The organism is Neisseria blantyrii (assembly GCF_962747855.1).
Lineage (GTDB): Bacteria > Pseudomonadota > Gammaproteobacteria > Burkholderiales > Neisseriaceae > Neisseria > Neisseria viridiae.
In genome coordinates this window covers 112,551-170,221 of the sequence record NZ_CAUIZY010000003.1, presented here as the reverse complement: position 1 = coordinate 170,221, position 57,671 = coordinate 112,551, and the positions used below count along the sequence as shown (strand labels likewise).

46 protein-coding genes, 1 tRNA gene and 3 pseudogenes (2 of these 50 cut by a window edge) are annotated in these 57,671 nt (G+C 51.2%); 37 read left to right on the top strand and 13 right to left on the bottom strand.

Annotated elements, in window-relative coordinates; genetic code table 11:
• The 4 genes and pseudogenes from hisD to Q9J80_RS04460 all read right to left on the bottom strand — a co-directional run.
• Nucleotides 1-1,118 carry the 5' portion of a histidinol dehydrogenase gene (hisD, locus tag Q9J80_RS04475; protein WP_304671382.1) on the bottom strand. Its footprint begins 172 nt before the window's first position, so 1,118 of the gene's 1,290 nt are visible here — the first part of the coding sequence; the start codon lies at nucleotides 1,116-1,118; its stop codon lies beyond the left edge, outside the window.
• A pseudogene (locus Q9J80_RS04470) lies at nucleotides 1,115-2,010 on the bottom strand (LEM-3-like GIY-YIG domain-containing protein). Before Q9J80_RS04470 ends, hisD begins: the two are co-directional and overlap by 4 nt.
• A gap of 103 nt (nucleotides 2,011-2,113) precedes the next feature.
• Complete coding sequence (gene hisG, locus Q9J80_RS04465) at nucleotides 2,114-2,767, bottom strand: ATP phosphoribosyltransferase (protein WP_123197022.1); 654 nt, start codon at nucleotides 2,765-2,767, stop codon at nucleotides 2,114-2,116.
• Nucleotides 2,768-2,845: 78 nt separating this feature from the next.
• Complete coding sequence (locus tag Q9J80_RS04460; RefSeq protein WP_301674108.1) at nucleotides 2,846-3,499, bottom strand: SCO family protein; 654 nt, start codon at nucleotides 3,497-3,499, stop codon at nucleotides 2,846-2,848.
• A 276-nt stretch (nucleotides 3,500-3,775) separates the two neighbouring features.
• On the opposite strand from Q9J80_RS04460, the gene Q9J80_RS04455 reads away from it, so the two are divergent.
• From Q9J80_RS04455 to ilvC, 5 genes are all read left to right on the top strand, one after another.
• A tRNA-Leu gene (locus Q9J80_RS04455) sits at nucleotides 3,776-3,860 on the top strand.
• A gap of 596 nt (nucleotides 3,861-4,456) precedes the next feature.
• A complete protein-coding gene (gene ilvB / locus Q9J80_RS04450) occupies nucleotides 4,457-6,184 on the top strand; it encodes a biosynthetic-type acetolactate synthase large subunit (protein ID WP_301669653.1) in 1,728 nt (575 codons plus the stop codon).
• Between the two features lie 10 nt (nucleotides 6,185-6,194).
• The gene (gene ilvN / locus Q9J80_RS04445; protein ID WP_118792334.1) at nucleotides 6,195-6,686 is read left to right on the top strand and encodes an acetolactate synthase small subunit; all 492 of its coding nucleotides are present in this window, start codon (nucleotides 6,195-6,197) and stop codon (nucleotides 6,684-6,686) included.
• A gap of 59 nt (nucleotides 6,687-6,745) precedes the next feature.
• Entirely contained in the window at nucleotides 6,746-7,039 is a 294-nt protein-coding gene (locus tag Q9J80_RS04440) for a putative quinol monooxygenase (RefSeq protein WP_301674109.1), read from the top strand.
• An 80-nt stretch (nucleotides 7,040-7,119) separates the two neighbouring features.
• On the top strand, nucleotides 7,120-8,133 hold the full coding sequence (gene ilvC, locus Q9J80_RS04435) for a ketol-acid reductoisomerase (protein ID WP_301674110.1): 1,014 nt from the start codon (nucleotides 7,120-7,122) through the stop codon (nucleotides 8,131-8,133).
• Between the two features lie 117 nt (nucleotides 8,134-8,250).
• Here the strand turns inward: ilvC and Q9J80_RS04430 are convergent, their stop codons facing one another.
• The 4 genes from Q9J80_RS04430 to lptF all read right to left on the bottom strand — a co-directional run bounded on the left by Q9J80_RS04430 (nucleotide 8,251) and on the right by lptF (nucleotide 14,365).
• Nucleotides 8,251-9,246 carry an ornithine carbamoyltransferase gene (locus Q9J80_RS04430; RefSeq protein ID WP_118792332.1) on the bottom strand — a complete coding sequence of 332 codons (996 nt, stop codon included), beginning with the start codon at nucleotides 9,244-9,246 and terminating at the stop codon, nucleotides 8,251-8,253.
• Nucleotides 9,247-9,387: 141 nt separating this feature from the next.
• Nucleotides 9,388-11,973 carry a bifunctional aconitate hydratase 2/2-methylisocitrate dehydratase gene (gene acnB / locus Q9J80_RS04425; protein ID WP_301674111.1) on the bottom strand — a complete coding sequence of 862 codons (2,586 nt, stop codon included), beginning with the start codon at nucleotides 11,971-11,973 and terminating at the stop codon, nucleotides 9,388-9,390.
• Nucleotides 11,974-12,182: 209 nt separating this feature from the next.
• Complete coding sequence (gene lptG / locus Q9J80_RS04420) at nucleotides 12,183-13,253, bottom strand: LPS export ABC transporter permease LptG (protein ID WP_301674112.1); 1,071 nt, start codon at nucleotides 13,251-13,253, stop codon at nucleotides 12,183-12,185.
• Nucleotides 13,250-14,365, bottom strand: a complete 1,116-nt coding sequence (lptF, locus tag Q9J80_RS04415) for an LPS export ABC transporter permease LptF (RefSeq protein ID WP_301674113.1) — start codon at nucleotides 14,363-14,365, stop codon at nucleotides 13,250-13,252. The genes lptG and lptF overlap by 4 nt, the downstream gene beginning before the upstream one ends.
• Nucleotides 14,366-14,516: 151 nt before the next feature.
• Between lptF and Q9J80_RS04410 the strand changes: the two genes are divergently transcribed.
• The 25 genes and pseudogenes from Q9J80_RS04410 to cas4 (Q9J80_RS04285) form a co-directional block, all read left to right on the top strand.
• Nucleotides 14,517-15,923: a leucyl aminopeptidase gene (locus tag Q9J80_RS04410; RefSeq protein ID WP_301674114.1), complete on the top strand. Its 1,407-nt coding sequence runs from the start codon at nucleotides 14,517-14,519 to the stop codon at nucleotides 15,921-15,923.
• Between the two features lie 62 nt (nucleotides 15,924-15,985).
• Nucleotides 15,986-16,426: a DNA polymerase III subunit chi gene (locus Q9J80_RS04405; RefSeq protein ID WP_301674115.1), complete on the top strand. Its 441-nt coding sequence runs from the start codon at nucleotides 15,986-15,988 to the stop codon at nucleotides 16,424-16,426.
• A 259-nt stretch (nucleotides 16,427-16,685) separates the two neighbouring features.
• On the top strand, nucleotides 16,686-17,504 hold the full coding sequence (locus Q9J80_RS04400) for an FKBP-type peptidyl-prolyl cis-trans isomerase (RefSeq protein WP_301674116.1): 819 nt from the start codon (nucleotides 16,686-16,688) through the stop codon (nucleotides 17,502-17,504).
• Nucleotides 17,505-17,610: 106 nt separating this feature from the next.
• Nucleotides 17,611-18,237, top strand: a complete 627-nt coding sequence (gene purN, locus Q9J80_RS04395; protein ID WP_301674201.1) for a phosphoribosylglycinamide formyltransferase — start codon at nucleotides 17,611-17,613, stop codon at nucleotides 18,235-18,237.
• A gap of 15 nt (nucleotides 18,238-18,252) precedes the next feature.
• Nucleotides 18,253-18,924, top strand: coding sequence for a DUF3108 domain-containing protein (locus tag Q9J80_RS04390; protein ID WP_301674117.1), 672 nt, complete (start codon nucleotides 18,253-18,255; stop codon nucleotides 18,922-18,924).
• A 96-nt stretch (nucleotides 18,925-19,020) separates the two neighbouring features.
• Entirely contained in the window at nucleotides 19,021-19,443 is a 423-nt protein-coding gene (locus tag Q9J80_RS04385; RefSeq protein WP_301674118.1) for an OsmC family protein, read from the top strand.
• Nucleotides 19,444-19,965: 522 nt separating this feature from the next.
• Entirely contained in the window at nucleotides 19,966-20,682 is a 717-nt protein-coding gene (locus tag Q9J80_RS04375; RefSeq protein ID WP_002212831.1) for a GntR family transcriptional regulator, read from the top strand.
• Between the two features lie 155 nt (nucleotides 20,683-20,837).
• Entirely contained in the window at nucleotides 20,838-21,740 is a 903-nt protein-coding gene (locus Q9J80_RS04370; protein WP_301674119.1) for a LysO family transporter, read from the top strand.
• A 42-nt stretch (nucleotides 21,741-21,782) separates the two neighbouring features.
• Nucleotides 21,783-22,556 (top strand): DeoR/GlpR family DNA-binding transcription regulator, encoded by a 774-nt coding sequence (locus Q9J80_RS04365; RefSeq protein ID WP_301674120.1) that lies wholly within the window; start codon nucleotides 21,783-21,785, stop codon nucleotides 22,554-22,556.
• Between the two features lie 110 nt (nucleotides 22,557-22,666).
• Complete coding sequence (locus Q9J80_RS04360) at nucleotides 22,667-24,355, top strand: glutamine--tRNA ligase/YqeY domain fusion protein (protein ID WP_301674202.1); 1,689 nt, start codon at nucleotides 22,667-22,669, stop codon at nucleotides 24,353-24,355.
• A gap of 92 nt (nucleotides 24,356-24,447) precedes the next feature.
• Nucleotides 24,448-25,404 carry a glutathione synthase gene (gene gshB / locus Q9J80_RS04355; RefSeq protein WP_301674203.1) on the top strand — a complete coding sequence of 319 codons (957 nt, stop codon included), beginning with the start codon at nucleotides 24,448-24,450 and terminating at the stop codon, nucleotides 25,402-25,404.
• A 311-nt stretch (nucleotides 25,405-25,715) separates the two neighbouring features.
• Complete coding sequence (locus tag Q9J80_RS04350) at nucleotides 25,716-26,099, top strand: diacylglycerol kinase (protein WP_250314213.1); 384 nt, start codon at nucleotides 25,716-25,718, stop codon at nucleotides 26,097-26,099.
• 138 nt (nucleotides 26,100-26,237) lie between these two features.
• Nucleotides 26,238-26,711 carry a copper chaperone PCu(A)C gene (locus Q9J80_RS04345; RefSeq protein WP_301668544.1) on the top strand — a complete coding sequence of 158 codons (474 nt, stop codon included), beginning with the start codon at nucleotides 26,238-26,240 and terminating at the stop codon, nucleotides 26,709-26,711.
• Nucleotides 26,712-26,836: 125 nt separating this feature from the next.
• A complete protein-coding gene (mnmA, locus tag Q9J80_RS04340; protein WP_301674121.1) occupies nucleotides 26,837-27,940 on the top strand; it encodes a tRNA 2-thiouridine(34) synthase MnmA in 1,104 nt (367 codons plus the stop codon).
• A 70-nt stretch (nucleotides 27,941-28,010) separates the two neighbouring features.
• Nucleotides 28,011-29,681, top strand: a complete 1,671-nt coding sequence (locus tag Q9J80_RS04335) for an AMP-binding protein (protein WP_301674122.1) — start codon at nucleotides 28,011-28,013, stop codon at nucleotides 29,679-29,681.
• Between the two features lie 111 nt (nucleotides 29,682-29,792).
• Nucleotides 29,793-31,427 (top strand): CTP synthase, encoded by a 1,635-nt coding sequence (gene pyrG / locus Q9J80_RS04330; RefSeq protein WP_301674123.1) that lies wholly within the window; start codon nucleotides 29,793-29,795, stop codon nucleotides 31,425-31,427.
• A gap of 152 nt (nucleotides 31,428-31,579) precedes the next feature.
• Nucleotides 31,580-34,084: a CRISPR-associated helicase Cas3' gene (gene cas3, locus Q9J80_RS04325; RefSeq protein ID WP_301669668.1), complete on the top strand. Its 2,505-nt coding sequence runs from the start codon at nucleotides 31,580-31,582 to the stop codon at nucleotides 34,082-34,084.
• 23 nt (nucleotides 34,085-34,107) lie between these two features.
• Complete coding sequence (cas5c, locus tag Q9J80_RS04320; protein ID WP_301674124.1) at nucleotides 34,108-34,752, top strand: type I-C CRISPR-associated protein Cas5c; 645 nt, start codon at nucleotides 34,108-34,110, stop codon at nucleotides 34,750-34,752.
• Nucleotides 34,749-36,494 (top strand): type I-C CRISPR-associated protein Cas8c/Csd1, encoded by a 1,746-nt coding sequence (cas8c, locus tag Q9J80_RS04315; protein ID WP_301674125.1) that lies wholly within the window; start codon nucleotides 34,749-34,751, stop codon nucleotides 36,492-36,494. Before cas5c ends, cas8c begins: the two co-directional genes overlap by 4 nt.
• A 15-nt stretch (nucleotides 36,495-36,509) precedes the next feature.
• Entirely contained in the window at nucleotides 36,510-37,361 is an 852-nt protein-coding gene (cas7c, locus tag Q9J80_RS04310; RefSeq protein ID WP_301669671.1) for a type I-C CRISPR-associated protein Cas7/Csd2, read from the top strand.
• 2 nt (nucleotides 37,362-37,363) lie between these two features.
• Nucleotides 37,364-38,008, top strand: coding sequence for a CRISPR-associated protein Cas4 (cas4, locus tag Q9J80_RS04305; protein WP_301674126.1), 645 nt, complete (start codon nucleotides 37,364-37,366; stop codon nucleotides 38,006-38,008).
• Between the two features lie 89 nt (nucleotides 38,009-38,097).
• The gene (locus Q9J80_RS04300; RefSeq protein WP_301669721.1) at nucleotides 38,098-38,946 is read left to right on the top strand and encodes a DNA adenine methylase; all 849 of its coding nucleotides are present in this window, start codon (nucleotides 38,098-38,100) and stop codon (nucleotides 38,944-38,946) included.
• Between the two features lies 1 nt (nucleotide 38,947).
• Nucleotides 38,948-40,633, top strand: coding sequence for an AlwI family type II restriction endonuclease (locus Q9J80_RS04295; RefSeq protein WP_301674127.1), 1,686 nt, complete (start codon nucleotides 38,948-38,950; stop codon nucleotides 40,631-40,633).
• 210 nt (nucleotides 40,634-40,843) lie between these two features.
• Nucleotides 40,844-41,200, top strand: a pseudogene (gene cas1, locus Q9J80_RS04290) (CRISPR-associated endonuclease Cas1); the annotation flags it as partial.
• Nucleotides 41,182-41,658: pseudogene (gene cas4, locus Q9J80_RS04285) on the top strand (CRISPR-associated protein Cas4); the annotation flags it as partial. The pseudogenes cas1 and cas4 (Q9J80_RS04285), both read left to right, overlap by 19 nt.
• A gap of 39 nt (nucleotides 41,659-41,697) precedes the next feature.
• Here the strand turns inward: cas4 (Q9J80_RS04285) and rpoD are convergent.
• The 3 genes from rpoD to secA all read right to left on the bottom strand — a co-directional run bounded on the left by rpoD (nucleotide 41,698) and on the right by secA (nucleotide 48,478).
• Nucleotides 41,698-43,626 carry an RNA polymerase sigma factor RpoD gene (gene rpoD / locus Q9J80_RS04280; protein WP_301669722.1) on the bottom strand — a complete coding sequence of 643 codons (1,929 nt, stop codon included), beginning with the start codon at nucleotides 43,624-43,626 and terminating at the stop codon, nucleotides 41,698-41,700.
• A gap of 185 nt (nucleotides 43,627-43,811) precedes the next feature.
• A complete protein-coding gene (dnaG, locus tag Q9J80_RS04275; RefSeq protein ID WP_301674128.1) occupies nucleotides 43,812-45,584 on the bottom strand; it encodes a DNA primase in 1,773 nt (590 codons plus the stop codon).
• Between the two features lie 143 nt (nucleotides 45,585-45,727).
• Nucleotides 45,728-48,478: a preprotein translocase subunit SecA gene (secA, locus tag Q9J80_RS04270; RefSeq protein ID WP_301674129.1), complete on the bottom strand. Its 2,751-nt coding sequence runs from the start codon at nucleotides 48,476-48,478 to the stop codon at nucleotides 45,728-45,730.
• Nucleotides 48,479-48,608: 130 nt separating this feature from the next.
• Between secA and Q9J80_RS04265 the strand changes: the two genes are divergently transcribed.
• The 6 genes from Q9J80_RS04265 to Q9J80_RS04240 all read left to right on the top strand — a co-directional run bounded on the left by Q9J80_RS04265 (nucleotide 48,609) and on the right by Q9J80_RS04240 (nucleotide 53,682).
• Complete coding sequence (locus tag Q9J80_RS04265; RefSeq protein ID WP_301674130.1) at nucleotides 48,609-49,031, top strand: DciA family protein; 423 nt, start codon at nucleotides 48,609-48,611, stop codon at nucleotides 49,029-49,031.
• Between the two features lie 280 nt (nucleotides 49,032-49,311).
• Nucleotides 49,312-49,866 carry an azurin gene (gene azu / locus Q9J80_RS04260; RefSeq protein WP_304671383.1) on the top strand — a complete coding sequence of 185 codons (555 nt, stop codon included), beginning with the start codon at nucleotides 49,312-49,314 and terminating at the stop codon, nucleotides 49,864-49,866.
• A gap of 92 nt (nucleotides 49,867-49,958) precedes the next feature.
• The gene (locus Q9J80_RS04255) at nucleotides 49,959-50,468 is read left to right on the top strand and encodes a hemerythrin domain-containing protein (protein ID WP_050388280.1); all 510 of its coding nucleotides are present in this window, start codon (nucleotides 49,959-49,961) and stop codon (nucleotides 50,466-50,468) included.
• Nucleotides 50,469-50,586: 118 nt separating this feature from the next.
• A complete protein-coding gene (locus Q9J80_RS04250; RefSeq protein ID WP_304671384.1) occupies nucleotides 50,587-51,207 on the top strand; it encodes a glucose-6-phosphate 1-dehydrogenase family protein in 621 nt (206 codons plus the stop codon).
• Between the two features lie 99 nt (nucleotides 51,208-51,306).
• Complete coding sequence (gene dapE / locus Q9J80_RS04245) at nucleotides 51,307-52,452, top strand: succinyl-diaminopimelate desuccinylase (protein ID WP_304671401.1); 1,146 nt, start codon at nucleotides 51,307-51,309, stop codon at nucleotides 52,450-52,452.
• Nucleotides 52,453-52,866: 414 nt separating this feature from the next.
• Nucleotides 52,867-53,682, top strand: a complete 816-nt coding sequence (locus Q9J80_RS04240) for a helix-turn-helix transcriptional regulator (protein WP_192880269.1) — start codon at nucleotides 52,867-52,869, stop codon at nucleotides 53,680-53,682.
• Here the strand turns inward: Q9J80_RS04240 and Q9J80_RS04235 are convergent.
• The gene (locus Q9J80_RS04235) at nucleotides 53,660-54,217 is read right to left on the bottom strand and encodes a YbhB/YbcL family Raf kinase inhibitor-like protein (protein ID WP_118787157.1); all 558 of its coding nucleotides are present in this window, start codon (nucleotides 54,215-54,217) and stop codon (nucleotides 53,660-53,662) included. The genes Q9J80_RS04240 and Q9J80_RS04235 overlap by 23 nt on opposite strands.
• 253 nt (nucleotides 54,218-54,470) lie before the next feature.
• On the opposite strand from Q9J80_RS04235, the gene Q9J80_RS04230 reads away from it, so the two are divergent.
• Nucleotides 54,471-55,280 carry a methylated-DNA--[protein]-cysteine S-methyltransferase gene (locus Q9J80_RS04230; protein WP_301674133.1) on the top strand — a complete coding sequence of 270 codons (810 nt, stop codon included), beginning with the start codon at nucleotides 54,471-54,473 and terminating at the stop codon, nucleotides 55,278-55,280.
• A gap of 49 nt (nucleotides 55,281-55,329) precedes the next feature.
• Here the strand turns inward: Q9J80_RS04230 and glgB are convergent, their stop codons facing one another.
• Nucleotides 55,330-57,671: the 3' portion of a 1,4-alpha-glucan branching protein GlgB gene (gene glgB / locus Q9J80_RS04225; RefSeq protein WP_301674205.1), read on the bottom strand. It continues 1,951 nt past the right edge of the window; 2,342 of the gene's 4,293 nt are visible here — the last part of the coding sequence; the start codon falls outside the window, past its right edge — the gene reads right to left on this strand; it ends in the stop codon at nucleotides 55,330-55,332.

Below are 57,671 nucleotides of genomic sequence, written 5' to 3'. Positions count from 1 at the left end.
CTGGTGGGCAGCACATGGTTTGGGCCGGCGCAGTAGTCGCCGAGGCTTTCGCTAGTGTAGCGTCCCATGAAAATCGCGCCGGCGTGGCGGATTTTTTTCGCCCATTCCTGCGGGTTTTCGACTGACAATTCCAAGTGTTCGGGGGAAATGTAGTTGGCGATTTCGCAGGCTTCGTCCAAGTCTTTGGCGAGTATCATCGCGCCCCTGTTGCCGAGCGAGGCTTCGATGATGTCGCGGCGCGGCATGGTTTCGATGAGCCTGTCCATAGCGGCTTCTACTTCGTCGAGATACGCTTGAGACGTGCCGATGAGGATGGCTTGGGCAATTTCGTCGTGTTCGGTCTGGCTGAACAAATCCATCGCCACCCAGTCGGCGGGTGTCGTGCCGTCGGCGATGACCAGGATTTCAGACGGCCCTGCCACCATGTCGATGCCGACCACGCCGAACACGCGGCGTTTGGCGGCGGCGACGAAGGCGTTGCCCGGACCGGTGATTTTATCGACTTGGGGGATGGTTTCCGTGCCGTAGGCGAGGGCGGCGATGGCTTGCGCGCCGCCGACGGTGAAGACTTTGGTTACGCCGGCGACGTATGCGGCGGCAAGCACGATGTCGTTGCGTTCGCCTTTCGGTGTCGGTACGACCATAATGATTTCTTTCACGCCTGCGACGTGGGCGGGCATCGCGTTCATGATGACGGAACTCGGATATGCCGCCTTGCCGCCAGGGACGTAAATACCGACGCGGTCAAGCGGGGCAATCTGTTGCCCCAACAGCGTGCCGTCTTCATCGGTGTAGCTCCACGATTCCATTTTTTGGCGTTGGTGGTAGCTTTCGACACGGCGGGCGGCAATCCGCAATGCCGTCTGAACGTCATTCGGAATGCGCTTGAACGCGGCTTTCAAATCGGCTTGCGTGAGTATTAAATCATCGATGCTTTGAGCGTTTGCCCGGTCGAATTTGTTGGTGTATTCAATCAAAGCCGCATCGCCGCGCTTTTGCACGTCGGCGCAAATGTCGGCGACGATGCGTTCGGTTTCGGGGTTTTGCGCGGTTTCAAAGGCCAGCAGGGCTTTGAGTTTAGCTTGGAAATCGGGTGATTGGGTGTTGAGTTTTTTCATGATTTGTTCTCCTTTTTTATTTTTGGACTGGGGTCGTCTGAATATTCTCTTGTTCAGTTTCTGCCTCTGTTTTGGGTCTGATGTAAGCCTTTTCTCCCCTGCTGGCAAACTTCAATTCGGGTAGGCATTTTTGTTGCAGGCCGAGTTTGGCTAATACCTCTTCGCTGTGCGAGATGGTATGGAAGCGGTAACGGGTTTGTGGTCTGCCGTTTTTGCTTTCACCAATCATTGTTTCAAAACCGTCCACTTCGTATGCGCTAACAACAGCGTTTTGCAGACCGGTGTGAACGCCGATAACGTATTTCACTTTGGAGGCGGCATCTTTATTGAGCCACCAGTTGCCTAAGGTACGCGATTTAAGGTTTGCATCGTCTCGGTTGTTGAAATGGTAGTCTAATTCTTCGTTAGTGTCTAAATCGAAAGCATCATGGATTTTGACGGCGAGAATCAGTCCGTCGGGGTTAATCTCGTTAAGTGGGAGAGAAGAGAATCCAAAGCGGCGATCTAGCTCTTCTACGCTAATACCACCCGGACCATGCCCGGCAATTTTATTTTTGAGTTTTTTACCCAAGACAGATTTAACAAAATGAATTAAGGCAGATTCGGCGGCGAGCGCTTCGACTTCAGTCAGATGATAGCTGATGATATAGCGACCGAGTTTCTTGCATTTTGAGATGGCTTTGAGTTTCCGATCGATAATCTCGCCGGAGACAGGGTCTTGTGAACGACTAGCAACCCATTCATGCTCGAAGATACGATTACCGCAGCCTTTGCCGATGTAGAGGATTTTGTCTTTTTTCAGGTCGGTCAGACAATAGACATAAAACCGACGCTCGCCGTTATTCAAAACGGAAAGGGTCGAATCTGAGAATTTTTTTATTTTTGCAACCATTTTAACTTCTCCTATACAGTTTACTGCCGGTGATATTTTCAGACAACCTGTCGGCGGGAACGGATAGGGTCGTCTGAAAACGCATCTTTATTCAAATGAATGCTCACTTCGCCTTCACTGCGCCGCCGAACGCCTGAATAATCGGCTCCAGCAGCGCGTATTTCGTTTTTAAAGCAGCCTTGTTGACCACCAGGCGGCTGGAAATGTCGACGATGTGTTCGACTGCCTCCAAGCCGTTTGCCTTCAAGGTGTTGCCCGTCGAAACCAAGTCCACAATCGCATCGCTCAAGCCGACCAGCGGCGCAAGTTCCATCGAGCCGTACAGTTTGATAATGTCCACATGGACACCCTTGCCGGCAAAATGAGATGCCGCGATTTCAGGATACTTCGTGGCAATCTTCAGACGGCATCCGGGTTGCGAAGCGGCTTCGTAATCAAACCCTTCACGCACAGCAACCATCATGCGGCACTTGGCAATCTCCAAATCCAAAGGTCGGTAAAGCCCGGAGCCGCCGTGTTCGATCAGCACGTCTTTGCCCGCAATCCCGAAATCCGCCGCGCCGTAGCGCACATAAGTCGGCACATCGGTTGCGCGGACAATGACAAGGCGGATGTTTTCATGGTTCGTCCCGATAATCAGCTTGCGCGATTTTTCAGGCTCTTCAGTCGGAACAATGCCGGCAGCGGCAAGCAGCGGCAGCGTCTCCTCAAAAATGCGCCCCTTGGATAAGGCGATGGTCAAAGCATTATCCTGCATGGTGTGGATGTCCTTTGTCGGTTGAAACAATAATGCCGTCTGAACAGGCATCGGCGGTTCAGACGGCATACGGTTTTATCAGAGCAGGGTTCTCACATCGGCGGCAATCGTTTCCGGCTCGCTTCCATAAGGCGAGAAAATGGCAACCTCACCGTTTTTGTCGATGAGATACGCACCGGAAGAGTGGTCGACCAAATAGTTTTCGCTGTCGTCTTTTTGATTGACTTTGGCAGAAACCACGCGGTATTGCTGCTTGATGACCGGCAGGCTTTGGCCGCCCGTTGCCGTCAGACCGATAAAGTCCGGATTGAACTGTTTGGCATACTTGCCGATGATTTCAGGCGTGTCGCGTTCCGGGTCGATGCTCACAAACACAACCTTCACGTCCTTAGCCTGCCCGCCCAACTGCTTCAACGTGTCGCTGTACGTCAAAAGCTCTGTCGGGCAGACATCGGGACAGTGCGTATAGCCGAAAGACAGAATCACGACCTTGCCTTTCAAATCGCTCAGGCTGAAAGGCTTGCCTTCGCCGTTGGTCAGCGTGAAATCGCCGCCGATGTCTTCCTTACGCATATCCGTACCGCGCGTTTGCGGCTTTGCCGCATTTTCCGCAGCCGGCGCGGATGCGTTTGAAGAAGCGGCTTGCGCCGCACTGTTGTCTTGAGGTTTGCAGGCGGCAAGCGCGGCAAGTGCGAAAACGCCCAGCAAAAAGGAACGCGGTACAGAAAACATGACAATCTCCCAAGAATAATATAGAAAAACCTGATTCGTACGGAATTTGAATATTTCCATCTTAACGCGTTTGGCAGATTTAATGTAGTATTTTTTACGTTGTCTGTACGGCAGGAATTGCCGAATCATACAGAATGCTTTTGAGCGGAAAGAACAGTAAGATTAAAATAATAAAAATTCTATTTAAAATCAAAAACAAAATAAAAACAGATAAAATAATTTCAAAAAAAGGTTTACAGAATCTCAAAAGCCATTATAATGACGGCTTCTTCACCAGCCCAGGTGGCGAAATTGGTAGACGCAGGGGACTCAAAATCCCCCGCCGCAAGGTGTGTCGGTTCGAGTCCGACCCTGGGCACCACAACCGCTTTTTTAGCGGTTATTTTTTTGTCTATTGCTGTTTAATAAGACTAAATACAATCAATATATTAAGTCGTTGTTAGCCCTCTTGGTTCTGTCAATGCCGCCCAATACAGTCCGGTGCAATGAGCCATTTTCAGGAAGTATGGTTGGGAATATTTTTGATATATCAAAAATAAAATCAAGTTCAATCAATATCCCGAGTCTTTATTGGGATGAAACCCTGTAAATTTTAAAATTCTTGATACCGAAGAAGGATTTTTCACATCTGCCCCTCCTGCACAAACTGTCAACAATTCCCATCTTTCAAAAAAAGGTACTCCTGATTTTATTCTTTTAAAATCAATCAATAATCTCTCCATCTTCAAAAAATATTAAAAGATGAAAGATTTTTCTTGATTGAACTGTCGGTTTGCGTTATCGTTTCTACTCTTTTTCACAAACTCTGTGTTTCTTTCCAATTGATTGGATAATCCGTCTGTTGCTGTGTTCTTCCAATGCGCGTACCCTAAATCGCTGCTTGGTGGAATTGCATTACAGGTGCTGTGGCAAAGCGGTTTGTCCCTATTGGTTTGAAACCGTATAAAAGAGGTCGTTATGCAGTTATCAGGCGCACAAATCATAGTGCAGAGTCTCAAAGCCGAAGGCGTCGAGTACGTTTTCGGTTATCCCGGCGGTGCGGTTATCGAAATCTACGATGCACTGTTCCAACTCAATAAATTCAAACACATTCTTACCCGACATGAGCAGGCGGCAGTACACGCGGCAGATGCATATGCGCGCGTCAGCGGTAAGGTGGGTGTGGCATTGGTTACATCCGGCCCGGGCGTTACCAATGCACTGACCGGTATTGCTACTGCCTATACGGATTCGATTCCGATGGTGGTCATCAGCGGACAAGTCGGCAATTCGCTTATCGGTACGGATGCGTTTCAAGAGGTGGATACGGTCGGTATTACCCGTCCGTGCGTCAAACATAATTTTTTGGTAACCGATGTCAACGAGCTTTCCGAGACCATCAAGAAAGCATTCCAAATTGCCGCCAGCGGCCGTCCCGGTCCGGTTGTGGTTGATGTTCCCAAAGATGTAACTCAGGCGATGGCGAAATTCAGCTATCCGCAGGAAGATATCTTTATCCGCTCTTACCAACCAGTTGTTCAAGGGCATATCGGTCAGATTAAAAAGGCCGTGCAGATGTTGGCATCTGCCAAACGTCCAGTCGTCTATTTTGGCGGCGGCGTGGTGTTGGGTAATGCTTCTGAAGAGCTGACCCGATTTGTCCGAATGACGGGTGCTCCGTGCACGGGTACGCTGATGGGCTTGGGTGCTTATCCTTCCAGCGACCGCCAATTCCTCGGTATGCTCGGTATGCACGGTACTTACGAGGCAAACCTTGCCATGCAGAATGCGGATGTCGTTCTTGCCGTAGGTGCGCGTTTTGACGACCGTGTGGTTTCCGTACCGTCCAAATTTTTCGAGAAGGCGAAGAAGGTTATCCATATCGATGTCGATCCTTCCAGCATCGCCAAACGCGTGAAGGTGGACATTCCGATTGTCGGCGACGTGAAAAACGTTTTGTCCGAGATGGTTGAACTGTGGCAAAAGCAAGAGTCCATGCCGTCTGAAGATGCTTTGGGCAAATGGTGGAAAACCATAGAGGAATGGCGTTCCCGCGATTGCTTGTGGTTTGACAACGGCAGCGAAATTATCAAGCCCCAATATGTGATTCAGAAACTTGCCGAGATTACCGGCAATTCGGCAATCATCACATCGGATGTAGGGCAGCATCAAATGTTTGCGGCTCAATATTATCCCTTCGAACGTCCGCGCCAATGGCTCAATTCCGGCGGTTTGGGTACGATGGGCGTGGGTCTGCCTTATGCGATTGGTGCAAAACTTGCCGCCCCGGATCAAGACGTATTCTGTATTACCGGCGACGGCTCGATCCAGATGAACATCCAAGAGTTGTCCACCTGTTTCCAATATCGGATTCCGGTTAACGTCATTACGCTGAACAACGGTTATCTCGGTATGGTACGCCAGTGGCAGGAAATATATTACGGCGGACGAGAGTCGGAAACCTATTTCGATTCTTTGCCCGATTTCGTCAAACTTGCCGAGGCATACGGCCATATCGGTATCCGCGTGGACAAGAAGTCTGATGTGGAAGGTGCGTTGTTGGAAGCATTGAACCAAAAAGACAGGCTGGTGTTTATCGACTTCCTGACCGACCAGAAACAGAATGTGATGCCCATGGTCGGCAACGGCAAAGGTTTGGACGAAATGGTACTTCCGCCGCATATGCGTGCGGACGGAAAGGCGTAAGGAGAGGCAAATGCGACATATCTTATCTGTTCTGATCGAAAACGAATCAGGTGCGATGAGCCGCGTGGTCGGTCTTTTCTCAGCTCGCGACTACAACATCGATTCCTTGGCGGTAGCCCCGACCGAGGACAAAACGCTTTCACGCATGACCATCGTTACTCATGGCGACGAGCATGTTATCGAACAAATCACCAAGCAACTCAATAAATTGATTGAGGTGATTAAAGTGGTCGATTTGAACGAAAGCCGTTTTGTCGAACGCGAATTGATGCTGGTAAAAGTCCGCGCCGTCGGCAAAGACCGCGACGAATTTTTACGCCTGACAGAAATCTACCGTGGCAGCATCATCGATGTAACCGACCGCAGCTACACCATCGAAATCACAGGCTCAACCGACAAACTCGACTCTTTCCTCGAAACTGTCGGACGCGCCCAGATTTTGGAAACCGTACGTACAGGCGCAGCCGGCATCGGCCGCGGCGAGCGTATCTTGAAAATTTAATACCGCCGTTTTTCAGACGGCAATATGCCGTCTGAAAAACAAAGCGGTAGGAGAGATTGATGTCAAACATTAAAATCGTCGCACTGGTTACTGTTAAACCCGAATGCACGGAAACGCTGAAACCCTTGTTCCAAAGCCTGGTCAAAGCCAGCCGCGCGGAAGAGGGCAACATCAGCTACGATCTCCATCAGGAAATCGGCAAACCGAACCGTTTTGTTTTCGTGGAAAATTGGAAATCCCAAGCAGCTATTGACGAACATAACGCCAGCGCGCATTTCCAAGCCTTCGTCCAGTCCGTTGACGGCAAAACCGAAGCGTTGGAAATCGTATTGATGAATGAAGTTGCCGCTTAAGCGGCACACTCTGTTTAACCCGTCCGAAGCCGCTCAACATTATTAAGGCTTCGACAACCATTTACCTTAAAGGAAATCAAATGCAAGTCTATTACGATAAAGATGCCGATCTGTCCCTGATCAAAGGCAAAACCGTTGCCATCATCGGTTACGGTTCGCAAGGTCATGCCCATGCCGCCAACCTGAAAGATTCGGGTGTAAACGTGGTAATCGGTCTGCGCCAAGGTTCTTCTTGGAAAAAAGCCGAAGCAGCCGGCCATGTCGTCAAAACTGTTGCTGAAGCGACCAAAGAAGCCGATGTGGTTATGCTGCTGTTGCCTGATGAGACCATGCCTGCCGTCTATCACGCCGAAGTTGCAGCCAATCTGAAAGAAGGCGCAACGCTGGCATTTGCACACGGCTTCAACGTGCACTACAACCAAATCGTTCCGCGTGCCGACTTGGACGTGATTATGGTTGCCCCCAAAGGTCCGGGCCATACCGTACGCAGTGAATACAAACGCGGCGGCGGCGTGCCTTCTCTGATTGCCGTTTACCAAGACAATTCCGGCAAAGCCAAAGACATCGCCCTGTCTTATGCGGCTGCTAACGGCGGCACCAAAGGCGGTGTGATTGAAACCACTTTCCGCGAGGAAACCGAAACCGACCTGTTCGGCGAGCAAGCGGTGTTGTGCGGTGGTGTGGTCGAATTGATTAAGGCCGGTTTTGAAACTTTGACTGAAGCAGGTTATGCACCTGAAATGGCTTACTTCGAATGTCTGCACGAAATGAAGCTCATCGTTGATTTGATTTTCGAAGGCGGTATTGCCAACATGAACTACTCCATTTCCAACAATGCGGAGTACGGCGAATACGTTACCGGTCCTGAAGTGGTCAATGCTTCCAGCAAAGAAGCCATGCGCAATGCCCTGAAACGCATTCAAACCGGCGAATACGCGAAAATGTTTATCCAAGAGGGTAACGTCAACTACGCGTCTATGACTGCCCGCCGCCGTCTGAATGCCGAACACCAAGTTGAAAAAGTCGGCGCACAACTGCGTGCTATGATGCCTTGGATTACTGCCAACAAATTGGTTGACCAAGACAAAAACTGATTGTTTTCAAACGGAACTGCCTACACATCGTGTAGGCAGTTTTTATATGGATGCCGTCTGAACATCGTGTTCAGACGGCATCTGTGTTGCGGATGAATTTAAACAGGTACAGTTCTGTCAGTCGCCCAGAGCCGCGACCATTACCGCTTTAATCGTGTGCATACGGTTTTCCGCCTGATCGAACACGATGCTGGCAGGGCTTTCGAATACTTCTTCTGTAACTTCCACACCGTTCAGCCCGAAGGTTTCGTAAATCCATTCGCCGACTTTGGTTTCTCGGTTGTGGAAGGCGGGCAGACAGTGCATAAATTTGACCTGCGGATTGCCCGATACCGCCATCAGCTCGGGGATAACGCGGTAATCTTTCAATAAATCAATGCGCTCCTGCCATACTTCTTTTGGCTCGCCCATACTGACCCATACGTCGGTATGGATAAAATCAACATTCTTCACGGTTTCATGCGCGTTTTCGGTCAGGGTAATTTTTGCACCGGTTTCTTCGGCGACGGCGTGTGCGGCGGCGATAATGCCTTCAGATGGCCACAGGCTTTGCGGTGCGCCGATACGCACGTCCATCCCCAATTTTGCCCCTAAAATCAGCAGGGAATTGCCCATGTTGTAACGCGCGTCGCCGACGTAGGCAAACGCGGTTTGGTTCAAAGGTTTGCCGCTATGTTCACGCATAGTCAGTGCATCGGCAAGCATTTGTGTGGGGTGGAACTCGTTGGTCAGACCGTTGAATACGGGCACGCCGGCGTATTTCGCCAATTCTTCGACAGTTTCCTGAGCGAAGCCGCGATATTCGATGCCATCATACATCCTGCCCAACACGCGGGCGGTGTCTTTGATGCTTTCCTTATGCCCGATTTGGCTGGCGGACGGCTCTAAATAAGTCACTCCCGCCCCTTGATCGCGTGCGGCAACTTCAAACGCACAGCGTGTGCGCGTGGATGTTTTTTCAAAAATCAGGGCGATGTTTTTCCCTTTCATCCGCTGAATCTCGCGCCCTGCTTTTTTGGCGGCTTTCAATTCGGCGGCAAGATCGAGGTAGGCGGTGATTTCTTCCGGCGTGAAGTCTAAAAGTTTCAGAAAATGGCGGTTTTTCAGGTTCACTGTCGTTTCCTTTATGTGGGGGAGTGAACGCCGTATTTGCAGCGTTTGCGGAAAGAAGGGTTAGCGGAATGTTGCAATGCCGTCTGAAGGTTGTTCAGACGGCATTGCGGTCAATCCCTTACTTCATATGGATGACAGGGATCAAACATTCACGGTCTCGGCTACTTCGTTGTAGCTGTCGATTTCGTTGAAGTTCATATAGCGGTAGATTTTATCGCCCTGTTCGTTGATGATGCCGATATTGGCTTGATATTCTTCAACGGTCGGGATTTTACCCAGTTTGGAGCAGATTGCCGCCAATTCCGCCGAACCGAGGTAAACAAAGGTGTTTTTGCCCAAGCGGTTCGGGAAGTTGCGGGTGGAGGTGGACATAACGGTCGCACCTTCGCGTACTTGCGCCTGATTACCCATACATAAGGAGCAACCCGGCATTTCCATACGCGCGCCGGCACGTCCGAGTACGCCGTAGTGGCCTTCGTCGGACAACTCTTTCGCGTCCATTTTGGTCGGCGGTGCTACCCACAAGCGGACGGGAATATCGCTCTTGCCTTCCAAGAGTTTGGAAGCGGCGCGGAAGTGGCCGATGTTGGTCATGCACGAACCGATGAACACTTCGTCGATTTTGGTGCCGGAACGTTCAGACATGAAGCATACGTCGTCCGGGTCGTTCGGGCAGGCGATAATCGGCTCTTTAATGTCGTCCATGTTGATTTCAATCACGGCGGCGTATTCTGCATCTTTATCCGCTTCGAGCAACTCGGGATTTGTCAGCCATTTTTCCATGGCTTTGATGCGGCGTTCCAAAGTGCGCGGATCTTGATAGCCGTTGGCAATCATGTTTTTCATCAATACGACATTGGATTTCATGTACTCGATAATCGGCTCTTTGTTGAGCTTCACGGTACAGCCGGCGGCGGAGCGTTCGGCGGATGCGTCGGTCAACTCAAAGGCTTGTTCCACTTTCAAATCAGGCAGGCCTTCGATTTCGAGGATGCGGCCGGAGAAGATGTTTTTCTTACCGGCTTTGGCAACAGTCAGCAGACCTTGTTTAATCGCGTACAGCGGAATGGCGTTCACCAAATCGCGCAGGGTTACGCCCGGTTGCAACTTGCCGCTAAAGCGTACCAATACAGACTCAGGCATATCGAGCGGCATCACGCCTGTGGCTGCTGCGAAAGCAACCAAGCCGGAGCCTGCGGGGAAGGAAATACCGATAGGGAAACGGGTGTGGCTGTCGCCGCCGGTACCCACTGTATCAGGCAGCAGCAGGCGGTTGAGCCATGAGTGGATCACGCCGTCGCCCGGACGCAGAGCCACGCCGCCACGGGTAGAAATAAAGGCGGGCAGTTCTTTATGGGTTTTTACATCGACAGGTTTCGGATAGGCGGCGGTGTGGCAGAAAGACTGCATCACCATATCGGCAGAGAAGCCCAAGCAAGCCAAGTCTTTCAACTCGTCGCGGGTCATCGGGCCGGTAGTGTCTTGCGAGCCGACAGTAGTCATGCGTGGTTCGCAGTAAGTACCCGGACGCACGCCTTTGCCTTCCGGCAAACCGCAGGCGCGACCAACCATTTTTTGGGCCAAGGTGAAACCGGCTTTGCTTTCAGCAGGCGCTTGAGGCAGACGGAATTCGGTAGAAGCAGGCAGTTTCAGGGCTTCGCGCGCTTTGGCGGTCAGACCGCGACCGATAATCAGGTTGATACGGCCACCGGCTTGCACTTCGTCCAGCAATACTTGCGATTTCAGGCTGAACTCGGCAACGGTTTCGCCGTTTTTCACGATTTTGCCTTCATAAGGCAGAATATCGACGATATCGCCCATTTTCAGCGCGGAAACATCGACTTCAATCGGTAACGCGCCGGAGTCTTCTTGAGTATTGAAGAAAATCGGCGCAATTTTGCCACCCAGGCATACGCCGCCGAAGCGTTTGTTCGGTACGAACGGAATATCTTCGCCTGTATGCCAAATGACGGAGTTGGTCGCGGATTTGCGTGAAGAACCGGTACCGACCACGTCGCCGACGTAAGCAACCGGATGGCCTTTGGCTTTGAGTTCTTCCAACAATTTAATCGGACCGACTTCGCCAGGCTTGTCAGGATTAATGCCGTCGCGCGGGTTTTTCAACATAGCCAGCGCGTGCAGAGGGATATCAGGACGGCTCCATGCGTCGGGCGCGGGAGAGAGGTCGTCTGTATTGGTTTCGCCGTCAACTTTGAAGACGGTAACGGTGATTTTTTCGGGAACTTTGGCGCGTGAGGTAAACCATTCGGCATCCGCCCAAGATTGCAAAACCTCCTGCGCGTATTTGTTGCCTTTTTCGGCTTTTTCCTGAACATCGTGGAAGGAATCGAACATCAGAAGCGTATGTTTCAAGCCTTTGGCGGCAATGGGTGCGAGTTTGTCGTCGTCCAAGAGTTCGATTAAGGCGTGAATATTGTAACCGCCGAGCATCGTGCCCAACAGTTCGGTCGCATATTCGGGGGAAATCAAGGGGCTGGATGCGCTGCCTTCGGCAACGGCAGCTAGGAATGAGGCTTTGACTTTGGCGGCATCGTCCACGCCGGGCGGTACGCGGTGGGCAAGCAGTTCGACCAAGGATTCGCCTTCGCCTGCGGGCGGATTTTTCAGCAGCTCGACCAGATCGGCGGTTTGCTGCGCGTTCAAAGGGAGGGCGGGAATGCCGAGGGCGGCGCGCTCGGCGGCGGCTTTACGATAGGCTTCTAACATCTCTTTGTTCCTTTTTCTGTTTTTCTTTTGTCCGGTTGTAAATGATTTGCGTTAAATATTGTAAACAATATTTGCACTGCTATCATAGACTAGTTTTAACAAAAATGGAACTGTTATGACAGGTAATGCAATAGGGAACGGCTATCTGTCTGCGGGAATGTGTCAATGAAAACAAATGCCGTCTGAAGAGAGGTTCAGACGGCATTTGTTCAACGTTTTTCCTGTTTGCGTATCAGCCAAACGGCGAGCAGGGCGAAGGCTATGGTAGGCAGTGAGCCGGCGAGGAAGGGTGGGATGCCGTAGAGCTGGGCGGTAAACCCGAAGAGCCTGCCGGCAAAGTGGAACAGCAATCCGAGGCAGATGCCGCCGAAGAGTTTCAAGCCCATATTGCCGTGGCGCGTGGTTTGCGGGGTGAAGGCGAAGGCAACAAGCGCCATTATCCATGCGGCTACGGGATACACCAGCTTGCGCCACCATGCGATGGCATAGACTTGGGTATTTTGGTTGTTTTTTTCCAGATGGTCGATGTAGGTAGTCAATTCACCAACAGACATTTGGTCGGGCTTGACGAGCAATACATCCATCAGGTTGCGTTTGACAGAAATCGGCCAGTTTTCTTCGGCAGCAGTGGAGACCTCGACTTTATCTTCGCCCAATATGCTGCGGCGGATATTTTTCAGCTGCCAGCTGCCGTCGGGATTCAAAACGGCTGATTCGGCTTCTTCCGCTTGGGTCAGTTCGTTTTTATCGTTGCGCTGCCAAATTTTGATGCCCAAAAGCGTATGGTCGGGCAACATTTCGCGCACGTTGATAATACTGTTTTTTTCTTTCAGCCAAAGGCCGGTATTGCCGGTACTGATTTTGCCGTTGATGGCGGCGGCTTTGATGTTTTCGGCTTTTTGGCTCATCGTGGGGGCAACCCATTCGCCAAGAGAGACGGTGGCAATGGCAAAAATCAAACCGAACTGCGACAGAATCAACAGCAGCTTTTTGGTGCTCATACCGCTGGCTTTGATAACGGTCAGCTCGCTGCCGGAAGCCAGTTGGCTGAGGGAAATCAGGCCGCCGATGAGGACGGCGAGAGGCATGAGTTCGTAGGCGCGCGCGGGCATCTGCATGAGGACGTATTGCGCCATGGTTGCGCCGTTATAGCTGCCTTTGCCTAAGTCGCCGACTTCGTTGATGATTTCAAAAAAGCTGTACAGGGCAAGGAAGGCAAGGAGGGCGTAAACCGCCATAACCGCCATTTGGCGGATGATGTAACGTGAAATCAGGTTCATTTTCCGCCTTTCAATGTCAGACTTTTGCCAACCGCCTGCCAGAAGGGCTGGCTGGGCATACTGCGGACGCGCAGAAGTACGATTGCGATGACGAACATGATGATGTGCATGGGCAGCAGTCCGAGCCAGAAATGGATTTTGCCGTCTTCCACGGCGTTGCGCAGGAAGGTCAACCCGTTTTGGTAAACCAAAAACAAACCGATGGCAATCAGGATATTGTAGGTATGGCCGCTGCGCGGGTTGAAATAGGAAAGCGGCACGGCAAGCAGGCACAGCAACAAAACGCTGACGGTCAGCGAGATGCGCCACATCAATTCCGCCTGGTGTTGGGGATTGCTGCTGCCGATGAGCTGGGATGTCGGGATGGTGCGGCGGTGGGAAACAGGGTCGATGAGTTTGGGCGTGGTGCTGATAATCAGGCTGAGGTTTTGGAAGGAAACGCGGTTGTAGTCGGCGCGTCCGGGCGTGCCGCTGTATCGGTAGCCGTTGCGCAGGTCGAGTGTGCGCTTGTTGTCGTTCAGCGAGAAATTGCCTTCTTTGGCGAAGATAATGTTGTCGTTGCCGTTTTTGTCCTGTTCGCGCAGGAACAGGTTTTTCATGATGCCGGATTCGGTATCGAAGGTTTCGACGAAGTAAACCCTGCCGTTGCGTTTACCCAAGCTGTTGAACTCGCCTGCCTCCACCAAAGACAATTCTTGTTTCTGCTTGAGGATTTCGGCGTATTCGCGGCTGCGTAGTTCCGCCCACGGCATCACCCAAAGCTGCATGACGGCAATCAAAATGGCAAACGGCACGGCAAACTGCATGACCGGGCGTATCCATTGTTTCAATGCCAATCCGCAGGAGAGCCAGACCGACATTTCGCTGTCGCGCCAGTAGCGGGTTAACACGGTCAGCGTGCTGATGAACGCGGTCAAAACCAGCAACAGCGGCGTCATACCGATGACCCAGAAGCCGACTAAGGCCAGAACGGCATCGATGGCGACACGCCCGTCGGCTGCGCGGCCAAGCAGGTTGATGGCCTGCGTGGACACCAATACCGCCAAGAGGACGACGAAAATGCCGACGGCGGTAAAGGAAAGTTCTTTAATCAGGTTTCTTTGGTAAATCATGGGTTCCGGCTTCGGCTGGCAACAGGCGGTGGTATCGGTAAGGTTTCGGACAGGCTTTCAAATGGAGTACAATCAGACCGTCTTTTCAGACGGCATTTGAACGGATGCCGTCTGAATTTCCCGATAAACCGTCTCAATCAGGAGAATAAACGTGGAATTTAGCACAAAAACCGAAATCTTGCAGGAACGGCAGGCAGGTGCGCTGCTGTTTGTCTGTGCCGACAAAGCACCCGATCGCAACACCGCCGCACATGCGCTCTTCTCTGCTTTGGAAGAGGGTCAAAATTTCGCCGACACCAAAATCCCGACGGACAACGGTTTGCAGGCAGTCGCCGTATGCCGTCTGAAAAGCACCGGCCGCGCCGCATTGAACAAAGCCGCAGCCGAAGCCGCCAAATGGGCGCAAAATCAAGAAACGGTCAATGTGGACGTTCACGCCTTTGAAGAAGCGCAAGCCGCCGCTGTTGCCGAAGCCTTTGCCATCGCGTTCGGCAACGCCGCCTACCGTTTCGACCGCTATAAAAAAGAAGCCAAGCCCGCCAAATTCGCACAAGCCGTGTTCCACACCGCACACGAAGCCGCCGTCAAAGAAGCCCTGCGCGTCGCCGAAGCGCAGGTTTACGGACAAAGCCTCTGCCGTGACTTGGGCAATGCCGCGCCGAACGAATGCACGCCCGAATTTTTAGCGCGTACCGCCAAAGCCGAAGCCGAAAAATTGGGCGCACACGCCAAAATCATTGAAAAAGACTACATCAAAGAAAACATGGGTTCGTTCTGGTCTGTCGCCAAAGGCAGCGTCGAAGACCCATATTTGGTCGAACTGAGCTATTTCGGTGCGGCCGACAAAGAAGCCGCGCCTGTGGTATTGGTCGGCAAAGGCATTACCTTCGACACCGGCGGCATTTCCCTCAAACCCGGCCTGAACATGGACGAAATGAAGTTCGACATGTGTGGCGCGGCAACCGTCATCAGTACCTTCTGCGCCGCCGTCAAACTGCAACTGCCGATCAACCTCATCGCCATCGTCGCCACCTGCGAAAACATGCCTTCCGGCGCAGCCAACAAACCGGGCGACGTCGTGAAAAGCATGAAAGGCCTGACGATTGAAGTGTTGAACACCGATGCCGAAGGCCGTCTGATTTTGTGCGACGCGCTCACTTACGCCGAACAATTCAAACCTAAAGCCGTCATCGACGTTGCCACTCTGACCGGCGCGTGCATCATCGCCCTGGGTCATGACGTCAGCGGCGTGATGGGCAACAATCAAGATTTGGTCGACAGCCTGCTGGCCGCCTCCCGCAACGTGGACGACAAAGCGTGGCAACTGCCGCTCTTTGAAACCTACAAAGACCAGCTCAAGTCCAATTTTGCCGACATCCCCAATATCGGTACGCCCGGCGCGGGCACGATTACCGCCGCCACCTTCCTGTCTTACTTTACCGAAGACTACCCGTGGGCGCATCTTGACATCGCGGGTACGGCGTGGAAATCCGGTGCGGAAAAAGGCGCGACCGGCCGCCCCGTTCCCTTGTTGCTGAACTATCTGCGGAATCTTTAATTTTGCCAAAATGCCGTCTGAAGCCTTTCAGACGGCATCATCCTATCAAATGTTCAAACAATATGCCGAAAGTTACCTTTTACACGCACGTTGCCCAAGTTCCGATTTTCACCTGCCGCCTGATTGCCCGTGCGATTCGGGACGGCGGCAGGATACTGGTGTGGTCCGATTCGTTCGGGCAGCTTCAGGAATTGGACAAAATGCTTTGGCAATACGAGGCCGAGAGTTTCATTCCGCACGAAATTTGGGCAACGGAAGAAGCCATGCCGTCTGAAACATCCGTCCTGCTTGCCTGCGGCGGCAATCCGCCCCGAATTCCCGAAGGCATGACTGTTTTGAACCTGTCCGACGGTTTTTGGAACACCGCTCCGGTCTTGCCCGCACGCGTTTTGGAAATCGTCGGCAACAGCCTGGAAGAACTCGCCGACGCGCGCGAACGCTTTGCCGCCTACCGCCGAAGCGGTTTTGCCATCGAACATCACGGCATGGAGGGCAAGGCATGAAATGCCGTCTGAAATGTCGCATTTACAAAATTTAAACAGGCTTGATTCTATTTGATTAAAATTTCCTTATCGGTTGAACCCCACCACTTGGACATCTGTCCTTCGGGGCGGTAGAATCAGACCTTATTTGGGAAGGTTTAATCCCTTCCAAAACAGGGCAACACACAGATTGACGCTTTATGTGTCATCCTGTGTGTTGAAACATTCAAACTCGGCTATAATCCCGTTTTTCCGACCTTATTAACAGCGAAGAGCTATTATGAACAAAATTTTCAAAATCAGCGCACTGACCCTTGCCGCCACTTTGGCACTTTCCGCCTGCGGCAAAAAAGAAGCTGCTCCCGCATCTGCATCCGAACCTGCCGCCGCTTCTGCCGCGCAGGGCGACACCTCTTCAATCGGCAGCACGATGCAGCAGGCAAGCTATGCGATGGGTGTGGACATCGGACGCTCCCTGAAGCAAATGAAGGAACAGGGCGCGGAAATCGATTTGAAAGTCTTTACCGAAGCCATGCAGGCAGTGTATGACGGCAAAGAAATCAAAATGACCGAAGAGCAGGCTCAGGAAGTCATGATGAAATTCCTGCAGGAGCAGCAGGCTAAAGCCGTAGAAAAACACAAGGCGGACGCGAAGGCCAATAAAGAAAAAGGCGAAGCCTTCCTGAAGGAAAATGCCGGCAAAGAAGGTGTGAAAACCACCGCTTCCGGCCTGCAATACAAAATCACCAAACAGGGCGAAGGCAAACAGCCGACCAAAGACGACATCGTTACCGTGGAATACGAAGGCCGCCTGATTGACGGTACGGTATTCGACAGCAGCAAAGCCAACGGCGGCCCGGCCACCTTCCCCTTGAGCCAAGTGATTCCGGGTTGGACCGAAGGCGTACAGCTTCTGAAAGAAGGCGGCGAAGCCACGTTCTACATCCCGTCCAACCTTGCCTACCGCGAACAGGGTGCGGGAGAAAAAATCGGCCCGAACTCTACTTTGGTATTTGATGTGAAACTGGTTAAGGTTGGTGCACCCGAAAATGCACCTGCCCAACAGCCGGCACAAGTCGATATCAAAAAAGTAAATTAAGTCCGAACCCTTGCCCGAAACAGGTTTTCGGGCATTTTTACGGCAAATGCCGTCTGAAGCCACCAAACAGCGGTTCAGACGGCATCCCTTTCAAAAGCGCACCATTATGAAAAACATCGTCATCCTGATTTCCGGACGCGGCAGCAATATGCAGGCAATCGTCAATGCCGCCATTCCCAACGTCCGTATTGCCGCCGTGTTAAGCAACAGCGAAACGGCGGAAGGACTGAAATGGGCGGCCGGTCAGGGTATTCCGACCGACAGCCTGAATCATAAAAACTTTGCGTCCCGGCTTGCCTTCGATACCGCCATGATGGAAAAAATCGACGCATATCAACCCGACTTGGTGGTTTTGGCGGGTTTTATGCGGATTCTGACCCCCGAGTTCTGCGCCCATTACGAAGGCAGGCTGATGAACATCCATCCGTCCGTCCTGCCCTCGTTTACCGGGCTTCATACGCACGAACGCGCTTTGGAGGCGGGCTGCCGCGTTGCCGGCTGCACCATCCATTTCGTTACCGCCGAACTGGATTGCGGCCCGATTGTATCGCAAGGGGTTGTGCCGATACTTGATGGTGATACGGCAGACGATATTGCCGCCCGGGTTTTGGCTGTCGAGCATAAACTTTATCCGAAAGCCGTTGCCGATTTTGCCGCCGGCCGCCTGATTATCGAGGGAAACCGCGTCAGAAATTCGGAAAGCGCCGATGCCGCCCGTTTCCTGACGGCGTAAACCGGGCGGGAGCAAATGATGAAGACTTTTAAAAATATATTTTCCGCCGCCATTTTGTCCGCCGCCCTGCCGTGCGCGTATGCGGCAGGGCTGCCCCAATCCGCCGTGCTGCATTATTCGGGCAGCTACGGCATTCCCGCCACGATGACATTTGAACGCAGCGGCAATGCTTACAAAATTGTTTCCACGATTAAAGTGCCGCTGTACAACATCCGTTTCGAGTCCGGCGGTACGGTTGCCGGCAATACCCTGCACCCTACCTACTATAAAGACATACGCAGGGGCAAACTGTATGCGGAAGCCAAATTCGCCAACGGCAGCGTAACCTACGGCAAAGCGGGCGAGAGCAAAACCGAGCAAAGCCCCCGGTCTATGGATTTGTTCACGCTTGCCTGGCAGTTGGCGGCAAACGACGCGAAACTCCCTCAGGGGCTGAAAATTACCAACGGCAAAAAACTTTATTCCGTCGGCGGTTTGAATAAGGCGGGTACGGGAAAATACAGCATAGGCGGCGCGGAAACCGAGGTTGTCAAATATCAGGTTCGGCGGGGGGATGATACGGTAAGCTATTTCTTCGCGCCGTCCCTGCACAATATTCCGGCGCAAATCAGTTATACCGACGACGGTAGAACCTATACCTTGAAACTCAAATCGGCACAAATCGACGGGCGGCCCGCCACGCCTTAGGCAGGTGTCACGGGCTTTTGTGCCGGCCGCTTGAAATTGTTTGCAACAACGCCATATGCAGGGCGGTTTTAATGTGATTATCCGGAAGGAGGAACGATGCAGGTTACATCAAAATGGATAGACGGAATGTGCTTTGTCGGCACGGCGGAAGGAGGGCACAGCGTCGTTATGGAGGGTTCGGCGGCGGAAGGCGCGGTCAAGCGCGGGCCCAGCCCTTTGGAAATGCTGCTGTTGGGCGTGGCGGGCTGTTCGAGCATCGATGTGGTGATGATTGCCGAAAAACAGCGTCAGAAAGTGACTGACTGCCGTGCGACGGTTACGGCGAAACGGGCGGACGATGCGCCGCGCGTGTTTACCGAAATCCACATCCATTTCAAGGTAATCGGGCATGATTTGAAAGAATCGGCCATTGAGCGCGCCGTTCAGATGTCTGCCGAAAAATACTGTTCGGCTTCGATTATGTTGGGCAAAGCGGCAAAGATTACCCACAGTTTTGAAATTGCCGGGGCAGATAAATAGGCATCGGGCGGCATTATGGAGAAACGGCTGATGCCGTCTGAAGGGGAAAGGTGCGGCAGGCAATCCGGAGGCGCATAAAAAAGCAGATATATTCGGACTGCACCTCCCGAATATATCTGCCTGCTGTTTCCTCTTTATTCAGCCTTTATAATACTTGGACTTGTCGGGGTATTGTGCAGGCTTGATTCCGGATTGTCAACAATTTTCGGTCAAATTTTAAATGCCGCGTTTTAAAATGATACCCGCCTGCTTCTGCGGGCGGGCGGAAGGCGGGAATCCCGTTATTTTAAGCCATATATTAATTTATTGAATTATAGTGGATTAAATTTAAACCAGTACGGCGTTGCCTCGCCTTGCCGTACTATCTGTACTGTCTGCGGCTTCGTCGCCTTGTCCTGATTTAAATTTAATCCACTATAAAATAAATTTGTGTAATACTTTAATTTCTCCGACACGATTTGAAACACAGCTGTCTTAAAACATCTTAAAAAAACTTGAAAGCGTAAAAATACGGAAAACATCATGAACTTTGAAAACGACGACATTATCCATGCGCCGACCACGTCTTCCCTGATTCTCGAAGAGCGGCACGATTCGGAACTGTTCCGTGTTTACGCCCTGATTTTGGACGGCATTACCGATCAGGTGCTGCTGCCCGGCAAAAAGCTGACCGAGTCCGAACTTTGCCGTCAGATGGTGTGTTCGCGCAACACCGTCCGCGGCGCGCTGTCGCTTTTGGCGCACGACAAGATTGTCGATTTGCAACCCAACAGGGGCGCGTTCGTCCACGTTCCCGATTTGAAAGAAATGCAGGATGTGTTCAATGCGCGCATCGAAATGGAGACGATGATTTTGAACATCCTCGCAGACCTGCCGGATTTGGAAACGCGCCTCAAGCCGCTTTATGCGATGATAAGGCGCGAAGAAGAGGCTTCCGGCAGGGGCGACCGCGTCGGCTGGAACCGCCTGTCCAATGCCTTCCACGTCGAACTGGCGCGCCTGGTGGGCAACGATGTGCTGTTCGACATTATGAATACGCTGTGCGCGCGGTCTTCCCTGATTGTCGCCGTGGCGGGCGTGCATCGCGAGGAAAAACACGCCATCAATACGCACACGCATTCCGAACACCGCGAAATCCTCGACCTGCTGCTGGCAGGCAGGCGCAACCGCGTGGTCAAAATCCTGCGCCGCCATTTGGGCAACTGTATGGAACGCTTGGAAAAGACTTTGGAAGATTGAATGCCTGATGGAGAGAAAACCGTCTGAATCAGATGTTCAGGCGGTTTTTTAATGGCGAACCTGATGCCGTCTGAAATATGGATGCGGGTATCTGCAATTTTCAGACGGCAATTTTTAAGCCGCACATATCATGCGGCAATAAAGGAGGTCAGGAGATGAACAGCCTGATGACGTTGCTTTCGGTATTGGTACCGATGTTTGCCGGATTTTTTATCCGTGTTCCCAAGCCTTACCTGCCCGCTTTGGACAAGGTGCTGTCGGTTTTGGTATATGCCGTGCTGCTGCTGATCGGCGTATCGTTGTCGCGCGTGGAGGATTTGGGTTCGCGGTTGGACGATATGGCGTTGACGGTTCTGTGGCTGTTTGTTTGTACGGTCGGGGCGAACCTGCTTGTCTTGGCAGTTTTAGGAAAGTTGTTCCCGTGGCGGATAGGGGGAAAAGGGAAGGGCGTTTCGGTCGGCGTGTCGGGCAGTGTGGGACAGCTCGGATGCGTGCTGCTCGGTTTTGTGTCCGGCAAATTGATGCGCGATATTTGGATGCCGTCTGAAAACGCGGGTATGTACTGCCTGATGCTGCTGGTGTTCCTCATCGGCGTACAGCTCAAAAGCGGCGGCGTGCCGTTGCGGCAGGTTTTGCTTAACCGGAGGGGCATCTGGCTGTCGGTTTGGTTTATATTGTCATCCCTTTCGGGCGGGCTGCTGTTTGCCGTTTTGACAGACGGCGTGTCGTGGGCGAAGGGTTTGGCGATGGCTTCTGGCTTCGGCTGGTATTCCCTCTCGGGTTTGGTGATGACCGAGGCTTACGGCGCGGTATGGGGTAGCATCATGCTGTTGAACGACTTGGCACGAGAACTGTTTGCATTGGCATTTATCCCGCTGCTGATGAAGCGTTTTCCGGATGCAGCGGTGGGGGTTGGCGGTGCGACCAGTATGGATTTCACATTGCCCGTGATTCAGGGTGCGGGCGGTTTGGAAGTCGTGCCGGTAGCGGTCAGCTTCGGCGTGGTGGTCAATATTGCCGCCCCGTTTCTGATGGTGTCGTTTTCCGCTTTGGGTTGAACGCGGTAAAATCGGCATCCCGATGCAAGGAGGCAGAAAACGATGAAACCGAAAATCCAAAGGCACGGAGAGGTTTTAAGCCTTGTCCGCCGGCATCAGTTTATGTCGGTGGACGAGCTTGCCGCCGCATTGGACGTTACCCCGCAGACGATACGCCGCGACATCCGCGAGTTGGAGGAGGGCGGCAGCCTGAAACGCCATCACGGCGGCGCATCTTCGGGCGGAAACTTGCCGGAGGGTCTGCCCGCCGACCGGCAAACCCGGTGTCAAAACGAGAAAAACGCCATTGCCCAGCTGATTGCGGAACACATCCCCGACGGTTCGTCGCTGTTTGTCAGTATCGGTACGACGATGGAGGCTGTGGTGTCGGAGCTGGTCAGGCGGCGCGGCAGCCTGAGGGTAATTACCAACAATATCCACGCCGCCTCGATTGCTTCGGCACGGACGGATTACACGGTCATCATCACATCCGGCGTTGTCCGTCCCCTAGACGGCGGCATTACCGGCGTGGCGACCGTCGACTTTATCAACCAGTTCAAAGTCGATTATGCCGTGATGAGCACGCACGGCGTGGAAAGCGACGGTTCGCTTTTGGACGACGACTACAAAGAAGTCAGCGTGATGCAGGCGATGATGGCCAACGCGCGCGTCCGCTTCCTCGGCGTGGACCACAGCAAATTCCGCAGCAACGCGCTGGTCCGGCTTGGCGACATTACGGCGTTTGACAAAGTATTTACCGACCGGCTGCCCGATACCGCGATGCAGAAGATGCTGAAAGAGGCGGGGGTGGAATGCCTGATTGCCGATGCCGTCTGAACGCTATGTCAAAGCGCACAAGTCGGGTACAATAAACACATCATCAAACCGCTTCAGACGGCATCCCGATAACATTTATGCCGTCTGAAACCATCCATTTGAAGAAAACCATGCTCAATAAAGACCAATTCGCGGACAACCATTTCATCCGCACCATTATCGATGAAGACCTCAAAAGCGGTAAACATACAGCCATCCAAACCCGTTTCCCGCCCGAGCCCAACGGCTATTTGCACATCGGCCACGCCAAATCCATCTGCCTGAACTTCGGTTTGGCGTATATTTATGACGGCTTGTGCAACCTGCGTTTTGACGATACCAACCCTGAAAAAGAAAACGACGAATACGTCAACGCCATCAAAGAAGACGTCGAGTGGCTCGGTTTCCATTGGGCGGGCGAGCCGCGTTTCGCTTCCAACTATTTCGACCGACTCTATGATTACGCCGTCGGTTTGATTAAAGACGGCAAGGCGTATGTCGATGATTTGACCCCTGAAGAAATGCGCGAATACCGTGGTACGCTGACCGAAGCAGGCAAAAACAGCCCTTACCGCGACCGCAGTATCGAAGAAAACCTCGACCTGTTCACGCGTATGAAAAACGGCGAATTCCCCGACGGCAGCAAAACCCTGCGCCTGAAAATCGACATGGCTTCGGGCAACATCAATATGCGCGATCCGGTCATCTACCGTATCCGCCGCGCCCATCACCACAACACCGGCGACAAATGGTGCATCTATCCGATGTACGACTACACGCATTGCATTTCCGATGCCATCGAAGGCATCACGCATTCCTTGTGTACGCTCGAATTTGAAGCACACCGTCCGTTGTACGACTGGGTGCTGGACAACATCCCCGCACCGCACGCCACGCGTCCGCGCCAATACGAGTTTTCCCGTTTGGAGCTTTTGTACACCATCACATCCAAACGGAAATTGAATCAGTTGGTTGTGGAAAAACACGTTTCCGGCTGGGACGATCCGCGTATGCCGACCATTTCCGGTATGCGCCGCCGCGGCTACACGCCCGAAGGCCTGCGCCTGTTTGCCAAACGCGCCGGTATTTCCAAATCTGAAAACATCGTCGACATGAGCGTGTTGGAAGGCGCGATTCGTGAAGAGTTGGAAAACTCCGCCCCGCGCCTGATGGCGGTGTTGAACCCGCTCAAAGTTACCCTGACCAACTTTGAAGCCGGCAAAACCCAAAGCCGTCGTGCCGCGTTCCATCCGAACCACGAGAAAATGGGCGATCGCGAAGTACCTGTTTCACAAACCATCTACATCGAAGCCGACGACTTTGCCGAAAATCCGCCCAAAGGCTTCAAACGCCTGATTCCCGGCGGCGAAGTACGCCTGCGCCACGGCTATGTCATCAAGTGCGACGAAGTCGTCAAAGACGCGGCGGGCAATGTGGTCGAACTCAAATGCAGCATCGACCACGACACTTTGGGCAAAAATCCCGAAGGCAGAAAAGTCAAAGGCGTGATTCACTGGGTTTCCGCCGAACACGCCGCCGAAATCAAAGTCCGCCTGTACGACCGCCTCTTTACCGTCGAGCGTCCTGATGCCGTGCGCGGCGAAGACGGCGAATACCTGCCGTTCACCGATTTCCTTAATCCTGAATCCGTCAAGGAAATCACCGCCTACGCCGAGCCTGCCGCGAAAGATTTGCCGGCAGAAAGCCGTTGGCAGTTCGAGCGCATCGGCTATTTTGTTACCGACCGCAAAGACCACGGCAAAGACACGCCGGTGTTCAACCGCACGGTCACGCTGAAAGATTCTTGGCAGCCTAAGTAAAACCCCATCCTTGCCGTCTGAATATTGTTCGGACGGCATTTCTCCTTTACCCGCGAAATGCGGCACATTCGGCACACTGGAAAGAAAATATGATGAAAGTCCTCTTTATCGCCGACCCGATGGCAAGTTTCAAAACCTACAAAGACACCACCTACGCAATGATGCGGGAGATGGCAAAACGCGGCTGGCAACTGTTTCACACATTGAGCGGGGAATTGTTTGTAAACGGCGGTCTGGTAACGGCACAGGCATCGGCATTTGAATTTTTGGGTGCAAAAGCCGATGATGATCATGCGTGGTTCAAATCCTCCGACAAAGTTCAGACGGCATTGAAAGCATTTGATGCCGTGATTATGCGTACCGATCCGCCGTTCGATATGCAATACCTCTACGCCACCCAATTACTGACGCTGGCGGAACAGCAGGGCGCGAAAGTGTTCAACAGCGGACAGGCGATGCGTGACTTCAATGAAAAACTGGCGATTTTGAACTTCAGCCGCTTTATCGCGCCCACGCTGGTAACGACCCGTTCCGCCGATGTCCGCGCATTTTTGAAAGAACACGGCGACATCATCATCAAACCGCTCGACGGCATGGGCGGCATGGGCATTTTCCGCCTGACCGAAAAAGACCCCAACATCGGCAGCATCCTCGAAACCCTGATGCAGCTTGATTCCCGCACCATCATGGCGCAACGCTACATTCCCGAAATCGTACACGGCGACAAACGCATCCTGATTATCGGCGGCGAAGTCGTCCCCTATGCTTTGGCGCGTATTCCGCAAAACGGCGAAACACGCGGCAACCTTGCGGCAGGCGGGCGCGGCGTGGCGCAGGAATTGAGCGAACGCGACCGAGAAATTGCAGAGACTCTGGCTCCCGAGCTTAAACAGCGAGGCATCCTGCTAGCCGGTTTGGACGTTATCGGCAGCAACCTGACCGAAGTCAACGTAACCAGCCCGACCGGATTCCAAGAAATTATGAAACAAAAAGGTTTCGACGTGGCGGCAATGTTTGCCGATGCCGTTGCCGCGTGGTCGGTACGTTAAACCGATGCCGTCTGAAAGGCTTTTGCTTCACAACCGCCTGGTTTGATCGGGCAGGCAGGGTTTTCTCTCAGCCGGCAGGGATGCGCTTAATACCGTACGGACACCCCGCCGACCCGTTTTCAGACGGTATATATAGTGGATTAACAAAAATCAGGACAAGGCGACGAAGCCGCAGACAGTACAAATAGTACGGAACCGATTCACTTGGTGCTTCAGCACCTTAGAGAATCGTTCTCTTTGAGCTAAGGCGAGGCAACGCCGTACTGGTTTTTGTTAATCCACTATATTGAGAACATTTTGAAAGGATACCGATGGAACCTTCCTCCTACGCGGCAGAAAAAAAAGGCAAAGGCGGCATCAGGCGCGTCATCAACGCGTTCGGCTATTCGATAGACGGCATTGCCGCCGCCTACCGTTACGAAGCGGCATTCCGTCAGGTTTTGTGGCTGAACGCGCTGCTGGTGTGCGCGGCATTTTTTTGGGTTTCCGAAACGTCCCTCCGCCTGCCGTTGATTATCGCGTCTTTTGTGTCGGTCATTGTCGAACTGTTCAACACTGCCGTCGAAGCCGCCGTCGATCATACTTCGACTGAAAAACACGAGCTGGCCAAACGTGCCAAAGACGCAGGTTCTGCCGCACAATTGTTCGCCATGCTGATGTTGGCGGCGGTTTGGCTGTCCGCCCTGTTCGGGTAAAAAGCTTGCAGCAGGATTTGTAATCCTTTGGGATTAGTATGTAGTATTTATTACTCACTTAATCTACATCAAATTTCCGAGCAGTATTTGTATGTAAGATTAAGCACATTCCCCGTCTGATATTCAAGGAGCAGAAAGATGAAAAAATTATTGGCAGCCGTGATGATGGCAGGTTTGGCAGGTGCGGTTTCCGCCGCCGGAGTCCACGTCGAGGACGGCTGGGCGCGCACCACTGTCGAAGGTATGAAAATGGGCGGTGCGTTCATGAAAATCCACAACGACGAAGCCAAACAAGACTTTTTGCTCGGCGGAAGCAGCCCTGTTGCCGACCGCGTCGAAGTGCATACCCATATCAACGACAACGGCGTGATGCGTATGCGCGAAGTCGAAGGCGGCGTGCCTTTGGAGGCGAAATCCGTTACTGAGCTCAAACCCGGCAGCTATCATGTCATGTTTATGGGTTTGAAAAAACAATTAAAAGAGGGCGATAAAATTCCCGTTACCCTGAAATTTAAAAACGCCAAAGCGCAAACCGTCCAACTGGAAGTCAAAACCGCGCCGATGCCGGCAATGGACCACGGTCATCACCATGGCGAAGCGCATCAGCACTAATCTGCTGAAAATATTTGAAATGCCGTCTGAAAAAGCCCGGGCTTTCAGACGGCATTTTTATGACCGCCTTTAAAATGTGTTAAAATCCGCCTTTAAAAACCGCCGTTTCCAACCATATTCTACGCATGAATACGACAGCAAACCCTTCCAATATCATCGTCGGGCTTTCCGGCGGTGTCGATTCTTCCGTAACTGCCGCCCTGCTCAAGCAGCAGGGTTATCAAGTGCGCGGTGTATTCATGCAAAACTGGGAGGACGACGACAACGACGAATATTGCAGCATCAAACAGGATTCGTTCGATGCCATCGCCGTTGCCGATATTGTCGGCATCGATATCGACATCGTTAATTTCGCCGCGCAATATAAAGACAAAGTCTTTGCTTATTTTCTAAAGGAATACAGTGCGGGGCGCACGCCGAATCCTGATGTGTTGTGCAATGCCGAAATCAAATTCAAATGCTTTTTGGACTACGCCGTAGGGCAGGGCGCGGATACCATCGCCACCGGACACTATGCGCGCAAAGAAGTTCGCAACGGCGTGCATTACCTGCTCAAAGGTTTGGATCGAAACAAAGACCAAAGCTATTTCCTCTACCGCCTTAAACCTTTCCAACTCGAACGCGCGATTTTCCCGTTGGGCTGTTTGGAAAAACCCGAAGTACGCCGCCTTGCCGCCGAGTTCAAACTGCCGACCGCTGCCAAAAAAGACAGCACGGGCATCTGTTTCATCGGCGAGCGTCCGTTCCGCGAGTTCCTGCAAAAATACCTGCCGACCAACAACGGCAAAATGGTTACGCCCGAAGGGAAAACCGTCGGCGAACACGTTGGGCTGATGTTTTACACATTGGGTCAGCGCAAAGGTTTGGGCATCGGCGGCGGGGGCGAACCGTGGTTTGTTGCGGCTAAAGATTTGACGAAAAACGAACTGATTGTCGTGCAAGGACACGACCATCCGCTGCTCTATACCCGCAGCCTTGTGATGAACGATTTGAGTTTCACGCTGCCCGAACGCCCGAAAGCAGGGCGTTATACCTGCAAAACGCGTTACCGTATGGCGGACGCGCCTTGCGAATTGCGATATTTGGATGATGAAACCGCCGAGCTGGTGTTTGACGAACCGCAATGGGCGGTTACGCCGGGTCAGTCTGCCGTGCTGTACGACGGCGACATCTGTTTGGGCGGCGGTATCATCCAAACGACCGACAAACCCGTCATCATCACACGATAAAACTTATGCCGTCTGAAACGGTTTTCAGACGGCATTGTTCCGCTCAATTCCACTTTAAAGACCGATACCTATGGAAAAAATCTGGTTAGACAGTTACGAGAAGGGCGTCAGTGCCGAAATCGACATCACGCAATACAATTCCATCAGCGATGTATTCCGCCAAAGCGTGGAAAAATTTGCCAGGCTGCCCGCTTTTCAAAATATGGGCAAAACGCTGACTTATGCCGAAACCGGCAAACTGGCGACTGATTTCGCCTCTTATCTGCAAAACGTCCTCAAGCTGCCGCGCGGCGAACGTGTTGCCATTATGATGCCGAACGTATTGCAATACCCGATTGCCCTTTTCGGTATTTTGCAGGCAGGTTTGGTGGCGGTGAACACCAATCCGCTCTATACACCGCGCGAGTTGGAGCATCAGCTGAAAGACAGCGGCGCGACCGCCATCATCGTTTTGGAAAATTTCGCCAACACGCTGGAGCTGGTGCTGCCGCGCACGCAAATCAAACACGTCATCGTCGCCTCCGTCGGCGAAATGTTCGGGCTGCTTAAAGGTTCGCTGATCAATTTCATCATCCGAAAAATCAAGAAAATGGTGCCCGAATACCGTATTCGGGAAACCATTTCCTTTCAGGCGGCATTGAAAGAGGGGGCGAAGCACGTTTTCCAACCTGTCGCATTAAACCGCGAAGATACCGCGCTGTTGCAATACACGGGCGGCACGACGGGCGTTGCCAAAGGCGCGGTGCTGAGCCACGGCAACATCTGCGCCAATATGCTTCAGGCAAAAGAATGGATTAAAAACCAGTTGCGCGAGGGAAAAGAAACCGTTATCGCCGCCCTGCCGCTGTACCATATTTTCGCTTTAACCGTGAATCTGATGATTTTTGCCAATGCCGGCTCAAAAATCATCCTGATTACCAACCCGCGCGATATGAAAGGCTTTATCGGAGAACTGAAAAAACAGCGGGTTAATGTATTTATCGGCGTAAACACACTGTTTAACGCGATGGTTAACCGTCCTGATTTTGCCGAAGTCGATTTTTCAGGATTGCGACTGACTTTGGGCGGCGGTATGGCGACCCAAAAAGCCGTTGCCGAAAAATGGAAAAAAATTACCGGTACGCCTATTGTCGAAGCCTACGGTCTGACCGAAGCCAGTCCAGGCGTGTGCTGCAACCCCTTAAACATCGAATCATACAGCGGCAGCATCGGTTTGCCCGTCTCGTCCACCGAAGTAGAATTGCGCGACGCAAACGGCAAAGAAGTCCCCGTCGGGCAGCCGGGCGAATTGTGGGTAAAAGGCCCTCAAGTGATGCAAGGCTACTGGAACCGTCCCGAAGAAACCGCTAAAGCCATAGACGCGCGCGGTTTCTTGGAAACCGGCGATATTGCCGTCATGGACGAAAAAGGCTGGTTGAAGCTGGTTGACCGTAAGAAAGACCTCATTGTTGTTTCTGGTTTTAATGTTTATCCGAACGAAATCGAGGAAGTCATCGCGCATCACGGCAAAGTGATGGAAGTCGCCTGTATCGGCGTTCCCGACGAAAAAACCGGAGAAGCCCTCAAAGTATTCGTCGTCAAAAAAGACCCGTCATTGACCAAAGAAGAACTTATCGCCTTTTGCCGCACCGAATTAACCGCATATAAAGTACCGAAAAATATCGAATTCCGCGACGAGTTGCCCAAGTCCAACGTTGGCAAAATTCTGCGTCGCGAGTTGCGCCAAAGTACCGGGAAATAAAGAAAAGATGCCGTCTGAAAACAGCCGTCCACCGTTCAGACGGCATCCGCCTGTTTGCCAGAACCGCGCGCTTCACGTTAAAATCACGCATTCCAATATGGGTATTCCATCATGACCAAATTCATTTTCGTCACCGGCGGCGTTGTCTCCTCACTGGGTAAAGGTATCGCCGCCGCTTCTATTGCCGCCATCCTCGAATCGCGCGGCTTGAACGTTACCATGCTCAAGCTCGATCCTTATATCAACGTCGATCCCGGCACGATGAGCCCGTTTCAACACGGCGAAGTGTTCGTAACCGACGACGGCGCGGAAACCGACCTCGACTTGGGACACTACGAACGTTTCATCGATTCCACCATGACCCGCCGCAACAGCTTCAGCACGGGGCAGGTGTACGAAAACGTTATCGCCAAAGAACGCCGTGGCGACTACCTCGGTGGTACGGTTCAAGTCATCCCGCACATTACCGACGAAATCAAACGCCGCATCCACGAAGGCGCGGCAGGTTACGATGTGGCGATTGTCGAAATCGGCGGCACGGTCGGAGACATCGAATCGCTGCCGTTTTTGGAAGCCATCCGCCAGATGCGCAGCCAGTTGGGACGCAACAACACCCTGTTCGCCCACTTGAGCTACGTCCCCTACATCGCCGCCGCAGGCGAAATCAAAACCAAGCCGACCCAGCATACCGTTAAAGAAATGTTGAGCATCGGTTTGCAACCCGACATCCTGATTTGTCGTATGGACAGGACAATGCCTGCGGACGAACGCCGCAAAATCGCCTTGTTCTGCAACGTGGAAGAACGCGCGATTGTCGGCAGCTACGATGTGGACAGCATCTACGAATGCCCCGAAATGCTGCACGACCAAGGCATCGACAACATTATTACCGAGCAGTTGCAGCTTAACGTGCAGCAGGCGGATTTGACCGCGTGGAAAAAAATCGTCCACGCTATCCAAAACCCGAAACACACCGTCAAAATCGCGATGGTCGGCAAATACGTTGATTTGACCGAATCCTACAAATCATTGATTGAAGCCTTGAAACACGCGGGCATCCACACCGAAACCGACGTGCAGATTACCTTTGTCGACAGCGAAAACATCGAGAAAAACAAGGGTGATGTTTCCATGCTTAAAGACATGGACGCCATCCTCGTTCCCGGCGGTTTCGGTTCGCGCGGCGTGGAAGGCAAAATCGCCGCCGTGCGCTACGCCCGCGAAAACAACGTGCCATATTTGGGCATCTGCCTCGGTATGCAGATTGCGCTGATCGAATACGCCCGCGACGTGGCAGGCTTGAAAGGCGCGAACTCCACCGAGTTTGACTTGAAATGCGTCGCCCCCGTCGTCGCCCTGATTGACGAATGGCAAACCGCCGATGGCAGCGTCGAAACCCGCGACGAATCCGCCGATTTGGGCGGCACCATGCGTTTGGGCGCGCAAGAAGTCGAATTGAAAGCAGGCTGCCTCGCCGCCAAAATCTACGGCAGCAAACACATCCGCGAACGCCACCGCCACCGCTACGAAGTCAACAACAACTATGTTCCTCAGTTGGAAAAAGCAGGCTTGGTCATCGGCGGCGTATCTGCCGGACGCGAACGCTTGGTCGAAACCATCGAACTGCCGAACCACCCTTGGTTCTTCGCCTGTCAGTTCCATCCCGAATTCACTTCAAACCCGCGCAAAGGGCATCCTTTGTTTACCGCGTTTGTCAAAGCCGCGTTGAACAATAAAAAAGCCTGATAAAGCGTTACTTGATGATCAAAATGCCGTCTGAAAGCCTGACAAAGACTTTCAGACGAGCTCATTCCACAGATTTTCGATTTTTCAACACTTCGAGCCATTTATATGGCTTGTTCGTTAAATTTTGCGCGTTTTAAATTTGGAGAATCGATGTGAATTTCGACTATATAGCCCATGTCCGCCAAGACGCATCAGGAAATTGGCATCCCCATCCCCTGCAAGACCACCTGCAAAAAGTCGCCCAACTCGCCAAGCGTTTTGCAGGGCGTTACGGGGCGTTGTTTGCCGAATATGCGGGGCTTTTGCACGATTTGGGGAAATTTCAGGAAGCTTTTCAGAAATATATCCGTAATGCATCCGGTTTTGAAAAAGAAAATGCCCATTTGGAAGATGTCGAATCTACCAAGTTGCGCAAAATTCCGCATTCCACTGCCGGTGCCAAATATGCAGTAGATCACCTCAATCCGTTTTTTGGGCATTTGCTGGCGTATTTGATTGCCGGGCATCATGCCGGGCTGGCAGATTGGTATGACAAAGGCAGCCTGAAACGCCGTCTGCAACAGGCGGATGACGAGTTGGCGGTATCTTTGTCGGGTTTGGTGGAAAGTGGTTTGTCTGAAGATTTTTTCCCGTTATCAGATGATGATCTGAAGCGGGATTTTTTTGCATTTTGGAAAGACGGGGCAAAGCTGGAAGAGCTGCATATTTGGCTGCGTTTTCTCTTTTCCTGCTTGGTGGATGCCGATTTTTTGGATACCGAAGCCTTTATGAACGGTTACGCCGATGCAGATGCCGCGCTGGCTGCCGGATTGCGCCCGAAATTTCTCGGTTTGGATGAGTTGCACCGAAGATATGAGCAATATATGGCGCAACTTTTAGAAAAAGCAGATAAAAACTCATCTTTAAACCAAGAACGCCATGCCATTTTGCAGCAATGTTTTTCTGCCGCAGAAACGGACCGCACTTTGTTTTCTTTAACCGTGCCGACCGGCGGCGGTAAAACTTTAGCGAGCTTGGGGTTCGCTTTAAAACACGCACTGAAATTTGGCAAAAAACGTATTATCTATGCTATTCCTTTCACCAGTATTATCGAGCAGAACGCCAATGTTTTCTGCAAAGCATTAGGCGATGATGTGGTTTTAGAACACCACAGCAATTTAGAAGTGAAAGAAGATAAGGAAACAGCGAAAACTCGTCTTACTACGGAAAATTGGGACGCGCCGCTGGTTGTTACCACTAACGTGCAACTGTTTGAAAGCCTGTTTGCGGCGAAAACCAGCCGTTGCCGTAAGATTCACAATATTGCCGATAGCGTGGTGATTTTGGATGAAGCCCAGCAGCTTCCGCGCGATTTCCAAAAGCCGATTACCGACATGATGCGGGTGTTGGCTCGCGATTACGGCGTTACCTTTGTGCTGTGCACGGCAACTCAGCCTGAACTTGGCAAAAATATCGACGCATTCGGCCGCACCATTTTGGAAGGCCTGCCGGACGTGCGCGAGATTGTGGCAGACAAAATTGCCTTATCGGAAAAACTGCGCCGCGTCTGCATCAAAATGCCGCTGCCAAACGACGAAGCTCAAAGCTGGCAGGAAATTGCCGATGAAATCGCCGAGCGTCCGTGTGTTTTGGCGGTAGTCAATACGCGAAAACACGCCCAAAAACTCTTTACCGCCCTGCCTTCTAACGGAATCAAGCTACATTTGTCTGCCAATATGTGCGCCACACACCGCAGCGAAGTCATTGCGTTGGTTCGCCGATATTTGGCACTGTATAGCGCAGGCAGCCTGCACAAGCCTTTATGGCTGGTCAGCACGCAGTTGATTGAAGCCGGCGTGGATTTGGATTTCCCTTGCGTTTATCGGGCGATGGCAGGGCTGGACAGCATTGCCCAAGCGGCGGGGCGGTGCAACCGTGAAGGCAAACTGCCGCAGTTGGGTGAAGTAGTCGTATTCCGTGCCGAAGAAGGCGCGCCCAGCGGCAGCCTGAAACAGGGGCAGGACATTACCGAAGAGATGCTGAAAGCAGGGCTGCTTGACGACCCGCTTTCCCCGTTGGCATTTGCCGAATATTTCCGCCGATTCAACGGCAAAGGTGATGTGGATAAACACGGTATCGCAACGCTTTTGACGGCAGAAGCATCAAATGAAAATCCGCTGGCAATCAAATTCCGCACCGCAGCCGAACGTTTCCGCCTGATTGATAACCAAGGCGTGGCACTCGTTGTGCCGTTTATCCTATTGGCTCATTGGGAAGAAGATGGCATTCCGCAAATTATCAAAGCAAACGAGTTGGACGATTTTTTCAGACGACATTTGGACGGCGTGGAAGTTTCAGAATGGCAGGATGTTTTGGACAAACAACGCTTTCCTCAGCCGACTGACAACTCCTTCGGGCAAACTGACAGTCCACCGCTGCCCGAGCCGTTTGAAAGTTGGTTCAAATTTTTAGAAAGCGATCCACTCAAACACAAATGGGTTTACCGCAAGCTGCAACGTTACACGATAACGGTGTACGAACACGAACTGAAAAAGCTGCCTGCACATGCGGTTTTTTCTAGGGCAGGATTGCTGGTGTTGGATAAGGGCTATTACAAAGCCGTGCTTGGCGCGGATTTTGACGATGCAGCTTGGCTACCTGAAAATTCGGTTTTATGAAATGAAAGCAATAAGGAGATGATATGAGTTTTATCTTAGAAATCAGCGGTGATTTGGCATGCTTCACTAGGCCTGAGCTAAAAGTAGAAAGGGTAAGTTACTCCGTTATCACGCCGTCTGCCGCCAGAAACATTTTAATGGCGATATTGTGGAAGCCGGCAATTCGCTGGCGAGTCTTGAAGATAGAAATCCTGAAACCGATTCAGTGGACGAATATCCGCCGTAACGAAGTGGGAACCAAAATGAGTGAACGTAGCGGCTCGCTCTATATTGAAGACAACCGCCAGCAGCGCGCATCCATGCTGCTGAAAGACGTTGCCTATCGCATCCACGCCGATTTTGACATGACAAGTGAAGCAGGCGAGGGCGACAACTATGTCAAATTTGCCGAAATGTTCAAACGGCGCGCAAAAAAAGGGCAGTATTTTCATCAGCCTTATTTGGGTTGCCGAGAGTTTCCCTGCCATTTCAGGCTGCTTGAAAAGGTTGAAGACGGTTTGCCGCGCGAAGACATCACCCAAGATTTCGGCTTTATGCTGTACGACATGGATTTCAGCAAATCCGACCCGCGCGATTCCAATAACGCCGAACCTATGTTTTACCAATGCAAAGCGATAAATGGCGTAATTACCGTGCCCCCAGCTAATAGCGAGGAGGTGAAACGATGATTCTGCACGCACTCACCCAATACTACCAACGCAAAGCCGAAAGCGATGGTGGTGTTGCCCCGGAAGGGTTTGAAAACAAAGCAATCCCGTTCATTATTGTTATAGACAAACAGGGCAAATTTATTCAGCTTGAAGATACCCGCGAGTTGAAAAATAAGAAAAAAGTTGCCCACACTTTTTTAGTGCCGAAAGGCTTGGGCAGGAGCGGTTCAAAATCCTACGAAGTAAGCAATTTATTGTGGGATCACTACGGTTATGTGCTTGCCTATGCCGGAGAAAAAGGGCAGGAGCAGGCAGATAAACAGCATGCCAGCTTTACTGCCAATGTAAACGAATTGAAACAGGCGTTGCCCGATGATGCAGGTGTTGCCGCCGTTGCCGCCTTTCTGGCTTCTGCGGAAGAAAAAAGCAAAGTCATGCAGGCCGCAAATTGGGCGGAATGTGCCAAAGTCAAAGGCTGTAATCTCAGCTTCCGCCTGGTAGACGAAGCGGTGGATTTGGTTTGTCAGTCAAAGGCGGTGCGGGCATATGTGAGTCAAGCAAATCAAACGCAATCCGATAATGTCCAAAAAGGCATTTGCCTGGTAACGGGCAAAGCTGCACCGATTGCGCGGCTGCATAACGCCGTGAAAGGTGTGAACGCAAAGCCTGCCCCATTTACATCAGTGAATTTGTCGGCTTTCGAATCATACGATAAAGAGCAAGGCTTTATCTTTCCTGTGGGCGAACAAGCCATGTTCGAGTACACCACAGCCTTAAATACCCTGCTTGCTAGCGAAAACCGATTCCGTATCGGTGATGTAACGGCCGTATGTTGGAGCGCAAAACCTACTCCGTTGGAAGAAAGTATTGCCTCGCTGATTAACGGGGGCGGTAAAGACAAGCCCGATGCCCATATTGATGCTGTCAAATCGCTTTATAAAAGCTTGTACAACGGCAAATATACAAAACCAGACAGCAAAGAAAAATTCTACCTTTTAGGCTTGTCTCCTAATTCCGCACGCATTGTCGTCCGATTTTGGTACGAAACCACTGTTGCTACCTTATCCGAAAGCATTGCGGCATGGTATGACGATTTGCAGATGGTGCGTGGCGAAAACTCGCCATACCCCGAATATATGCCGCTACCGCGCCTGCTGGGCAATTTGGTGTTGGACGGCAAGATGGAAAACCTGCCGTCCGATCTAATCGCCCAAGTAACAGATGCCGCACTTAACAACCGCGTTTTACCCGTCAGCCTGTTGCAGGCTGCTTTACGGCGTAATAAAGCGGAACAGAAAATTACTTATGGCAGAGCAAGTTTACTTAAAGCCTATATCAATCGCGCAATCCGCGCGGGTCGTCTGAAAAACATGAAGGAGCTAACTATGAGCTTAGATAGAAACCGTCAAGACATCGGCTATGTGCTGGGGCGGCTGTTTGCCGTACTGGAAAAAACACAGGCCGAAGCCAATCCCGGCTTGAACGCCACCATTGCCGACCGCTATTTCGGTTCGGCAAGCAGTACGCCGATTGCCGTATTCGGTACTTTGATTCGTTTGTCTAAACATCATCTTAGTAAACTGAATACGGAAAAATACAGGGGAAAACGAATTTTTTTAGAAAAACTTTTTCAAGAAATTATCGGAAAAATAGATAATTTCCCTAATCATTTGGATATTAATCATCAAGTTTTATTTGGGATCGGTTATTACCACCAAAAACAAGATTTTTTCCAATCCAACTCAACTGAAACAAATTAAACAGGAGCAAATATCATGACTATTGAAAAACGCTACGACTTTGTCTTTTTATTTGACGTGCAAGACGGCAACCCTAACGGCGATCCCGACGCAGGCAACCTGCCGCGTATCGACCCGCAAACCGGCGAAGGTTTGGTAACCGATGTTTGCCTGAAACGCAAAGTCCGCAACTTTATCCAAATGACCCAAAACAGCGAGCACCACGACATCTTTATCCGGGAAAAAGGCATTTTGAACAACCTGATTGACGAAGCCCACGAGCAAGAAAACGTAAAAGGCAAAGAAAAAGGTGAGAAAACCGAAGCCGCCCGCCAATACATGTGCAGTCGTTATTACGACATCCGCACATTCGGAGCAGTGATGACTACCGGCAAAAATGCAGGACAAGTGCGCGGTCCCGTGCAGCTGACCTTCTCTCGTTCCATAGACCCTATCATGACCCTAGAACACAGCATTACCCGCATGGCGGTTACCAACGAAAAAGATGCCAGCGAAACCGGCGACAACCGCACTATGGGTCGCAAATTCACTGTCCCCTACGGCCTATACCGCTGCCACGGCTTCATTTCTGCCCATTTCGCCAAACAAACAGGCTTTTCCGAAAACGATTTAGAGCTGTTTTGGCAGGCACTCGTCAATATGTTCGATCACGACCATTCCGCCGCACGCGGACAAATGAATGCTCGCGGACTCTATGTGTTTGAACACAGCAATAATCTAGGCGACACACCTGCCGACAGCCTCTTCAAACGCATTCAGGTTGCTAAAAAAGACGGAGTGGAAGTAGCAAGGAGTTTTGACGACTACCTTGTCAGCGTGGACGATCAAAATCTTGGCGAAACCAAGCTGCTGCGTAAATTAGGCTAAAAATGACCGCACTTTTAACCGAAAGCCAAGGGGAAAATCAGGAGACGCGCCTGATTCCCCTTTCTGCCCTGCAACACTACGCCTTTTGTCCGCGCCAATGTGCGTTGATTCACAACGAGCAGGCGTGGGCGGAGAACTATTTGACCGCGCAGGGCAAGGCGTTGCATGAGCGGGTGGATTCGGGCGAGCTGGAAACACGCAAGGGTGTGCGCTTTGAGCGGACGGTGCATGTATCGGCGGAAAAACTGGGCATCGGCGGCGTGTTGGATTTGGTGGAAGTGGATACAAAAACAGGTCGTCTGAAACCTGTGGAATACAAACGCGGCAAGCCAAAACCCGACCCGATGGACGAAATTCAGCTTTGCGCCCAAGGTTTGTGCTTGGAAGAAATGACGGGGCAAATCGTCTCTGAGGGCGCGCTGTGGTATATGCAAACCCGCCACCACGTCCCCATCGTGTTTTCAGACGACCTGCGCGCCCAAACACTCGCCACCATCGCCGCCGTCCGTGAATTACTGGAAAGCGGACAAACCCCACCGCCCGACTACGGCAAACGCTGCAAATCCTGCTCTCTGGTGGAAATCTGCCAGCCGGAGTTGTTGGGGAAACGGGATAGGAGTGTGGGGTATGTGGCGGGGTTGTTTTAGGAGTGAGTTGTAGATTTTTAGATAATATTTTTTTTTAAAAAACAGCTATAATTGGCTAAAATTTTCTTTTATAGACAGGTCATAATGTGATGAAACCTATTTTAAAATATCGTGGTGGAAAATCAAAAGAACTATCAGAAATTTTACCGTTTATTCCTAATTTCACGGGCAGATATATCGAGCCGTTTTTAGGTGGTGGAGCAATGTTTTTTGAGTTAGGAAAAAAGAATTCTATTATTAATGATATTAATGAAAATTTAATTTCTTTTTATGCTAATCTTCAGTCGCATCATCAACAAGTGCGCAAAGAACTGGAAGAATTGCAGTGCATTTATGAAAATAATAGGGAAAAATTTGAGTATTTAAAAAAATTAGCTCCCAATTTAAGAGTGCACGATGATAATGAAGACCTCTATTATAAAATGAGAGAAATGTTTAATGGTGATTTATTAATGGAATATAATCCAGCTACTATTTATTATTTTATTAATAAAACGTCTTATTCGGGGATGATTCGCCATAATGCACAAGGAAAGTTTAATGTACCTTATGGGAGGTATAAAAATTTTAATACTAAATTAATTACTGATGAGCATATTGAATTATTAAAAAATACAGATATTTATAATTATGATTATTCTGAAATTTTTAATAAAGCTAATTCTAATGATTTTATATTTTTAGATCCTCCATATGATTGTGTATTTAATGATTATGGAAATATAGAGATGGATAGTGGCTTTTCTGAAGAAATGCACCGAAAGTTAGCAGAAGATTTTAATAATTTGCATACTCCTGCTTTAATGGTTATTGGCAAAACATCATTAACAGAAGAGTTATATGGTTCTCGTATTGTTCACGAATACGAAAAATCGTACGCTGTAAATATTAGAAATCGTTTTAGATCAGAATCTAAACATATTTTAGTGAGGAATTAGAATGGCATCACTATCTAAAAGTAAGCATCTTTTTGGATTTACTTCACCGAGAACATTGGAGAAAATCATTCCCGAACTGAGGTTGTTAGATGAAAAATTTAAAGAGAAAAAATGGAATACACAAACACAGATTGAATTTTTTGATACTTTATTTTTATCTAATTTTTATGAAGGGGAGAAAAGACCAAAAAATCCAGCTTTAGCAGCTAGAGATCGAATTACACGTGCTCCCAAAGCACTTGGTTTTATTCAATTAACACCAGAGATTAACTTAACCAAAGCTGGCAAACAGCTTATTTCAGAGAAAAGATTAGATGAAATTTTTACCAAACAATTATTAAAATTTCAATTACCATCTCCTTACCATACTCAATCAAATGTCATTGAATTTAATGTTAAACCTTATTTAGAGTTGTTACGACTCATTAAGGAGTTGGGTTCTATTTCTAAGCTAGAAATAGCCTTATTTTTCTTACAACTAACAAACTTTAATAAATTTGATTTTATTAAAAATAAGATTCTTTCTTTTAGAGAGCGTAGAAAAGAAAAAAGAGCAAGTTGGAGAACTTTTGTTTCGGGTGAGTTTGTCGCAGAAATAAAAGAGATATTTCATTATGAGATTGTTAATAATCAATTTTACACACGAGAAAGTGAACACTCTACTTTTGAAAAATTCATAAAAACAAAAGAAAGTAATATGCGCGATTACGCAGATGCTTTTTTTAGATATATCCGTGCAACTGAGTTGGTTACAATTGACTCTAAAACTATGAGAATTAAGATTTCACCATCTAGAAAAGATGATGTGAATTTTATTTTGGAAAATATTGATAGACATCCAATGCATTTTGATAGTGTAAAGTCATTTCAAAATTACCTATTTGATCCTGAATCATTAAAACTATTTTCAGATAATAAAGATAGGCTAATTGATAAGATAAAATCTTTGTCAGTTGAACAAGTAGTATTAGAAAGTAAGACTATTGATGAGTTAAAAGACGATTTGGTTGTGTTAGAAACTGAGAAAAAGAAAAAATTTGTAAGCGATAATATAATTAAATTAAAAGAAAATAAATTAGATGATTTAAATGATATTTATCTTATGTTCAATAAAATTATTGATAAAGAAGTTCCCGATGCCCCATTGTTTCTTGAGTGGAATGTTTGGCGTGCTTTTGCTGCTTTAAATCACACTAAAGAAATTTCTGGGAATTTTATTTTTGATTTAGATGGCATGCCACTTAATACTGCTCCAGGAAATAAGCCGGATATTGAAATTAATTATGGGGATTTTTCCTGCATTATTGAAGTAACAATGTCTCGTGGTGAAACTCAATTTAATATGGAAGGTTCGTCTGTTCCCCGGCACTATGGTGATTTGGTCAATAAATTACAGCATAACAAAGCATATTGTTTTTTTATTGCACCTAAAATATCAGAAGCAACAAAGGCATTCTTTTTTAACCTGAATAAAGTGCATACTAAAAGGTATGGTGGAAAAACTAAAATTATTCCTATGGATTTATACAGTTTCATTGAATTTTTCCGAGTTGGAATTGTACAACAATTTTCACAAGTTTCTATTTTAGAAAACTGGTTGGAGCAACAATGGCTCTATAACCAAGATGCAGAAGATGAAGATATTTGGTTTAGACGGATTCAAGAAAGTATTCAAAATTGGATTTAAATATCTAATGGGCTAAAAATTTCCATTATTTATTGAGCCCGTTTGAAGAGCTAGTTACTTTTTCAGACTGTCTAAACTACGTTCAGAGGACGCAAGCGGAACACAGTTGCTATAAATAAGTGTAGATACTCCCTAAAACCTTTTAGGAAGGAATTTATAAAATTTTGATTTAAAAATAAAAAATATATTAAAAATACGAGGATTTCAACTATGCGCAAACTGCAAAACACGCTCTACATCACCACCCAAGGCAGCTATCTACATAAGGAGCGGGAGACGTTGGTGGTGGAGCAGGAGCGTAAGAAGGTGGCGCAGTTGCCGGTGCATTCCATCGGGCATATTTTCTGCTTTGGCAATGTGTTGGTGTCGCCGTTTCTGCTGGGGTTTTGCGGCGAAAATAATGTGAATTTGGTGTTTTTTACCGAAAACGGTCGTTTCTTGGGGCGGCTTCAGGGGCGGCAGAGCGGCAATGTGCTGTTGCGACGGGCGCAGTATCGGGTGTCGGAGCAAAATTCCGTACCGATTGAGCGCAATATCATTGCGGCAAAGATTCGGGTGAGCCGGAAACACGCAAGGGCGTGCGCTTTGAGCGGACGGTGAATGTGTCGGCGGATAAGCTGGGCATCAGCGGCATATTGGATTTGGTGGAAGTGGATACGAAAACAGGCCGTCTGAAACCCGTGGAATACAAACGTGGCAAGCCAAAACCCGACCCGATGGACGAAATCCAGCTTTGCGCCCAAGGCTTGTGCTTGGAAGAAATGACGGGGCAAACCGTCTCTGAGAGCGCACTGTGGTATATGCAAACCCGCCACCGCGTCCCCGTCGTGTTTTCAGACGGCCTACGCGCCCAAACCCTCGCAACTATAGCCGCCGTCCGCGAACTTTTAAACAGCGGACAAACCCCGCCGCCCGACTACGGCAAACGATGCAAAGCCTGCTCTCTGGTGGAAATCTGTCAGCTGGAGTTGTTGGCGAAACGGGATGGGAGTGTGGGATATGTGGAAGCGTTGTTTATTGTGTAAGAAAAAACCGCAGGTATTTGAAATCTGCGGTTTTTTGGTTTATAGCTTGCTGTCTTCGCTGTCCAAGAAACTTCTCAAACGGTCGCTTCTTGTCGGATGCCGCAGCTTGCGGAGTGCTTTTGCCTCGATTTGTCGGATGCGTTCGCGCGTTACGTCAAACTGTCTGCCGACTTCTTCCAGCGTGTGGTCGGTGTTCATATCGATGCCGAAACGCATACGCAGGACTTTTGCCTCACGCGGTGTCAGGCTTTCGAGGATTTCTTTGGTTACTTCGTGCAGGCTGGTGTACATTGCCGCATCGGCCGGCGCAACATTGTTGGCATCTTCGATGAAATCGCCCAAGTGCGAATCGTCGTCGTCGCCGATCGGGGTTTCCATCGAAATCGGCTCTTTGGCGATTTTCATGATTTTGCGGATTTTGTCTTCGGGCATCTGCATCAGTTCGGCAAGTTTGGCGGAATCGGGTTCTTCGCCGGTTTCTTGAAGGTGCTGGCGCGAGATGCGGTTCATCTTGTTGATGGTTTCAATCATATGTACCGGAATGCGGATGGTACGCGCCTGATCGGCAATCGAACGGGTGATTGCCTGACGGATCCACCAAGTTGCGTAGGTGGAGAATTTATAGCCTCTGCGGTATTCGAACTTATCGACCGCTTTCATCAAACCGATATTGCCTTCTTGAATCAAATCAAGGAACTGCAAGCCCCGGTTGGTGTATTTTTTGGCAATGGAAATCACCAGACGCAGGTTTGCCTGAATCATTTCCTGCTTGGCGGCTGCGGTTTCTTTTTCGCTCGACACCATATTTTTGTTGATTTCTTTCAACTCTTCGATGGAAATGCGGGTTTCTTTTTCCATATCCGCCAACTCGGTTTGTTTTTCGAGGATGGCGTGGCGGAAGCGGTCGAGTGCGTCGCTCCAAACCCTGCCTTTGGCGATTTCTTCTTCAATCCATTCCAGATTGGTGATTTCGGGCAGGAAGTTTTGGATGAAGTAGTCGCGTTCCATATGGACGCGGTCGAGGCAGATGTCGCGGATTTCGCGTTCGAGTTTGCGGATGTTTTCTACTTTCCCGCGCAGGCTGCTGCTGAGGCTGTCGATTTGGCGGGTGGCGAAACGGACTTCCAGCAGTTTGTTGGCAATCGCGTCGCGGTAGGCGAGATAGTCTTTGTGTCGGCTGTGGTGTTTTTCCAAACGGCCGATCATTTTTTTGTAGTCTTTTTCGATTTGGGCAAAGTGGCCGATGACTTTTTGTTTCAATTCGGCGAGATTGGCTGCCGAGATTTCATCCGCATCTTCTTCCGATTCTTCGTCGTCTTCGTTTTCGTCCGAATTGTCGTTGGAAGGTTTCTCGGGCACTGTGGTTTCCAAGTGTCCCAAGCCCAATTCGTTGAGCAATACTTCATTCGGGTCGATAATGGCTTCTACGACTTCGTCGACACGGATTTCGTCTTTGCGGATTTTTTCGATGAGTTCCAAGATTTCCGCAATGGACCCCGGGCAGGCGGAGATGGCCTGAACCATATTTTTCAGGGCGTTTTCGATTTTTTTGGCGATGATGATTTCGTCTTCGCGGGTCAGCAGGTCGACCTGTCCCATTTCGCGCATATACATACGGACGGGGTCGGTCGTCCTGCCGAACTCGGAATCTGCACTGGAAAGGGCGGCCTCGGCTTCTTCGACGGCATCATCGTCGGTAACGGCGGCATTGTCGCTTAACAATATGTCTTCCGCATCGGGGGCGTGTTCGGTAACTTGGATGCCCAAACCGGAAATCATGCTGACGATGTTGTCGATTTGATCGGCATCGGACATATCGTCTGGCAGGGCGTCGTTGATTTCGGAGTAGGTGATGTAGCCGCGTTCTTTGCCCATAATGATGAGTTGGCGCAGGCGCGCGCGTTGTTCCTCAATCGTCAGGGGGCGGGCATCGTCTTGGTATTCTTCGTGATTTTGGTTTTTGGACATTGTCTGCTTTCTGTTGGTAAGGTGCCGACGGTTTGCGTTTGGACGCACCTGAAGGCGTGGCAGAGCGGGTACTCTGATGCCGTCTGAAGGCTTTTTGGGATGGGTGTTCTGCAGGTGTTGTTGTTGCAGCCGGTGCGAATGCTTTTCAGACGGCATAACGGTTTACGGGTGGCGGAATCCGCCGGTCAATTTTGTTTTGCGGTCAGCAGCGACAGTAAAAGTTTTTTCTCGCTTTCATTTAAGCCGGATTGCAGGCTTTTTTGTTTTAATGTTTCGATTTGGCTGTATTTTAACTCATTGAGCAGTTTTTTGATGCCGATTTGGAAGTTTTCGCAATCTTCTTCGCCGCTGCCTTCCATTTCTTCCGATTGAAGGACCGACCGGAAGATGCGGTTGATTGTTTCTTCGTAGGGCGAACCGCGCATATGTTCCAAAACCTGTGCGGTTGCCGGCACGGAAGGATGGTTTTTAATGGTTTCGGCGAGGTTGGCAAGGCAGGCGAAATCGCCGTCCAACGCCAGATAATCGGGCAGGTCTATATATGCAGCCCAATCCGGATTTATCAAGAGGCTGCGGATTTGCCGTTGCACCAATGTCGGCATAACGGGCTGTTTGACGGAAATCGGGGGCAGTTTGTAGCTTTTTTGTTTGACGTGCCGCTTCGGCGCTTCCTGTCCCAACAGTTGGGCGAGGTCGTCGGGGTCGATGCCGATCAGCTCGCTAAGCCGTTGTTTTAACAAATAAGCCAATGTCGGCGCGGTAATCTGCGCCAAAAGCGGCGAACTGGTTTTCACCAATTCTGCTTTGCCTTCTTGCGTATTGAGGTTGAGGCCGTCTGAAAGATGTTCCCAGAAATATTCTGACAGCGGCTTGCTTTGGTTTAACAAGGCATCTTCAAACTGCGTCTTGCCGTAGGCGCGGATGTAGCTGTCTGGGTCGTGTTCTTCGGGTAAGAATAGAAAATGCAGCGATTTATCGTCTTTTAATTGCGGCAACGCATTTTCCAGCGCGCGCCAAGCCGCTTTACGTCCCGCGCTGTCACCATCAAAACAAAAATAAATACTGTCTGCCTGACGCATCAGGATTTTGACGTGTTCCGCCGTCGTTGCCGTACCCAAAGCCGCCACGCCGTAGCCGACGCCGAACTGCGCCAATGCGACCACGTCCATGTAGCCTTCGACCACCAAAATCCGTCCGGCCTCTTTTATGGCAGCACGCCCTTCATATAGTCCGTAAAGGTTTTTCCCCTTATCAAACAAAGGCGTATCAGGCGAGTTCAAATATTTCGGTTTCGAGTCGTCCAACACTCTGCCGCCAAATCCGATGACCTGCCCACGCGGATTACGGATAGGGAACATAATCCGATGGCGAAAGCGGTCGTAATGTTTGCCTTCGTTGTCGATGACCATGCCCGTATCCACCAATGCAGTATTCGGATAGGGTTGGAACACTTGCGCCAAAGGTTGCCAGCCGTCAGGCGCATAGCCCAAACCATAATGCGCGATAACTTCCGCACTCAAACCGCGTTTATCCAAATAGGCCTTCGCAGCAGGATTAAATTTCAACTGTTGCGCATAAAAATCCGCTGCCGCTGCCGTTGTTTCTTCCAAAGTCTGCTGTTTTTTCTTACGTTCGGCACGGATTTCGGGATTGTCTTCCTGCCCACGAACTTTAGGCACCGTCATGCCGACGCGATCAGCCAAAAACTGCACCGCCTCCGGAAACGACAGCCCCTGATGTTCCATCACAAAACCAATCGCCGAACCATGCGCCCCGCAACTGAAACAATGGTAAAACTGCTTGGTTGGACTGACCGAAAACGACGGCGTTTTTTCCTTGTGGAACGGGCAACACGCCATATAGTTCGCCCCGCCTTTTTTCAGCGGAACCTGCTCGTCGATAATATCGACAATATCGACTTTGGCTAGAAGTTCGTCAATGAAGTCGGATGGAATCATAGTTCGGCGGGGCGGATGCCTGTTTTTAGTTCGGATGGTATCAAATCAGGAGTTTTCGGATTGTCGGTCGGATACGGCGATTTAGGCAAAATGCCGTCTGAAGCTGGAAACCGGATGTTCAGACGGCATTTGCGTTCAAACGCTTAAGCCAATTTGCCGTGGCATTGTTTGTATTTCAAACCGCTGCCGCAGGGGCAGGGGTCGTTGCGGTGGACGATTTGCCCCTGCGCTTCCAAGGCTTCGGGGCTGAAATCCGTCCCATCGGGATTAAAGGCTTCGGTAACCAGATCGGTTTGCGACTGACCCAAAAGTTCTTCCATATCGGGCGATTCGGAATGGATGGACTGGATGTTGCCGACGGGTTGCTCTTCAACCGCCGCGACAGGGTTTTGTTCGATTTGAACCGAAGTAAGCAGGGAGGCGATATGGAATTTGATGCCGTTCCACAGGTCTTGGAACATGGTAAAGGCTTCGCGTTTGTATTCCTGCTTCGGATTTTTCTGGGCATAGCTGCGAAGGTGGATGCCTTGGCGCAGGTAGTCCATAGCGGCGAGGTGTTCGCGCCATTGGTTGTCGATGACCTGCAACATCACGTTGCGCTCGAAATCGGCCATTGCCTGCTTGCCGACCAGTTCGGTTTTGGCGGCATATTCGTTTTCGATGCGCTCGATCAGGCGTTCTTTGATATCTTGACCGTCAATTGTATTGTCTGCTTTCAGCCAGGATTGGATGTCTTCGTGCAGTCTGAATTCGGCAGCCAGACGGTTCTCCAAAGTTGGGATGTCCCATTGTTCTTCCATGCTGTCGGGCGGCATATAGGTATCCACGAGGTCGCTGACGACATCAGAACGGATTTCCTTCATCAGGTCGCTGATGTCTTTGCTGGTCAGAATTTCGTTGCGCTGGCTGTAAATGACTTTGCGTTGTTCGTTGGCAACGTCGTCGTATTCCAAAACCTGTTTGCGCATATCGAAGTTTCTGCCTTCGACTTTGCGTTGCGCCCCTTCGATTTGGCGCGTCAGCAGGTTGTGCTCGATGGCAACGCCGCGTTCGGGGGCGAGGCGGTTGAGGATGGTGGCGGCGCGGTCGAGTGCGAAGAGGCGCAGCAGCGGATCTTCAAACGAAAGGTAGAAACGGCTGGATCCGGGGTCGCCCTGACGGCCGGAGCGTCCGCGCAATTGGTTGTCGATACGGCGGCTTTCGTGCCGCTCCGTACCGATGATGTGCAGGCCGCCTGCTTCCATAACCTTGTCGTGTTCTGCCTGCCAGCCGTTTTCGAGTGCGGCGATTTGTGCCTGTTTCTCTTCGTCGCTCAAGGTTTCGTCGGCGCGGATGGCATCGGTTTGGTGCTTCAGGTTGCCGCCTAAAACGATATCCGTACCGCGTCCCGCCATATTGGTGGCAACGGTGATCGCGCCGACTTTGCCTGCTTGGGCGACAATCAGGGCTTCGCGTTCGTGTTCTTTGGCGTTGAGGACGTTGTGCGGCAGTCCGGCTTTTTGCAGAAGGTGGGAAACCAGTTCGGAGTTTTCGATGCTGGTCGTGCCGACGAGGACGGGCTGCCCGCGTTTGTGGCATTCCTCGATGTCTTTGACGACGGCTTCGAATTTTTCTTCGGCGGAACGGAAAATCTGGTCGTTGAAGTCTTTGCGCTGTACGGGGCGGTTGGTCGGGATGATGACGGTTTCGAGGTTATAAATGCTTTGGAACTCGAAAGCCTCGGTATCTGCCGTACCGGTCATACCGGAGAGCTTGGTGTACAGGCGGAAATAGTTTTGGAAGGTGATGGAGGCGAGGGTTTGGTTTTCGCGTTTGATTTCCACGCCTTCTTTGGCTTCCACGGCTTGATGCAGGCCTTCGGACCAGCGGCGGCCGGACATCAGACGGCCTGTAAATTCGTCAACGATGACGATTTCGCCGTCTTGGATAACGTAATGTTGGTCTTTGTGGAATAACGTATGCGCGCGCAATGCCGCCATAAGGTGGTGCATCAGGGCGATGTTGGCGGCAGAATAGAGCGAGTCGTTTTCTGCCAGCAATCCCATTTGGGTCAGAATCTGCTCGGCGTGTTCGTGGCCGGCTTCGCTCAGGATGACCTGGTGCGCCTTTTCATCTACCCAGTAGTCGCCTTCGCCTTCTTCTGTCTCTTGGCGGACGAGGTGGGGCGGGACGGTGTTCATGATTTGGTACAACTGGATGTTGTCGTCTGCCTGGCCGGAGATAATCAGCGGAGTGCGCGCTTCGTCAATCAAGATGGAATCCACTTCATCGACAACGGCAAAATTCAATTCGCGCTGCACTTTGTCGTATTGGTCGGTTACCATATTGTCGCGCAGGTAGTCGAAGCCGAATTCGTTGTTCGTACCGTAGGTAATGTCGGCGGCGTAGGCGTTTTGACGGTCGAACGGCTGCATATCTGAAATAATCACGCCGACGGTCAGGCCGAGGAAATTGTAGAGCGGCTCCATGATGCCCGCATCGCGTGAGGCAAGGTAGTCGTTGACGGTTACGACGTGTACGCCTTTGCCGGCAAGTGCGTTGAGATAGACGGCGAGGGTGGCGACCAGGGTTTTACCTTCGCCGGTACGCATTTCGGCGATTTTACCGTTGTGTAGCACCATGCCGCCGATCAGTTGCACGTCGAAGTGGCGCATGCCGAGCACGCGGCGGGATGCTTCGCGGCAGACGGCGAAGGCTTCGACCAAGATGTCGTCCAGAGTCTGTCCGTCGGCCAGGCGTTGTTTGAATTCGGCTGTTTTGGCCTGTAAATCCGCATCGCTCAAGGCTTTCATTTGTTCTTCGAGTGCGTTGATTTTGACAACGGATTTGCGGTATTGTTTGAGCAGCCTATCGTTGCGGCTGCCGAAAATTTTCTTAGCGATGTTTGTCAGCATGAATAATTCCTACGCCTGATATAATAGTGGGCGAAAACGTAATTTTAACACAAGCGGTTGCGTAAAGTGCTAATGCCGTCTGAAATAAAGGCGCGTTTGCGGTATTTCAATCTTTTGGGGTGTGCGTTTTATGAATCTGGAACATCTGGGCAGGCAGGATTCACTGCTTTCGGAGCTTTTGAAACAGGCGGGGAAATGGCGACGTTTGGATGCTGCGGTAAAAAAATTGCTTCCTCCTAATCTGCATCCGCACTTTCAGACGGCATGCATCGAAGATGGAAGGCTTATCCTTTTGGCGGCAAACAATATGGCGGCATCGCGTTTGAAGATGATTGTGCCGTCGGTTCTGCCGCAATTGGCCGGTTTGGATGAGGCAATACGGTCTGTTTCGGTTAAGGTTGTACCGAAGCCGGAAAGCCGGCCGAAAACGAATAATTTACACTTGAGTAAAGCTGCATTGGAAAGTTTTGATTCGGCAGCAGCCAGGCTGGAAAAGCGACATCCTGAATTGGCAGAAGCTTTGGCGGAATTGGTCAGGAAACACGGTGCATAAAATTTACTTTCGGAGAATTGTAAATTTCAGTTAATTTGTGAAGTAAATTAGTGGTTAATCTAATACTAAATATATAGTCTCAAGGTGAGTCTTTCTGGTTTTTAGGTAAACCGGTGTAAACTTATAAACAGGCTTTGATTTCAAGTAAAGTTTGTAGCAAAATACCGTACTGAGACATCTGTTTATGCAATCGTTGCCATGCTTTTTTAAGGTTTGTTAATATCGGTTGCATTTTAATTTTCGTAAAATTTAACACAATTTCATCAATTGGAGATTTGTTATGAAAGCTTATCTGGCTCTGATTTCTGCTGCCGTTATCGGTTTGGCTGCCTGCTCTCAAGAACCTGCTGCACCTGCTGCCGAGGCTCCTGCAGCTTCTGAGGCTCCTGCCGCTGAAGCACCTGCAGCCTCTGAGGCTGCACCGGCTGATGCCGCAGCCGCACCTGCCGCCGGCAACTGTGCAACTACTGTTGAAGCCAACGACAATATGCAGTTCAACACCAAAGACATCCAAGTCAGCAAGGCTTGTAAAGAGTTCACCATCACTCTGAAACATACCGGTACGCAACCCAAAGCCAGCATGGGTCACAACCTCGTGATTGCCAAAGCTGAAGACATGGACGGCGTATTTAAAGACGGCGTAGGTGCTGCCGATACCGATTATGTTAAACCTGATGATGCACGCGTTGTTGCCCACACCAAACTGATTGGCGGCGGCGAAGAAGCTTCCCTGACTCTGGATCCTGCTAAATTGGTCGGCGGCGAATATAAATTCGCTTGTACCTTCCCAGGTCACGGTGCTTTGATGAACGGTAAAGTTACTTTGGTTGACTAATCCGTCTAAAGCTTGAAAACAGACAGCCTGCCTTGCGCAGGCTGTTTTGTTATAATCTGGAAACGTTAATTTAAGAATAAAACCTAAAAACCATGAATCCGTTTGAAACCAAAAGCGTTACCTTTGCCGAACCGATTGAAATGCTGTATGCCTGCCACGGCAAAGTGCGCCGTTTCTGCGGACAAGTCGCCATGCTGTCGGACTATATCGCCGAAAACGGCTGCAATCAGATTGTTTTGCAAACCATCCGCCAAATCGCCCAGTATTTTAATGTTGCCGCGCCGCTGCACCATGAAGACGAAGAAGAAAACTTTTTCCCGCTCCTGCTGCAATATGCGCCGCAAGCCCAAGAAAGTGTGAATGAGCTTTTGCACCAACATGTAAGCCTACATGGCAACTGGGATGCTGTGGCTGCCGAATTTGCCAAACTCGAAGCAGACAATGCCTATATCCCCGATGCGGAAGCGTTCAAACGTTTTGTGGCGGGATATGATGTGCATCTGGCGATTGAAGAGCCTTTGTTCGACATGGGCAAAACGTTTATTCCTAAAGAAAAACTGACCGAAATCGGCGAAATCATGGCGGCGCGCAGGCGCAGATAAGGTCGTTTGCAGATTGCCGTTTCTTCAAATAAAGGTTGTCTTAAAACTTGAAAACAGAGTTTCAGGCGACCCCAGTATCCCCGTAACACAACCACGTCGTCTGAAAAGGAAGCCAATCATGCTGACCCCGAAAAGCTGCGATTTGTTCAATATCCCGTTTTTCCAGTTTGCCCAGCTCAAGAAATACCAGCCCGAAAGCATTCCGCAAATTAAGGCCGACTATAAAGAAAACTGGCAGGTATGGCAGCAGCTGATACAGCAGGTCGCCGCAGATTTGGGCGAACCTTTCGCCCCGCCGCATATCGAACGCTGGTGTAACGGCTGGCAGGTTCGCGCCCATTTCTTTGCCTATTTTAAATACGCCCAATACAAAAACTCTGCCGCCATCCTGTCGATACTACTTAACCGCCGCCGTCTGAGTGTCAGCTTGGATTGGCACTGCTACAAAGCCGACGTGTCGCCGATTGCTCTGCCCGATTACAACCGATGGCTGGATAATTTTGACACTGAAAAATACGCCGCATTCGATATGTGGCACGGCGCGGAAAGCGAATACGACGACTACCGCACTGTCGCGCAGCAAAATGAATCCGACCGAAGGTTGCAAAACGACGAAGACTTTTTCTGCATCGGCAAACACATCGAACGCAACGATTTGGGCAAACAAAATGTAGCGAAATGGATAGCCGAAACGGTGGAAGACTTGCTGCCGCTTTACGAAGCGTGTCATGGTGCTTGACCTGAAGAACCCGCTTCGCTATCGTTAGCCCGTTTCATTCAACATCAAATGCCGTCTGAAACTCCGTTCAGACGGCATCTCAAACAGAAAAGCCGAAAAATGACCGAAACCCGATCCCTAGAACTCGCCAAAGAATTGATTGCCCGACCGTCCGTTACGCCGGATGACCAAAATTGCCAAAAACTCCTTGCCGAACGCCTGCACAAAATCGGTTTTGCGGCTGAAGAACTCCATTTCGGAGACACCAAAAACATCTGGTTGCGACGCGGCACGAAAACTCCCGTCGTCTGTTTTGCAGGGCATACCGACGTTGTGCCGACGGGCCCCGTTGAAAAATGGGATTCGCCCCCGTTCGAGCCGGCCGAGCGCGACGGAAGATTATACGGGCGCGGCGCGGCGGATATGAAAACCGGCATCGCCTGCTTCGTTACCGCCTGCGAACGCTTCGTTGCCGAACATCCCGACCACCAAGGCAGCATCGCGCTTCTGATTACTTCCGACGAAGAGGGCGATGCGCTGGATGGTACGACCAAAGTCGTCGATGTGTTGAAAGCGCGCGACGAGCTTATCGACTATTGCATCGTCGGCGAACCGACCACCGTGGACAAATTGGGCGATATGATTAAAAACGGCCGGCGCGGCTCGCTGTCGGGCAACCTGACCGTCAAAGGCAAGCAAGGACATATCGCCTATCCGCATTTGGCAATCAATCCCGTGCATACTTTTGCCCCGGCCTTGTTAGAGCTGACGCAGGAAGTCTGGGACGAAGGCAACGAATACTTCCCGCCGACCAGCTTCCAGATTTCCAATATCAACGGCGGCACAGGCGCGACCAACGTCATTCCGGGCGAGCTGGACGTCAAATTCAATTTCCGCTTCTCCACCGAGTCCACCGAAGCAGGGCTGAAACAACGTGTCCACGCCATTTTGGACAAACACGGCGTGCAATACGATTTGCAGTGGTCGTGTTCGGGCCAGCCCTTCCTGACCCACGCGGGCAAACTGACTGATGTCGCACGCGCCGCCATTGTCGAAACCTGCGGCGTAGAGACCGAATTGTCCACCACCGGCGGCACTTCTGACGGCCGCTTCATTAAAGCCATTGCGAAAGAACTCATCGAATTAGGCCCGTCCAATGCCACCATCCACCAAATCAACGAAAACGTGCGGCTGGACGATATTCCGAAGCTGTCAGCGGTGTATGAGGGGATATTGGCGCGGTTGTTGGCTGGAAATGCCGTCTGAAAAGAAGATGGGCTGTCGGATATGGATGTCCGACCATTTGATTAGGTCTAACGTGAGTTTGAGGCAACACATTGATTTTTATGTAGAGCGATTTATTTGAACGGCAATCCATTCCCTCTCCCGTGGGAGAGGGCTAGGGAGAGGGCATTGGGGCGGTAACGGAAATATTGTCTGTATCTGCCCCGTTTTACTCTCTCCCCGAGCCTCCCCCATAGGGGAGAGGCCAAGTTGCAGGTACGCCGACGGAATATGGTTGAAACCCGGCCATTCGGGGCGGTGGGATTTTGGTTTATTTTTGGGAAGTAACCCCTTCCAAATCAGGGTAAACAGGGCTGCGCCTTATGTGCGGCCCTGTGTGTTGAAACATTGAGGAAGATAACCGTGCCGTCAAATTACTTTCATACGCGCGAACGATTGGGTGCTTTGGGCGGCATCGTGCAACACCATACCGCCTTGTACCGCAGCGTGGCGGTATATGAACCGGCTGTGCTTATCGTGCGGCGCGGATGCAAGAAGCTGCGGTGGGCGGGGCGCGAATTGAGGATTGCGGCGGGTGAGGCGGTCGCGTTGGCAGGCGGACAGACGTTTGATGTCATCAATATTCCCGATTCAGACGGCCTCTATCAGGCGCAATGGATTGCTTTCGAACAGGAAACCGTAGAAAGGTTTGCCGCACAATACGGGACAGCGCAGGCAGTGTGCGATGCGGTGAAGCTGCCGCACCTCGGGCGTATGGGCGCGGCGTTTGATTATGCGGCTGCGGTACTGGCGGATGAAGAAGTGCCGCACAATGCGGCAGAGGCTGCGCTTTGCGGCGTGTTGGCGTGGTTGCAGCATGACGGCATCGGTTTTGCCGTGTACGAAGGCGTCAACCTGATGCGGCAAATCCGCAAACTGATTACCGCCGATATGGCTGCGGACTGGTCGTCGGCGATGCTGGCGCAGCGGCTTAATTGCAGCGAGGCCGCGTTGCGGCGGCGGTTGGCGAGGCAGGACACGAATTTCCGTACGCTGCTGACGGATGTACGCATGATGCGCGCGCTGACGCTGTTGCAGGTTACGCAATGGCCGGTGGCGCAGATTGCCGGCGCGGTCGGCTATGACTGCCCGTCCCGTTTCAGCGCGCGATTCAAAGAGCGGTTCGGTTGCGTACCGTCGGCGGTCCGCTCGAAAGCGGAGCCGACGGCATATCGGCGCACGGTGCAGGTCAGCGTCGGTGTTCGACCGTGAATTTTGCTTCGCCCAAGCTGTTTGCCTTAGTGAAGAAACCGACCAGCGCGGGTGTGGATTCGGCGGTGATGTTCGGCAGCTTGGCGACTTTTAGCGCGGTGAGCGTGAATTCGTAGCGGTGTTTCCTGCCTTCGGGCGGACACGCGCCGCCGTAGCCCGGCGTGCCGAAGTCTGTGCGGGTTTGCAGCGCGCCTTTGGGCAGCCTGCCGCCTTGCGCGGTAATGCCTGCGGGCAGGCGGCGGACATCGGCGGGAATGTCGGCGACCACCCAATGCATCCAGCCCAGGCCGGTCGGCGCGTCTTTATCGTAAACGGTCAGGACGAAACTTTTTGTCCCTGCGGGCGGATTTTTCCACGACAGCGCGGGCGAAGCATTGCCGCCCGAACAGCCAAAGCCGTAAGGCGCGCTCAAAAGCTGGTTTTGCGTGAAGCCGCCGTCTTTGGACGGGTTGTCGAATTGCAGCGTGAATGCGCCCCCGGCAAGGGCAGCAGTTGAAAAAGCCAGCAGTACGGCGGAGAGGATGCGGGTTTGCATAGATGATTCCTTTGCTTGATGAATAAGTGGATTCATTATAGGCTGTCAAAGGCGGCAGGAATGTGTCGAAACGGTTGGATGATGTGCCGAAATGCGCAAATGCAAAAATCGTGGTTTCAGACGAGCCTTTGAAGGCCGTCTGAAATCTTTAATTCCTTTCCCTGAGGCTTTAGAAACATCGAATATTTAGGAATTGCCGCAACCCAACCCTCAAGATTTCCGTCGTAGCCCGTTCCTGCATCGGCGTGCGGGAATGGCGAAAATTGGGGATTTCGCCGTCAAATCCATGATAGGGATACGGAGCAAACAAATGATTACCCTGCCTTCCTTAAACAATCTGCCGTCAAAATGGGATGAAATCCGCCATTGGCTCGAAACCCAAGTTTTTGAGTGTGAAGTCATGCCGTATCCCAATCTGACGGAACACGAAGCCAAACAGTTCGAGCAGGATTTTATCGACCGTATCGGCTGTGCGCCTGAAGAATATGTCCGTATCCGCCGCGCCATCCGTTTGTTGGAAGCACGTTATCCCGACAGCTTGAACGAGCTGGTGTGTGCCGCCATTGCCACGCCTTTGGGCGAGATGCTGGCGGTGTTCGGCAGTAGGGGTTTGTGTCTGCTGGAGTTTGTCGGACAGAAGCATTTGGAACAGGAAATTACCGCCGTCCAAAAAGCTTTGAGCGGGCAGTTTGTGTTTCGGGAAGATGAGCGAACGCAACTTCTGCGGCAGGAATTGGATTTGTATTTCCAATGCCGTCTGAAAACCTTTGCCACGCCCTTGGAAATGATTGGTACGGCGTTTCAAAAACAGGCGTGGGACACGCTTTTGGCGATTCCTTACGGCGAAACGCGCAGCTACAAGGAGCAGGCGCAGAGTTTGGGCAACCCCAAAGCCGTCCGCGCCGTTGCCGCCGCCAACGGGCAGAACAAAGTGTCCATTCTGATTCCCTGCCACCGCGTCATCGGCAGCGACGGCAAACTGACCGGCTACGCAGGCGGGTTGAACCGCAAACAGTTTTTACTGGCTTTGGAACGCGGCGAAGTTCAGACGGCATTGTTTTGACGGGAGCGGCGGACAACGGGGCTTGAGGGGTTCAAGCCCCGTCCGCCTTTCAGACGGCATCGGAGGTTTTTTCCGCCCCCGTTTGGCTTTGTGCCGCCTGATACAGGTAAACGGTTGCCAACGGCGGTACGGTTACGGACAGGGAATTTGGTTTGCCGTGCGACCAAACTTCTTCCGTTTCCAATGTTGCGCCGGCAGAAACGCCGCTGCCTTTGTAATGCAGGCCGTCTGAATTGAGGATTTCGCGGTATCCGCCGGCGGAATTCACACCGAAGCGGTAGCCTTCGCGCACCACAGGCGTGAAGTTGCTGATGACGATGACGCGGTTGCCTTCGCGGTCGCGTCGCTCGAAGACGAAGACGGAGTTGTCGCCGTCGTCGGCAACCAGCCACTCGAAGCCTTCCGGCCATTGGTCTAATTGGTAAAGCGGCGCGGTGTCTTTATAGACGCGGTTCAAATCGCGCACGAAGTCTTGTACGCCTTTGTGCCGGCCGCCTTCTTGTTCGAGTAAAAACCAATCCAGTCCTTCGTTGTAGTTCCACTCTCTGCCTTGCGCGAACTCGTTGCCCATAAACAAGAGTTTTTTACCGGGGAAGCCGTACATAAAGCCGTAGTAGGCGCGCAGGTTGGCGAATTGCTGCCAACAGTCGCCGGGCATCCGTCCGAGCAGTGAGCGTTTGCCATGCACGACTTCGTCGTGCGACAGGGGCAGCACAAAGTTTTCGCTGTACTGGTACATCATGCCGAAGGTCATTTTATTGTGGTGGTATTTGCGGTTGATGGGGTCTTCCATCATGTAGCGCAGGGTGTCGTTCATCCAGCCCATATTCCATTTGAAGCTGAAGTTCAAACCCTCTTGACGGGTTACGTTGGCAAATGATGTGGATTCTTCGGCAATTTCGGCGGCAGCCGGAACTTCCTTTTTCAACATCGTATTGGTGTCGCGCAGGAAAGCGATGGCTTCGAGGTTTTCATGACCGCCGTATTGGTTGGGTATCCACTCGCCGTCTTTGCGTGAGTAGTTGCGGTAAATCATCGAAGCCACTGCATCCACGCGGATGCCGTCGAAGCCGAAGCGTTCTATCCAATACAGGGCGTTGCCTTGCAGGAAATTTTTGACTTCGTTCCTGCCGAAGTTGTAAATCAGGGTGTTCCAGTCTTGGTGGAAACCTTCGCGGGGGTCGGCGTGTTCGTACAATGCCGTGCCGTCGAATTTGGCAAGCCCGTGGTCGTCGGTGGGGAAGTGTCCGACCACCCAGTCGAGGATGACACCGATGCCTTCGTCGTGGGCGGCTTTAATCAGGGCGCGCAATTCGTCGGGCGAACCGAAACGACTGGTCGGCGCATACAATCCGGTCGCCTGATAGCCCCACGAGCCGTCAAACGGATATTCGGAAACGGGCAGGAATTCGATGTGGGTAAAGCCCATGTCTTTTACGTAGGCGATCAGTTCTTTGGCAAGCTCTTCGTAAGTCAGCCAGAAGTTGTTTTCGGGATTGCGTTTCCACGAACCCAAATGCACTTCATAAATGCTGATGGGCGCGTCAACGGCGTTGGCGCGGGCGCGGAAGTCGGGGGCTTCGACTTTTTCCGGCAAACCGCGCACGACAGATGCCGTATTCGGACGCAACTCCGCACCGAAGGCATACGGGTCGGCTTTTTGCCGCACATTGCCGCCGGCATCGCGGATTTCAAATTTGTAGAGGGCATTGGGTTTGACGGCGGGGATGAAGATGTCCCAAATGCCGTTGTCGCGGTGGAAACGCATCACATGGCGGCGGCCGTCCCAGTTATTGAACTCGCCGATGACAGACACGCGCTGCGCGTTTGGCGCCCATACGGCAAAGCTCACGCCTTTCACGCCATCCACTTCGGCAAAATGCGCGCCCAAAGTTTCATAAGGACGCAGGTGTCTGCCTTCCGCCAACAGCCAAGAATCCATTTCTTTCAATGCCGACGGGAAGCGGTAGGGGTCTTCTTCGCGCACGGGGTTGCCGTTTCCGCCGTAATAGACGTTCAGCGCGTAATCGGGCGCATTATCGGGCAGTACGGCGACAAAGAATCCGCGCCCATCGATTTTTTCAGACGGCACAATCAGTCCGCCGCTTTCACGGTCGACAATATCTACTGCCGAAGCGTCGGGAATCAGCGTGCGCACGACTTCGCCGCCTTCGGCAAGGCGGTGCCGTCCCAAATAGGCGAATACGTCGCCGTGGGCCGCAAAAAACAGGCTGTCAACCATGTCGCGTTCGGCTTGGTCGGGTTGGCGGTAGGAAAGGGTTGGGCAGTTCTTTTTCATACGGACTCCGTCAATCATGGCAAGTTGGGCGGTCATGGTTCGGCAATCTGCAAAGTCTTCCAGCGCGACGGGCATTTTGCGCGCCCAGTTGG

Coding starts and splice junctions, on each gene's coding strand:
- hisG (WP_123197022.1), bottom strand. CDS start 2,767: ATGCAGGATAATGCTTTGACCATCGCCTTATCCAAGGGGCGCATTTTT.
- Q9J80_RS04460 (WP_301674108.1), bottom strand. CDS start 3,499: ATGTTTTCTGTACCGCGTTCCTTTTTGCTGGGCGTTTTCGCACTTGCC.
- ilvB (WP_301669653.1), top strand. CDS start 4,457: ATGCAGTTATCAGGCGCACAAATCATAGTGCAGAGTCTCAAAGCCGAA.
- ilvN (WP_118792334.1), top strand. CDS start 6,195: ATGCGACATATCTTATCTGTTCTGATCGAAAACGAATCAGGTGCGATG.
- Q9J80_RS04440 (WP_301674109.1), top strand. CDS start 6,746: ATGTCAAACATTAAAATCGTCGCACTGGTTACTGTTAAACCCGAATGC.
- ilvC (WP_301674110.1), top strand. CDS start 7,120: ATGCAAGTCTATTACGATAAAGATGCCGATCTGTCCCTGATCAAAGGC.
- acnB (WP_301674111.1), bottom strand. CDS start 11,973: ATGTTAGAAGCCTATCGTAAAGCCGCCGCCGAGCGCGCCGCCCTCGGC.
- lptG (WP_301674112.1), bottom strand. CDS start 13,253: ATGAACCTGATTTCACGTTACATCATCCGCCAAATGGCGGTTATGGCG.
- lptF (WP_301674113.1), bottom strand. CDS start 14,365: ATGATTTACCAAAGAAACCTGATTAAAGAACTTTCCTTTACCGCCGTC.
- Q9J80_RS04405 (WP_301674115.1), top strand. CDS start 15,986: ATGCCGAAAGTTACCTTTTACACGCACGTTGCCCAAGTTCCGATTTTC.
- Q9J80_RS04400 (WP_301674116.1), top strand. CDS start 16,686: ATGAACAAAATTTTCAAAATCAGCGCACTGACCCTTGCCGCCACTTTG.
- purN (WP_301674201.1), top strand. CDS start 17,611: ATGAAAAACATCGTCATCCTGATTTCCGGACGCGGCAGCAATATGCAG.
- Q9J80_RS04390 (WP_301674117.1), top strand. CDS start 18,253: ATGATGAAGACTTTTAAAAATATATTTTCCGCCGCCATTTTGTCCGCC.
- Q9J80_RS04385 (WP_301674118.1), top strand. CDS start 19,021: ATGCAGGTTACATCAAAATGGATAGACGGAATGTGCTTTGTCGGCACG.
- Q9J80_RS04375 (WP_002212831.1), top strand. CDS start 19,966: ATGAACTTTGAAAACGACGACATTATCCATGCGCCGACCACGTCTTCC.
- Q9J80_RS04370 (WP_301674119.1), top strand. CDS start 20,838: ATGAACAGCCTGATGACGTTGCTTTCGGTATTGGTACCGATGTTTGCC.
- Q9J80_RS04365 (WP_301674120.1), top strand. CDS start 21,783: ATGAAACCGAAAATCCAAAGGCACGGAGAGGTTTTAAGCCTTGTCCGC.
- Q9J80_RS04360 (WP_301674202.1), top strand. CDS start 22,667: ATGCTCAATAAAGACCAATTCGCGGACAACCATTTCATCCGCACCATT.
- gshB (WP_301674203.1), top strand. CDS start 24,448: ATGAAAGTCCTCTTTATCGCCGACCCGATGGCAAGTTTCAAAACCTAC.
- Q9J80_RS04350 (WP_250314213.1), top strand. CDS start 25,716: ATGGAACCTTCCTCCTACGCGGCAGAAAAAAAAGGCAAAGGCGGCATC.
- Q9J80_RS04345 (WP_301668544.1), top strand. CDS start 26,238: ATGAAAAAATTATTGGCAGCCGTGATGATGGCAGGTTTGGCAGGTGCG.
- mnmA (WP_301674121.1), top strand. CDS start 26,837: ATGAATACGACAGCAAACCCTTCCAATATCATCGTCGGGCTTTCCGGC.
- Q9J80_RS04335 (WP_301674122.1), top strand. CDS start 28,011: ATGGAAAAAATCTGGTTAGACAGTTACGAGAAGGGCGTCAGTGCCGAA.
- pyrG (WP_301674123.1), top strand. CDS start 29,793: ATGACCAAATTCATTTTCGTCACCGGCGGCGTTGTCTCCTCACTGGGT.
- cas5c (WP_301674124.1), top strand. CDS start 34,108: ATGAGTTTTATCTTAGAAATCAGCGGTGATTTGGCATGCTTCACTAGG.
- cas8c (WP_301674125.1), top strand. CDS start 34,749: ATGATTCTGCACGCACTCACCCAATACTACCAACGCAAAGCCGAAAGC.
- cas7c (WP_301669671.1), top strand. CDS start 36,510: ATGACTATTGAAAAACGCTACGACTTTGTCTTTTTATTTGACGTGCAA.
- cas4 (WP_301674126.1), top strand. CDS start 37,364: ATGACCGCACTTTTAACCGAAAGCCAAGGGGAAAATCAGGAGACGCGC.
- Q9J80_RS04300 (WP_301669721.1), top strand. CDS start 38,098: ATGAAACCTATTTTAAAATATCGTGGTGGAAAATCAAAAGAACTATCA.
- Q9J80_RS04295 (WP_301674127.1), top strand. CDS start 38,948: ATGGCATCACTATCTAAAAGTAAGCATCTTTTTGGATTTACTTCACCG.
- rpoD (WP_301669722.1), bottom strand. CDS start 43,626: ATGTCCAAAAACCAAAATCACGAAGAATACCAAGACGATGCCCGCCCC.
- dnaG (WP_301674128.1), bottom strand. CDS start 45,584: ATGATTCCATCCGACTTCATTGACGAACTTCTAGCCAAAGTCGATATT.
- secA (WP_301674129.1), bottom strand. CDS start 48,478: ATGCTGACAAACATCGCTAAGAAAATTTTCGGCAGCCGCAACGATAGG.
- Q9J80_RS04265 (WP_301674130.1), top strand. CDS start 48,609: ATGAATCTGGAACATCTGGGCAGGCAGGATTCACTGCTTTCGGAGCTT.
- azu (WP_304671383.1), top strand. CDS start 49,312: ATGAAAGCTTATCTGGCTCTGATTTCTGCTGCCGTTATCGGTTTGGCT.
- Q9J80_RS04255 (WP_050388280.1), top strand. CDS start 49,959: ATGAATCCGTTTGAAACCAAAAGCGTTACCTTTGCCGAACCGATTGAA.
- Q9J80_RS04250 (WP_304671384.1), top strand. CDS start 50,587: ATGCTGACCCCGAAAAGCTGCGATTTGTTCAATATCCCGTTTTTCCAG.
- dapE (WP_304671401.1), top strand. CDS start 51,307: ATGACCGAAACCCGATCCCTAGAACTCGCCAAAGAATTGATTGCCCGA.
- Q9J80_RS04235 (WP_118787157.1), bottom strand. CDS start 54,217: ATGCAAACCCGCATCCTCTCCGCCGTACTGCTGGCTTTTTCAACTGCT.
- Q9J80_RS04230 (WP_301674133.1), top strand. CDS start 54,471: ATGGCGAAAATTGGGGATTTCGCCGTCAAATCCATGATAGGGATACGG.